Genomic DNA, 54,633 nt, shown 5'->3' on the forward strand with positions numbered 1-54,633 from the left:
AAGGCACTTGCCTTGCCATCTATTCGCGCGCCGTCAACGCGCAGGCCCCGCTCGGTGAGGTGCTGGGGTCTGCCTTCCCCTGGTGCGCCGGCTGGGCAGAGCAGCTCAAGCAGCTGTTTGCCAGTTACGTCGAGGCCAAGCAGGCGCAGAACGTGCTCGATTACGACGATCTGCTGCTCTACTGGGCGCAGATGACGGCCGAGCCTGAGATCGCCACGCATCTGGGCGGGCGTTTCGATCATGTGCTGGTCGACGAATACCAGGACACCAATCGGCTGCAGGCGTCGATCCTGCTTGCGCTGAAACCCGACGGCGCCGGGCTGACGGTCGTTGGCGACGACGCGCAGTCGATCTATTCGTTCCGCGCCGCCGAGGTGCGCAACATCCTCGACTTTCCCCGGCAGTTCGCGCAGACCGCCGACGTGGTGATGCTGGAGCGCAATTACCGCTCGACCGAGACCATTCTGGCGGCCGCCAATGCGGTCATCTGCGAAGCTTCCGAGCGCTTCACCAAGAACCTGTGGTCGGAACGTAAATCTGCCGACAAGCCAAGACTTGTGACCGTGCGTGACGAGGTCGAGCAGGCGAACTTCGTCTGCGACACCATCCTGGCGGAGCGAGAGGCCGGCACCGCGCTGAAGTCACAGGCGGTGCTGTTTCGCGCCTCGCACCACAGCGGACCGCTGGAGATCGAACTGACGCGGCGCAACATTCCTTTCGTCAAGTTCGGTGGCCTGAAATTCCTCGATGCCGCCCATGTGAAGGACGTGCTGGCGGTGCTGCGCTTCGCCGAAAACCCACGCGACCGTGTCGCCGGCTTTCGCGTGCTGCAGCTCTTGCCAGGCATCGGTCCTTCCGCCGCCGCGCAGATCGTCGAGTCCATGACCTCGGCGCTGGACGAGACGATGGGCTTGGCCGGCTGGCGTCCACCGCAGCGCGCCGCCGACGACTGGCCGTCTTTTGTATCGCTCTATTCCGGCTTGCGTGCCGGCGCCAAGTGGCCAGCCGATCTCGAACAGATCAGGCTGTGGTACGAACCGCATCTGGAGCGCATCCACGAGGATGCGACCACGCGCCGGGCGGATCTGCTGCAACTGGAGCAAATCGGGTCGGGCTATGCTTCGCGCGAACGCTTCCTGACCGAGCTGACCCTCGATCCGCCGGACGCGACCAGCGACCAGGCCGGGCCACCGCATCGCGACGAGGACTATCTGATCCTGTCCACCATCCACTCGGCCAAGGGCCAGGAGTGGAAGAACGTCTTCGTGCTGAACACGGTCGATGGCTGCATTCCGGCCGATCTCGGCGTCGGCACCAAGGAGGACATCGAGGAAGAGCGCCGGCTGCTCTACGTGGCGATGACACGAGCCAAGGACAGCCTCAACCTGATCATGCCGCAGCGCTTCTTTCCGCACGGGCAGGCGGCGCGTGGCGACCGTCATCTCTATGCCTCGCGCACCCGTTTCATCCCGGCCTCCATCCTTGCCGCGTTCCAGCAGCTTTCGTGGCCGGCCGCGCAAGCGGCGCAGGGCAGGGCACCCCGGCCGGAGGTGCGCGTCGACATCGGCGCGCGCATGCGCGGCATGTGGAAATAGCAGGAGCCGATGTCGCAGCCGCCGATCAGGATCGCCATATCGGGCGCTCTCGGCCGCATGGGACGCCAGATGGCGGATGCGGTGCGGGCCGATGCGCGTCTGGCGCTTGCCGCCCGCTTTCACCGCCCAGGCAGTGTCGGTGATGGGCTGGTGAGCCGCGAGGAAGCGCTTGCCATGGCCGATGTGGTCATCGACTTCACCACGCCGGCTGCCTCCGCCGATCTGGCCAGTTTCTGTGCGCAACGCGGCGGGCCAGCCTTGGTGATTGGCTCGACCGGTTTCGATGCGGCCGAAGCGGCCATTATTGCCGATGCCGCCAAAAACATCGCGATAGTCCGCTCCGGCAGCTTTTCGCTCGGCCTGAACATGCTGGTCGGATTGGTCGAGCAGGCGGCGAGGGCACTCGCCCAGCAAGACTGGGATGCCGAGATTTTCGAGGCGCATCATCGCCACAAGATCGATGCGCCCTCGGGCACGGCGCTGATGCTGGGGTACGCCGTTGCCGTTGGACGGGGCGTCGAACTGGACACGGTGGCAAGGCGCGTCCGCGATGGCGTCACCGGCGCGCGGCCGGTGGGCGAGATCGGCTTCGCGGTGGCGCGCGGCGGCAGCATCGTCGGCGAGCACAGCGTCTCCTTCTGCGCGGAGGGCGAGACCGTTACCGTGTCGCATGCGGCCGGCGACCGCGTCATGTTTGCCCATGGCGCCATCGCCGCCGCTCTCTGGGTGGCGGGCCGCACTCCCGGCGAATACGACATGCGCGACGTGCTTGGTCTTGGCGCTTCGTGATCGAAATCCCCCTGATTCCATTTCCACGGTTGCTAAAATGGCTGAAAGCCAGCTGAAAGCTTGGGCGTGCAATGACGGCATTGCGGCATCGGCCGCGTGACCGGTGCGGGAGCGGCCGGCAGGAGGAAATGCGGCGCAGTCAGGTTGGCGCGCCGCCCAGGTGGAGGAATTTACGTGACCGGTTTGATCTCGAAATGCATCTTGCGTTCCGCTGCGCTGACGCTAGCCATCGCCGCCACGGGCGCGACCGCGGCGTCGGCCGCGGACAAGATAACCATCATCGTCGGCGGCATGGAAAAGCAGATTTACCTGCCCGCCGTGCTCACCCAGCAGCTCGGCTACTTCAAGGATGAGGGGCTCGACGTCGAACTGGTCAACTCGCGTGCTGGCGTCGAGGCCGAGAATGAATTGCTGGCCGGTGCCGTACAGGGCGTTGTCGGCTTTTACGACCACACTGTCGACCTGCAGTCGAAGGGCAAATACATCCAGTCGATCGTCCAGTTCAGCCAGGCGCCCGGCGAGGTCGAACTGGTCTCGGCCAAGCACCCGGAGATCAAGTCGCCGGCCGACTTCAAGGGCGCCACGCTGGGCGTCACCGGGCTCGGCTCCTCGACCGATTTCCTGACCCAGTATCTCGCCGTCCGCAACGGCCTGAAGCCCGGTGACTACACGCTTTTGCCGGTCGGCGCCGGCAACACCTTCATCGCCGCCGTCAAGCAGGACCAGATTCAGGCCGGCATGACTACCGAACCGACCATCGCCAAGCTGCTGGCGACCGGCGAGGCCAGGGTCCTCGTCGACATGCGTACGCCCGAAAAGACGAAGGAGGCACTCGGCGGCGATTATCCGGCGGCATCCTTCTACGTCCAGTCATCCTGGGTCGAAGGCCACAAGGATGAAGCGCAGAAGCTCGCCAATGCCTTCGTCAAGACGATGAAGTTCATCGCCGGCCATTCGGCCGAGGAGATCGCCGACAAGATGCCGAAGGACTACTATGCCGGCAACAAGGACCTCTACATCCAGGGGCTCGCCGGCGGCAAGGCGATGTTCACGCCCGATGGTCGCATGCCGGCCGATGGCCCGGAGACGGTGCTGAAAGTTCTGTCAACCTTCTCCAAAAGCCTGCAGGGCAAGCAGATTGACCTGTCGAAAACCTTCACGACGGAATTCGTCGACGCCGCCAAGTAGGCGCGGACACGCGAGGGCGGAGCATCCGGTTCGCCATTGAGGAACAACAACTTGCGCCGGCTGCTGAATCAATTCGGCAGCCGCGCCATGCCGACGCCGATGGATGCCGGGTCCACGAGTCCTGGCTACGGACATGTCAGCACCATCGCCACAGGAGTGAGCCATGCAGTTGCAAACCATGGCGGCCGAGAAATTGTCTCAGGCCGCGCCGCCGGCCGATGCCGCGATCGCCATCGATGATGTGACGCTGCGCTTCGTCACGCCCGACGGCCATATGATGACGGCGATCCGCGACTTCACCATGACGGTGGCGCGCGGCGAATTCGCTTGCGTCGTCGGGCCGACCGGCTGCGGCAAGTCGACGACGCTCAATCTCGTCACCGGCCTGCTGCGGCCAACCACCGGCAATGTCCGCGTTATGGGCAATCCGGTCACCGATATCAGCCGCGACATCGGCTTCGTCTTCCAGGCTGATGCGCTTTTCCCGTGGCGCAGCGTCATCGACAACGTCGCCGCCGGGCCACTGTATCGCGGCACACCCAAGGCTCAGGCTTACGATCGGGCCCGCGACTGGATCGCCCGCGTCGGCCTTGGCCGCTTCGAAAAGCACTATCCGCACCAGCTTTCGGGGGGCATGCGCAAGCGCGTCGCGCTGGCGCAGACCTTCATCAACCAACCGAAGATCCTGCTCATGGACGAGCCGTTCAGTGCCCTCGACATGCAGACGCGCACGGCCATGCAGGACGAACTGCTGGGCCTGTGGTCGGAACAGAAATCCTCCGTCGTCTTCGTCACCCACGATCTGGAGGAGGCGGTGGCGCTGGCCGACAAGGTCTATGTGCTCACCGCAGGGCCGGGCACCGTCAAGAGTGTCTACCGCATCGACCTGCCGCGTCCGCGCGTCATGGCCGACATCCGCTACGATCCGAAATTCGTCGAGATCGCCAAGGTGATCTGGAACGACCTGCGCGAAGAAGTGCAGCTCGGCCAGAGCCGCACCTTGCAGAGCGGGCATTGAGAGGAGAAACAGCATGACAGCCATCTCTCCCGCCGCAGACAAAGCCGCCATGCGCGAAACCTCGATCGCGGTCGCCGAGGCCCGGGCGAGGGCGCGGCTGCGCCGGCGCCATGCCCTGGTCATCGGCCTGCGGCTCGCGATCCTTGTTGTCTTCCTTGGCCTGTGGGAACTCGGCGCCGACTATAATTTCATCGACCCGTTCTTCTTCGCCAGCCCTTCTGGCATCTGGGAGCAGATCTGGTCGTGGATCACCGAGGGTACCTCGCAGGGCCCGCTCTGGCTGCAGATCTATGTGACGCTGGAGGAAACCTTCCTCGGCTTCGTCATCGGGGCGCTGGGCGGCATCGCCGCCGGCATCATCCTCGGCCGCAACCGGCTGCTGGCGGATGTCTTTTCGATCTACATCAAGATCGCCAATTCCGTGCCGCGCGTCGTGCTGGGCTCGGTGTTCATCATCGCGCTCGGCCTCGGCATGGCTTCCAAAGTGGCGCTGGCCGTGGTGATGGTGTTCTTCGTCGTCTTCGCCAACGCTTTCCAAGGGGTTCGCGAGGCCGACAGGGCGATGATCGCCAACGCCCAGATCCTCGGCGCCTCGCCTTTCCAGATCACGCGCACCGTCATTATCCCGTCGGCGATGAGCTGGATCCTGGCCAGCCTCCATGTCAGCTTCGGCTTTGCCTTGGTCGGCGCCGTGGTTGGCGAATTCCTTGGTGCCAAGCAAGGCATGGGACTGCTGATCTCGACCGCGCAAGGCGCCTTCAACGCCAACGGCGTCTTCGCCGCCATGATCATCCTGGCCGTGATGGCGCTGGTGGTGGAATTCATCATCACCCGCTTCGAGAACTATGTCGTCAAGTGGCGGCCGGCGCCGTTCAACGAGCAGGGCACCTGATTTTGTTCTGAGCGAGCCCCGCGCTTGGCGCGGGATCGCGTCAGGCCAGTGGCAACCTGACCTCGACCACCAGACCGCCGGCCGCGCCATCTCTGAGGGTGACGCGGCCGCCGGCATTTTCGACGACCTCGCGCACGATGGCGAGCCCCAGGCCACTTCCTCCCCCGGTCGAACCGGCGATGCGATAAAAGCGCTCGAAAACGTGATCCCGCTCTTCGGCCGGAATGCCTGGCCCGTCATCGGCGACCGTCAGCACCGCTTCGCCATCAACGGTCGCCAGTCTGACTGTGACGTTCCCGCCGGGATTGGTGTAGCGCAGCGCGTTGTCGATCAGGTTCACCATCATCTCACGCAGCATGGTGCCGTCGCCGATCACCGGCGCGGGACCGGCCTCCTCGAAGCCAAGATCGATGTTCCGGGAGATCGCCGCTGGCGCCTGCGTTTCCAACACATGGCGGGCGGCTTCGGTCAGGTCGATGCGGTCGGCGCGTGGCCGTCGGCTGCCTGGCTCGGCCCGCGACAGGGTGAGCAATTGTTCTGCCAGCCGCGCCAGCTTGCCGGAACTGGCCTGCAGCGCCACCAGCGCTTCCTGGCGCGCATCGGCGGCGGTTTCGCGCAGCGCGTAGCTCGCTTGCGTCGACAGCAGCGCCAGCGGCGTGCGCAATTGGTGCGCGGCATTGGCGATGAAGCGGCGCTGCGCCCCCATCTGCGCGCGCACGCGCGCCATGTAGGCGTTGAGCGCATCGATCAGGGGCCGAATCTCGCTCTGCGCACCCGGCACGTCGACCGGATCAAGGTCGCTGCGGCTTGGCGATCGCACCGCGTCGCGCAGGCTGATCAATGGCGCCAGGCCACGGCGCAGGCCAAGCAGCACGAACACGCCGGCAATCGCCACCAGCGCCAGCTGCTGGACGAAGGCATTGAACCACAGCCGCTTCACCATCGCGTCATGCCCGGCGAGCGTTATGCCCACGGTGACTGTTATGGGGGAATCCGCACCGGCGCCGATCACCGCGTGGCCGAGAGTCAGGAGCCGCAACATATGGTCGCGATAGCTGGCTGCGACGCTTGCATGCTGAGGCGCCTCCGGCAAATCGGGGTAACCGGTCAGCAACCGCCCACCGGCGGTCTCGACGCGGTAGTACACACTGTCGCGATCGCCGGTGTCGAACATTTCGATCGCCGCCGGCGGGATGGTGGCATCGAGGACGCCGTCGGCCATGGCGACCTGCTCGGCAATCATCCGTGCCGATCCGACCAACATGCGGTCGGTGACAAGATCGGCGGTCGCCAGGGCATTGCCATGGCTGGTCCACAGATTGACGGTGGCGAGCCCGGCGAGCGGCAACACCACCCAGGCCAGAAGTTGCAGCCGAAGACTGTTAATTCTCATGGCACCAGATCATCGTGCCGCAAGAGATAGCCGAGGCCACGCAAAGTGGTGATCTGGACGCGCGACCCTTCAAGCTTCTTGCGCACGCGGTGCACATAGATCTCGATGGCGCTGGGATCGGCGTCGGTCTCGAAATCATAGATCGCCGCGGACAGTGCGGCCTTGCTTACGGTGCGTCCTGCCTTGATCATCAATTGCTCGAGCACGGCATGTTCGCGCGGCGTCAGGGCCAGCGCCTCCCCGCCGAGCGAGAACAGCCTGGTGTTAGTGTCGAAGACGAGGTCGCCGCAGGCAACGACCGGTGCCGTCCGGTCATTGACGCGGCGCAGTTGCACGCGGATGCGTGCTTCAAGCTCCTCGATCTGGAAGGGCTTCGCCAGATAATCGTCGGCGCCTTCGTTGAGGCCTTTGACCCGGCCATCGAGGCTGGCATTGGCGGTCAGTACGATCACCGGCACCCGGTTGCCGCGGGCTCGCAGCATGCGCAGCACTTCCAGTCCGCCCATGCGAGGCAGCGCAAGATCGAGAATGACAAGCGCGTGGTCGCCCGCGGCAAGCGCGTGCTCGACATCCTCGCCGTCATGGACGATGTCGACGACATAGTTCGCCTGGCGCAAGGTCTTGCCCAGCCAGTCCGCCAGTTCGCGATTGTCCTCCACAAGCAGCAATCGCATGTCTATTGCCGTTCCAGCATCCGCCCGCTTTCGGTCTCAACGGGCCGCCTCGGGCTCGATCGTCGATCCCATTCGCCAATCGGACCCGAAATGATCGATAGTATCGATCGCAACGCAAGGCAAATGCGGCTTGGGCCGTGGCCGGCGAAACCTCCAAACTGTCCGAGCGACGATTCCAATCAGCCGGACCCAGGCCAGAGCAATTGGGGCAACTGATCCACGCAGGGCCTCGACGACCTCGACGACAAAGAGCGGTGGGCTTGGCCCGCCGCTCTTGTTTTTGGATGAGCCCAGGGCATTGGCGTCATCGCCCGATCTTCGCAGTCGGCAAAAAACATTTCACGTTCAGGAATAAAACCAGGCTGCTTCTGGTCTTCTCCTCAGCGGAACCGTCCGCCCAAGACGCCGCCCAACGGATGAACCAGGAGATTGAAATGAACAGGCTTGCTCTCGCTACCGCCGCTATCCTTATCGCAACCGGAGGTGCCTTCGCCGGCAGCGACCACTTTGGCTCCGACAATGCCAGCCAGCCGGTTGCTTCGGCCGCCGGCGTGGATCACGCCACCACCGGCGCCGTCAACAACAAAACGAATACGACCGGCCACAAGGCTGCCGACACCAAGATGAAGCCCGCCATCGACTGGCCGGAGCCCGGCCAGGGCATCTGGGGCAACTGATGTCTCGGGCGCGGCGGACTGTCCGCCGCATCCGCCTGGCATGGCTTCTAGCTCAAATCCTTCGGGCGCAGGCAATGCGTCAGCCGCGCGGAGAACAGGGCGGACCACTCGCCCTCGAAGACGAAGCGCGCAAGGGCTGCTGTCGGCAACTTTTCCTCAAGCCTCTTGCGCGCCTTCGCCTCCGATCGCGGTCCGGCAAGCTGTTTTGCCAGGTCCTCAAGCCCCGGACTATGGCCAACCACCACAAGGCAAAGGCTCGACGGGTCGGCCTTATGGATTTGGTCCAGAATGTCCGCAGCCGAAGCTTCGTAGAGTGGCTGAGCAAACGCGACTCGTGGATGCACCGGCAACTCCGCGGCCACCAATCGCCAGGTGTCGCGGGTGCGTAGCGCCGACGACACCAGCGCCTGATCCGGCAGCCAGTCGCGCGCCGCAAGCTCGCGGCCGATCAATCGGGCTGCCTTCAATCCACGTTCCGCGAGCGGCCGGTCGAAATCATCGAGATCAGGATCATCCCAGCTCGATTTGGCATGGCGAAGCAGGAGAAGCTGTTTCATGGCCGCGTTCTCGGCTTAAGGCGTGATCCGCGCCAGATGCTCCAGGTCGGCTTCCTCACGCAGCGGGTCGGGCGCCATCACCACCGAGGTGCCGTTCTCGGCATCGTCGGCGAAGTGGGCAAGCACGGCGCGACCCGCCTCCATGCGTGCCTTGCCTTCGGCCACCAGTCCCAGCGCCAGCGGATAGAGCCGATGCTCGGCCTTCAGCACGCGCGCTGCCAGCGTATCGGCATTGTCGCCGACCATCACCGGCACCGCCGCCTGGGCGATGATCGGGCCGTCATCCATCTCCGGCGTCACGAAATGCACCGTGCAGCCATGAATGCGGATGCCGGCTGCCAGCGCGCGCGCATGGGTATCGAGCCCCTTGAACGCCGGCAGCAAGGCAGGGTGGATGTTGATCATGCGGCCCTGCCATCTCTGGACAAAGCCGGGGGTCAGGATGCGCATATAGCCGGCCAGCGCCACGATATCTGCATTGAAGCCAGTGAGTGCCGCGTCGATCGCCGCGTCATGCGCCTGCTTGCCGCCGTGATCGGCTCGGGAAATGACCTGCGTGGCGATGCCGCGTGCCTTGGCGACGCCGAGGCCGGCGGCGTCCGCCTTGTCGGAGATGACGCCGACGATCTCGGCCGGGAAGGCCGGGTCGCTGGCCGCCGCGATCAGCGCGGTCATGTTGGAGCCGCGCCCCGATATCAGGACGACGGTGCGCTTTCGCTGCGTGCTCATAGGCCGATCGAGCCCCGATAGATGACGCCGGCGTCGCGGCGCGGCACGATGCGGCCGATCGGCGTCACCGTCTCGCCGGCTTCCTGCAGCACGGCAGCGACCTGCGCCGCCTGACCGGACGCGACCACCAGGATCATGCCGACGCCGCAATTGAAGGTGCGCATCATCTCCTCAGGCGCAACGCCGCCCGTCTTGGCCAGCCACGAGAATACCGGCGGCACGTCAATGGCCTCGAGATCAAGCTCGGCCGAGAAATCCTTGGGCAGCACGCGCGGAATGTTTTCCGGGAAGCCGCCGCCGGTGATGTGGGCGAGCGCCTTGATGCCATGTGTATTGCGGATCGCCTTGAGGAGAGATTTCACATAGATGCGGGTCGGCTCGAGCAGCGCCTCGGCGAGCGTCGCCTCATCGTTGAACGGTGCCGGATCGCTCCACGCCAGGCCGCTGGCGGCGACGATGCGGCGCACCAGCGAGAAACCGTTCGAATGCAGGCCGGAGGAGGCTAGCCCGAGCAGCACGTCGCCTTCGACGATGTCGTCAGTGGGCAAAAGCTGCCCGCGTTCGGCCGCGCCCACCGCAAAGCCGGCAAGGTCATAGTCCTTGCCGTGATACATGCCCGGCATTTCGGCGGTCTCGCCGCCGATCAGCGCGCAGCCGGCCTGGCGGCAGCCCTGCGCGATGCCGCCGACGATCGCGGCACCCTGGTCGGGATCGAGCTTGCCGGTGGCGAAATAGTCGAGGAAGAACAGCGGCTCGGCGCCCTGCACGACGATGTCGTTGACGCACATGGCGACGAGGTCGATGCCGATCGTGTCGTGCTTGCCGGCATCGATGGCGATCTTGAGCTTGGTGCCGACACCGTCATTGGCGGCGACCAGCACCGGATCGGTGAAACCGGCAGCCTTGAGATCGAACAGACCGCCGAAGCCGCCGATCTCGCCATCCGCGCCCGGCCGGCGTGTCGCGCGCACCAGCGGCTTGATCTTCTCCACCATGAGATTGCCGGCATCGATATCGACGCCGGCCTCGGCATAGGTGAGCCCGTTCTTGCGCTTGGCCTGGTCGCCCTTGCTCATCGTCGGCGCATCCCTGTTTCCATTGCGGGCTCTTCGCATGAATGGTTTCGCCGGGCAAGGATGACGGCGCGGACCGCGCCTTTTACCCCGACAAATGCGTGGATATCCCTCCCATCAATGTGCCGTGAAGCCTGGTCGCATCTAAGTCAGTGAAAACTGCATGGAAAATACATAAGTGCCTCATAGACGAGCCTTATGCCCGTCCATTCTTAGGCTTTAGTGCCTTTGAGAAGATCGAGCAAAACGTTGCTGGCACATGTTTTCGCGCAGAGGAGGCGGCATTTGCGATATGGCTTTTTCACCGTTCTATTACCTGTACTGGCGGCAATAGTCGTGTTGATCGCCTACCAGTCCTGGAAGTCGGAGATGACGAGTTCGGCGACGGTGAGGCTCACGCCCGCGGGATACGACCTGACCTATACTGTCGAATGGGGCTGGGGCATGGACGAGAAATTCAGCCTTGTGCGCGAGGGAGAGTGGCTCGCCGGACCGTCGAGCGGATGGATGGAAATCTGGAAAAGACCATATAATTCGGGGCTGGCCCTTTATCGTGCTGTCGACGATGGAACCTATTATCTAGGCCTGGGGTACAAGTTCTTCACATTCGAGCCTTCGACAGGAGTGTTGAAATCTGACTGCAACGCTGAGGCTCTTCCAACTCGTACACCGCTTGGCCTAAGGCTATTGGACCTGAACCTTAATCGAACTGAACGAGAAGCAGCAGATCCCGGTGCACAGGACCGTTTCGGCTATGTCGAACCTGATCAAGGCGGCCCGCTACCATCGGCGCCGCCGGTGTCGAAGTACTATACGAACCTCGTCTACCTGGGGAAATTCGGACTGACGAGAGCGAAAGGGCGCGGTGGGCCGGCTGAATTTGTTCCCGCAAACAAGGGTGCGGAGACACGACTCGGTTTGGAGCCGTTTTGCGGTTGACGCTGTCCGCCACGACGTGAATGAACAAACGGTCGTTGCGCCTGCCTGGTATACCGCTCATTTATCTCTCTACGACCCAAGGCGGGGTAATACTTTGACCATCCCCAACCTGATCACCATCCTGCGCCTTGTGCTGGTGCCTGCCGTGGTGCTGGCCATGCTGCAGGCGCGCTGGGACTGGGCTTTTGCCGGCTTCGTTATTGCAGGCGTTTCCGACGGCATCGACGGCTTCATCGCCCGCCGCTTCGACCAGCAGTCGACGCTCGGCGCCTATCTCGATCCGATGGCCGACAAGCTGCTTTTGGTTTCGGTGTTCGTCGTCATGGGCTTCATCGGGCAATTGCCGCTCTGGCTGGTCGTCACCATGGTGTCACGCGACGCGCTGATCGTCTGCGCGGTTCTGTTGTCCACGGTGATGGCCCATCCGGTCGAGATAAAACCGTTTCTTGTGTCGAAGGCCAATACCGCCATACAGATCGTGCTGGCGGCGGTCGTGCTGGGTGAACTCGCCTTTGCCGTGCACCTCGACCCTCTGCGGCCCGCCCTCATATTGCTGTCCGGGGTCTTGACCGTGGCTTCGGCCGCGGCCTATCTCGTGGCTTGGCTGAGGCATATGAACGGCTATGGCGAAGGCGGTAAATCGGGCTGACAAGCCCATCGACGGCAAGGCTGCCCGCAAGCCGGCTGCCCGCAAAGCGGTGACGCGGGGCAAGACCGTCGACGACCAGATGGTCGTCGACGTTCCGGCAGGCGAGACGGCGGCGGAGGCAGAGGCGGCGTCGACCTTCTACCGCCAGATCTTCTTCTGGCTGGCGGGTGCCGCGATCCTGGCGCTTTTCCTTTATGTCTTCAGCGGCGTCCTGCTGCCCTTCGTCGCCGGCATGGTGCTTGCCTATTTCCTCGATCCGGTCGCCGACCGGCTGCAGCGGCTCGGCCTCAGCCGCTTCATGGCGACGGTGGTCATCCTCATTACCTTCCTGATCGTGCTGGTGCTGGCCTTCGTCATCCTCATTCCGGTGCTGGCGACGCAGATGACCGATTTCGCCGGCAAGCTGCCGGAGTACCTGACCCGGTTGCAGAGCCTGATCACGTCGTTCGACCCGAAATGGCTGGAACAGAGATTCGGCGTCAACGCCAATGGCTTGCGCGACGGATTGAATTCGCTGCTGACTTCCGGCTTTGGCCTGATCACCACCGTATTTACCTCGCTGTGGAGTTCGGGCATGGCGCTGGTCTCGGTGGTCAGCCTGTTCGTGGTGACGCCGGTCGTGGCCTTCTACATGCTGCTCGACTGGGACCGCATGGTGGCGGTCATCGACAGCTGGGTGCCGCGCGACAACGTCGCGACGGTGCGCGCCATCGCGCGCGACATCAACACCGCCACTGCCGGCTTCGTGCGCGGGCAGGGCACGCTCTGCCTGGTGCTGGGCGCCATGTACGCCACCGGCTTGACGCTGACGGGGCTGAACTTCGCCATCCTCATCGGCCTGTTCGCCGGGCTGATCTCCTTCATCCCCTATGTCGGCTCATTGACCGGGCTGGTGCTGGCCGTCGGCGTTGCCTTCGTCCAGTTCTGGCCGGACTGGACGATGATCGTCGCCGTTGCCGTGGTCTTCTTCATCGGCCAGTTCATCGAAGGCAACATCCTGCAGCCCAGGCTGGTCGGCAAAAGCGTCGGCCTGCACCCGGTGTGGCTGATGTTCGCGCTGTTCGCCTTCGGCGCGCTGTTCGGTTTTGTCGGGCTTTTGATTGCCGTTCCAGCATCCGCGGCGGTGGCAGTTCTGGTACGCTTCGCCATCGCCCGCTACCTGGAATCGCCGCTCTACAAGGGCCATGCGACAGAGCTCGCGCCGCCGTTGCCGGCCGATCGCGGCGGCGGCCACCGCACGCAACCGCGTCGCTGAAGTGACTGCCCAGCGAACCGACCCGCCGCGCCAGCTGCCGCTCGATCTCGGCCACGGCACCGGTTATTCGCGCGACGAGCTGGTCGTCTCCGGCACCAACAACCAGGCGGCCGCGCTGGTCGACCGCTGGCCGGATTGGCCAGCACCGGTGGTGGTGCTGGCAGGCCCCGCTGGTTCGGGCAAAACGCACCTGGCCTCGATCTGGCGTGCCCGCGCCAACGCGCTTGCCGTCGACGCCAGGCGCATGGGCGACAGCATCGCCAATCTCGGTGCGCGGCCGGCGCTGATCGACGATGTCGATATCGGCGCGGTCGATGAGCAGGGCCTGTTCCATTTGATCAATGCCGTGCGCGGTGCCGGCTCGACGCTGCTCTTGACGGCGCGACGCTTTCCGTCGGCCTGGGGCGTCAAGCTGCCCGATCTTGCCTCGCGTTTGAAGGCGGCGGCGACCGTCGAGATCCACGAGCCCGACGATCTCCTGCTCGCCGGCGTCATCACCAAGCTGTTCGCCGACCGGCAGGTCGAGGTCGAACCGCATGTCGTGCAGTATCTGGTGCGGCGCATCGAGCGTTCGCTGGCCACCGCGATGCGCGTGGTGGAGCGTCTGGATCGCACCGCGCTGGAGCGCAAGATGGCGATCACAAGGGCATTGGCGGCCGAAACCGTCAACGCCATGGACGAGGGGCAGGGCGAATTCGAGATTTAGAGTGCCTCGATGTTACAATCGCTCCGCAACCGCCGTCCCATTTCGGGAAATAACAGCTGGCACCCATCTTGCAGCGTGAGCTTGCCGGCTGACCCCGGTCCTGATTGCGTTCCAAATCAGGTTGTAGGCTCGCCGGGAATGAGGTGCTTGGGGTTCTCGCCCGGCGAGCTTGCCTTTCACTTGCGGCCAATCACAGCCAAAGTCTGACGAAATGCCGGACCAACAGATAGACGGCTGAATGCGAGGCAATATAGCAGGCCGCGACCAGCACAAAAATCCCGGTGCTGGCTGCCCACGAACGGGAGGCAACGATGCCTGGTGCCAGCCTGGCGTGCCCGCGGCTCTCGCGATTGTTCCACATCGCCAAGGCCGCACAGGCGATCGCCCACGCCACCATGAAGGGAACCGTCACGCCCGCATAGGCAAAATAGGCCGGCCCGAACAGCGACACCCAAGCATCGATCCCAAGCACCGCAAATCCCCCATTTTGCCGGAGTTTAAGCCGGCAATAGCGAGGGAAGCGAGCCTGAAATGATGAAGCCCGAATATTGGCCAAAAGCCCTTGATGCTCGCTCAATCCAGACGCGATTGCACGAAGTCGATGAAGGCGCGCACCTTGGCCGGCGCGAAACGAGGACAATCAAGGGCAAGACAAGCACGGCGGCCTTGATTGCGGCTCTCGTCGCCGGCGAGGGCGCCTAGATCGCATGGGATAAGAAGGGATGGTCGGAGTGGAGAGATTCGAACTCCCGACCCTCTGGTCCCAAACCAGATGCGCTACCAGCCTGCGCTACACTCCGAACGGTCTGTTGCCTATTCATTTCGGTGTTACATGGCAAGTGCAAAAACCTTGCCGCCGCTGCCAATGCGCAGTAATGACGGCCCTAGGGCGGCGATGCCGCCTTGCACAACAATGAGGTGGCCATGTCCGCGCGCATTTTCAGCCCAGCCAAAACCGCGATGCAGTCCGGCAAGGCCAAGACCGGCCACTGGGTGTTGGAATTCGATCCCGAGATGCGCAAGAAGATCGACCCCCTGATGGGCTACACCACGTCGGGAGACATGAGAAGCCAGATCAGGCTCACCTTCGGCACCAAGGAAGAGGCCGTCGCCTACGCCGAAAAGGAAGGGCTTGCCTTCCGCGTCGAAGAGCCGAAAGAGCCCAAGCGCCGCCAGATTTCCTATGCGGAGAATTTCCGCTATGACCGCAGGACGCCCTGGACGCATTGACCGGCTAGCCCAGCGCGAACATCTACCGGCCCCGAGCCGGCCAGCGGTCCCGTAGCTCAGCTGGATAGAGCACCGGCCTTCTAAGCCGATGGTCACAGGTTCGAATCCTGTCGGGATCGCCATAATTTCAAAGGCTTACGCCGCATGACCTGACGAGGTCAACCAATCCTCACCCTTGCCTGCCAGTGCCGCGACGCCGTGCAATGGAAGCCTGAAACGGCAGTCTCGGGCCCACCGGCGCGGGGGGCCCTGGAATTATTTCGTGATCTGTCCTGTTGGAACCTCGGCCAAGCCCAGGCGTTCGGGGCCTTGTATTCGTGGAGCCTCATGAAAAGGCAATGTGCGGTCCGGCGAATAGGGTAGGGCAGGCACAACGAGAATGGGTTGGGGGAGGAGAAGCCAGGCCATGTCGAAACGTGAGATTGGAACGTCCCCTGCCTTGGTGCGGCGCATCGCCGAACTCAGGGCCCGCATGCAGGATGCCGAAATTTCCGGCCATGAAATGAAAACCTTTCACAAGGTCGCCGCCATCATGGGGGCCGGCGACGGTTCCTTGTGGCTGGATGCCGACGACATGATCGCGGCATCCTTCGTCGTCGAGGCGGCTGGACAGGCGTCCAACCGCTGACTTCGGAATTCTCCCTGTCAGGAATCCGATGAGCCTTCAACCACCGGGGCACGGCCGCCTGTTGGCGATCGTGCCCGCCCCCGGCCATCCGATCCCGTCTCCCTGCCATCCGATCTCGAATTGAAAGGAAAGTCTTATCATTTTGTTTGCGTTGGCACGTCATAGTAGGGACGGCTAACGGAGTGAAGGGGATGAAGCTGGACCTGTCGCCGACCAGCTGGGGCAGGGTGATCGCCGTCACCGCCGCCGGCACGGCATTCTTCATTGCCGTGGCGTTTTTCGTCGATTCGTTCAATTTCCCCTATCTTTCGCCCGAGTCTGTCTGGCGCGCGAAGCTGACCGACCTTCTGCTGCCCCTGGTGCTGGGTGGCTCGTTTCTGTTTTTCCTGATGTGGAAGATCCGCCAACTGGCGATAGCCCAGCGCGACCTCAGTGTCATCGCCGCGACGGACAGCCTGACGGCAGTGCTGAACCGCGGCGCCTTCTCTATGCTGGTCGAGGCCTATCTCGAGCAGACCCGCAAGCAGGAAGAGACCCGTTCCGGCGCGCTGCTGATCATCGATGCCGACCACTTCAAGTCGATCAACGACCGCCTCGGCCATGATTGCGGCGACCAGGCGCTCAAGCTGATCGCGCAGGCGATCAAGGGCCAGTTGCGCGGCGGCGATATCGTCGGACGCATCGGCGGCGAGGAGTTCGGCGTATTCCTTCCCGGTGTCGACCCCTCGCAATCCTGGCTGGTTGCCGAAAGCATCCGCCGACGGATACGCGAAATGGACTTTTCCCCGGGCGGCCGCTCCTGTCCGCTTTCCGTCAGCATAGGCGGTACCAGCTTCAGCGGGCCGACCACCTACGAGGCAATATTCTCGGCCGCCGACAGACGGCTTTATGCCGCGAAATCGAATGGACGCGATCAGGTCAGCTTCGATCCGGCGGAAGCCTCCCTGGCGTCTCCGGCCAGCGCCGCTACCCTGCACTGACGGCAGCCTCGTAGTAGGCTGACACCCACCGCTTGCTTGACGCTTGATTATCCGTGTGCTTCCTCCGGGCAGTAATGTACGGAGTATCGCCAGAAATAGTCCTGCTTCTTAGTCCCTCGATCGTGCCATTCGCGGGTACAGCACGGCCCTTGGGTGCAGGCAATTGAATGGCGAGACGCCCGGCTAGAGCCGAGTAAGCACCGCGACCATGATCCATCTATTCAACGGCTTTCAGAACCAGTTTGGCGGCAGTGAGCGCGAAACCCTGGAGTTGTACCGGCTCTTGGGCGCCGACTCACGGGTGTGCCTGTGGGCAACCTCGTCGCGCGTATCCGAAGGCCTGATGCAGGAATTTCCGATACGCCGCGTCTCGCCGGCAACACGCAATGTGCCGGATGGCGGCACCTATGTCTTTCTTGGCGCGCATTGGCGCAACAAAATGTGGCCCTACCTGATCCCGCGGCCGCGCCGGCTGATCTATGTCTTCAACACCTTTCATCCCAAGCTCATCGCCCTGACGACACGCAGGCCGCGCCTGCTGCGTTGGCCGGCTGCCGAACTGGTGCTGATCTCCGAATTTCAGAGGCGCGTGCTGCAGGTCGAAGGCGTCGTCCATGCCTCGCCGATCGATATCGGGCGCTTCTCGCCACGACGGGCAAGGCCAAACGGTCCGTTCACGGTGGGGCGGCTGAGCCGCGACACGGCGGACAAGCATCACCGCGACGATGTGGCGCTCTATGAGGCATTGCTTGGCGATGGCACCGCGGTCCGTATTCAGGGCGGCACGCCGCTCAAGGACAAGCTCGCGCCGCATCCGCAACTCGAACTCCTGCCGCAGGGTGAATTCGCCGCCGAACAGTTCCTGCCGACGCTCGACGTCTTCTACTATCGCACCGGTTCGCATGTGGAGACGTTCGGCCGGGTGGTGTTCGAGGCGATGGCCTGCGGCCTGCCCGTGGTCTGCCATTCGCATGGTGGCTACGTCGACCACATCAGACATGGCGAAAACGGCTTCCTGTTCGAAACGACACAACAGGCGGCGCGGATCCTGGCGGATCTCAAAGCCGACCCGGGCCTGCGGGCGACGGTCGGCCGCAAGGCGCGGCTGACCGTCGAGCAGATGTTTTCATCGCAGGCGTTGCAAGAACGGCTGGATTTCTATCGGCGTTAGCCGCACCGCGCCATCTGCCTTCGGATATTCTCCGCCAACAAGCCACCTAGCCGTTTGGCATCAATCCCGACATCGCGCTAAAGCTGGCATCACGTGAATCGCGGGCGGCCGGCATCGGCGCGCGGGCAGATCGAGCAGGGCTTCTACCGATGACATTGATGGGCGGCGCGGCACTGCTGATCCTGGTCCTTACCTATGCCGGCGTCGCCATCGGCCGCATCCCTGGCCTGCGGCTTGACCGCGCGGGCATTGCGCTGCTTGGCGGCGCAGCGATGATCGCCATCGGCGCGCTCAGCATGGAGGATGCCTATCGCGCCATCAATTTCGACACCATCACGCTTCTGCTCGGCATGATGATCGTGGTGGCGCATCTGAAAGTATCGGGTGCCTTTCGCGGTCTCGGCGCCATTGCCATCGAGCACGCGCATGCGCCGTTCATGCTCCTGGTGATGGTGACGCTCCTTACCGGCGTGCTGTCGGCTTTCCTGGTCAACGACGCCATCTGCCTGGTCATGGCGCCGATCGTCGTCCACGTCACCCGTGTCATCAACCGCAATCCGATCCCCTATCTGATCGCCACCGCCACCGCTTCGAACTGCGGCAGCGTCGCCACCATCACGGGCAACCCGCAGAACATGGTCATCGGCGCGCTGTCGGGGATTTCCTATCCGGCCTTTTCGGCGGCGCTCGCGCCGGTCGCCTTGTTCGGCCTTGTCGCGGTCATCGTCATTGTGCGGATCGTCTATCGCGCCGAATTCAGGCGCAACGGCGAACTGGCGCCACACATCTCGCGCGGCCGCATGCATCGTGGCCAGGTGCTGAAGGCCGTGGTCGTCTGCATCGGGCTGGCGATCGCCTTCTTCTCCGGTGTTCCCGTAGCCAAGGCGGCGCTCATCGGCGGCGCCATCCTGCTGCTCACGCGCGCCATCAAGCCATCGCGCATCTACCATGAGATCGACGGACCGCTGCTGTTCATGTTCGCGGGTCTGTTCGTGGTGGTTGCCGGCGCGGAAAAGACGCTGCTGACGCCTGACATGATCGCCTCCGCCAAGAACATCGGGCTCGACGACGTCTGGAGGCTGTCGGGGTTCACCGCCGTGTTGTCCAACATCATGAGCAATGTTCCTGCCGTGCTGGCGCTCAGGCCATTCATACCCGGCCTGGAAAACCCCGAGCGCGCCTGGCTGGTGGTGGCCATGAGTTCGACGCTGGCCGGCAACTTCACCTTGCTCGGCTCGGTCGCCAACCTGATCGTCGCCGAACAATCCAAGGCCGCTGGTACACCGTTGTCTTTCGGTGCCTTCTTCAAGGTCGGCCTGCCGCTGACACTGATCACGCTCGCCGCCGGTACGGCGTGGCTGGCGTTCGGGGCCTAGCCCTGCATCTGACTGACCGACATCCGCGCCCTGACCAGCGTCGCCGCGGCTCGTCCGGCGGCTTCGACGTAGTCGGGATTGCGATGGATCAGCATGATCGAAAAGCAGCCTTCTATCAGCAGCACGATCTCGCGGGCCAGTGCCTGCGGCCTCTCGATATCGTGCCCGGACAATTCCGTGGCCAGCCATGTCTCGAAGTTGGATTTGTGCCGCGCCCCGACCTTGACCGCCGGGTGTCCAGGCATCGAGGCAAGCTCGGCAGCTGTGCGCAGGAAGCCGCATCCCTTCCATTTTGGATGGCGCGTGGCCCGGGCCAGATTGGTGAAGATGGCTTCGACCTTGCTGTCCACGCCCCCTTGCTCGGCTTCGAACCAGCCGGCCATCCGTTTCAGATTGGGCTGATCGCGGCCGTCGAGATAGGCTGCGATGAGGTCGTCCTTGCTCTTGAAGTGGTAGTAGAGCGTCCGCTTGGTGAGGCCCGCTTCCTCGGCGACGGCGTCGACACTGACACGGCCGATTCCTTCCGCGTAGAACAATCTGGTTGCGGCATCGACTAGGCGCTTGCGGGTGGGGCTTTGTGCTTCGGCCATGGGTCTAAGTATACCGACTAGTGAATATACACAAGGTGCGAACGACGTAACCTTCCAACTCGTCAACAAGCTGGAAGGAAGCCAAATGACCGATCTTGTCCTGAGCGAGACCCGCGACGGGGTTACCGTCCTCACCCTCAATCGTCCCGAAAAGCTCAATGCACTGAATTATGCCCTGATCGATCGCCTGCTTGCGGTTCTCAACGACATTGAAGTCGATGACGGCGTCCGGGTTGTCATCCTCACCGGAGCAGGGGAGCGGGCGTTTTCGGCGGGTGGCGACATCCATGAATTCTCGGCCAGCGTGGCGCTTGGCGCCGATATCGCAATGCGCGACTTCGTCATGCGCGGGCAGCGGCTGACGGCACGGCTGGAAGCGTTCCGCAAACCGGTCATCGCTGCCGTCAACGGCATTGCCTTTGGCGGTGGCTGCGAAATCACCGAGGCCGTTCCGCTCGCCATCGCCAGTGACCGTGCGCTGTTCGCCAAGCCCGAAATCAACCTTGCAATGCCGCCGACTTTTGGTGGAACCCAACGCCTGCCGAGGCTGGCCGGGCGCAAGCGGGCGCTCGAACTGCTGTTGACGGGCGACTGGTTTCCGCCGCCGCGGGCGCTTGAGCTGGGTCTCGTCAACGAGGTTGTGCCGCATGCCGAACTGATGCCGGCGGCATTTGATCTGGCCAAGCGTATCCTGCGGCATTCCGGACCGGCCGTCACCGGCATTCTCACGGCGGTGGCGAGGGGCCTCAACCAGGGTATTGCCGAGGGACTGCTGATTGAGGCGGAGCAATTCGCCCGCATGGCTCCGACCGCCGACCTGCGTGAAGGGCTGAATGCGTGGATCGAGCGGCGCAAGCCGAGCTACGACGGTTCGTGGACCCATATCACACGGCCCGATGAGGCGCGGCGAGCCTCGTTGGCGATCGACCGGCGCGGGACGCGGACCAGGACGCCTTCGCCGCCACACGGCCCTTGACGTCTAGCGGGAGCAACACAAGTCACCGAACCTTCAAAGAGAGCCGTGGCCGATAGACCTGGAGCAATTCCGGACGGAAAACCGCTACGCACTTTTCCTGGATTTGCTCTAATATTCCGATCGACGGCGAAATGGTCTTTTCGCCATCGATCTCTCAGTCTCACGGCGCCACCACCAAGCGGCCTTTCATGTTGGGGTGGAAGCGGCAGAAGTAGTCGATGGTTCCCGCCGCCTTCAAATTCAGGCTTGCCGACTTCTTCGGCGGGATGATCACCTCCCAGCCACCCTTCACCGTAGCCGTATGGGCGATCACGTCCTTGTTCACCCACTCGATCGTGTCGCCGACCTTCGCATCGACGCTGGCCGGCGAAAAGACGAGCTTCTCGATGGTGACCTGGATGGCTGCCGCCGCTGCCGGCGCCGCTGTCAGCGTAGGTACCAGCGCCAGCATGGCCAGCCCCGCCAGATGGTCCAAGGCGCCCGCTTTCATTTCAGCATGCCGGCGACGTGTTCGGCATGCTGCTCATGGCCCTGGAAGATCTTGAGGCCGGTCTCGAGCAGGCTCTTCAGCTCGGCATTGCTGGCCGAGGGAATGAGCAGCGTTTCGAGCGCGCCGTTGACCTGCTTGTGATAGGCCACCTCGTTTTCGATATAGGCCTTGTCGAAAGCCGCACCTTTCAGCTTGGCGAGCTTGGCGCGTTCCTCAGTCGCGGCCTTGGTCAGCGCCTGGCTGGTGGCGTTGTCCTCGGGCTTCACCTTCAGCTTCTTGACGAGATCGAGCGCCTGCTTGTTCACCGCTTCGTGGTCGCGCTCCATGTCCTTGGCGAAATCGATCACCTCCTTGCTCTTTGATTTCTTGATCGCCTGCTTGGCCGCCTCGATGTCGATGACGCCGGCCGTATAGGCGATATGGGCGATCTGCGGGTCCGTCGGCTTGTCGGCGGCTTGCGCGACCGGGGCAGCGCCGACGAGAAGCAGGGCGGCAAGGGCAACGGTATATCGGGTGAACATGGCATCCTCCTTGGCCCGACCGCGCGGAGGAGCCGGGCTCAAATTTCAGTTGACGCTCATTGGATGCGCGACGGGAGGAAACGTTCCCGGAAAATCAGGACGGCATCATTCGAAACCCAGCCGTCCCATCACCGCCTGGGTCAGTCGCTCGCAGCGCCGTCCGGCGAACGGGAAGGCATCGAGCAGCACCGGACCGATTTCATTGTCCAGCGCCTTGCGCAGCAGGACACGGGCCCGGTGCAGCCTCGTCTTGATGGTCTCCGGCCGCACACCAAGCAAATCGGCGGTTTCCTCCATGCTCAGGCCCTCGATGACGCGGGCGACGAAGACCATGCGGTAGATGTCGGGCAGACTGTCGGTCGCCCGTTCGACAAGTGCGAGAATCTGCCGCTGCGCCATCGCCCGCTCCGGATCGTCGTTGGAATTGAGGGGAAACCGGATGATTTGCGCTTCCGGGTTGTCAGGCATCCCAACTGTGCGACGCTTCTTGCGCACGCGGCCAAGAGCTTCGTTGATGACGATGCGCGACAGCCATGTGGCAAGCGTGGATTCGCCGCGAAACGCCGCAAGGCTGGCGAAGGCGCTGACATAGGCCTCCTGGACGACATCCTCGGCTTCGGCATCGTTGCGCAGAATGCCGCGCGCGATGCGGTAGAGCCGCTGGTTGTGTATCTTCATGATGGCGCGAAAGGCATCCGGTTCGCGCGCCAGCGCCCGGTGGACGAGCAGCATGTCGCCGGAAAGGCTTTCGGCAATCATAGGCACCGTGGCGGGCGTTGCGAGCTTGCTCATCGCGACCGGATCTCCCTGAACAGACGCCTCTTCGAACAGGCGCCTCTTCGAACAGGCGCTTGACTGCACGTTGGATGCGCCTGCCGGCAAAAGGTTCCCAGATCGGTGGGATCCACGTCCGCTATTCTAGGCCGCTGCCAGACCCTTGTCTGCCGTCTGCACGCGGGCGGCCGCCGCCAGCAGGTCGGTCTGCGTGATCAGGCCGAGAATGCGCCGCTCGCCGTCGACGATGACCACGGCATGGCTGCGGCCGTCGGTCAGCACGGGAAGCAGGCTCATCGCCGGCGTCTCGGGCGAGGCGGTGCCGGCCTTTGCCATCACGTCCTTCACCGTTTCTACGGCTTTCGTCAGCTCGCGCAGGCCGACGGCGCCAACCAGCCGGGCATCCGCATCGACCACCGGCAACGTACGGATATTATGATCGAGCAGTTGCTGGCGTGCTTCGTCGGTGGTGGCTTGTTCGGGCACCGAAATCACGTCGCGCGACATGATGTCCTCGCACAGCAGCGTCCGGTGCGACCGCACCATGGCCTGCAATTCGACCTGTCGCAGCAGTCGTTCGAGGTCGTCGCGGTCGATATCGAAGGTCTCGTCGAGCGCCGTCAGCGCCGCGTCGATGTCCTCGGGCTGGAAACCGGCGCGCTGCTGAGCCGGCGGATCGGCGGTACCGTGGCTGTTTGCGGGCGGTGCGGCGACATGCGGGTAGTTGCGCCGCGCCAGCTTGTGGAAAAGGAAGCCCAGCGCCACCAGGATGGTCGAATTCAAGGCCACCGGCACGAACGGGAACAGGAAGCCCGCGCTGATGACGGCCGGCCCGCCGAGCACCGCCGTCAGCGCGGCGGCACCACCTGGCGGATGCAGGCAGCGCGTGAACGACATCGCGGCGATCGCCAAGGCCACCGCGAGACCCGAGGCCATCACCGGATCATGGATGAAATGCGCCACGGTCACGCCGACCAGCGCCGATATGGAATTGCCGCCGATGATCGACCAGGGCTGCGCCAGCGGGCTCGCCGGCACGGCGAACAGAAGCACGGCGGAGGCGCCCATCGGCGCCACCAGCAGGGCCACATGCGGGCCGCCGCCCATCGCCAGCCCGCTGATCACGCCGGTCAGGGCAATGCCGATCGTGGCGCCGATACACGCCAGGACGCGTTCACGCAGCGTCGCGCCGGCGAGGATGGGAACAAAAAGACGAAAGGCCATGGCAAGCTTTATGACGAAATGGATTTGGCGCGGACGCCCTGTCCAACGCAATGGAGCCGAACTCGCGGATTTGAAAGTCAAACAAATCCGCAAAGTCGCGGCGTGGGAGAATAATATTGCGCGAGACCGCTCGCCGGGATGCTGCGAGCGGCTCGCGCTTTGCCATCAGCGTCAGTGTGTTGTGGCCGTCTGCCAACTCTTCCGGGCGGCCAGACAGATCAGGCGGCGGCCGCTGCAAGCCCGCGCATGATGTCGGCTTTCAGGTCGTCGACATCCTCGAGGCCGATCTGCAAGCGGATCAACGGACCTTCATAAGGGCCTTTCGCAACGACGCGGTCGACAAGCCAGACCGGCACCGCCAGGCTCTCATAGCCGCCCCAGGAATAGCCGAGGCCGAAGATGCGCAATGCGTCGAGGAAAGCGTGCTGCTCCCGCTGGCCACCGCCGGCCAGCACGATCGAAAAGATGCCGCTCGAACCGCAAAAGTCCCGCTTCCACAGATCGTGGTCCGGATGGCTGGGAAGGGCAGGGTGGAGCACCCGCGCCACGCCCGGCTGGCTTTCGAGCCATGAGGCGATGGCAAGCGCGCTGCGCTGATGATGGTCGAGCCGCACGCCCATCGTGCGCAGGCCGCGCAGCACCTGATAGACATCGTCGGGTCCCGAACAGCAGCCAAGCGTGCAAAAACTCTCGTAGAGCTGCTTCCAGCAGGCCTCATTGGCCGAGACCGTGCCGAGGAGCACGTCCGAATGGCCGGCCGGATATTTCGTCGCCGCGTGGATCGAGATGTCGACGCCGTGGTCGAGCGGCCGGAAATAGAGTGGTGTCGCCCAGGTGTTGTCCATCATCACGATGGCGCCGGCCGCATGCGCCGCCTTGGCGATCGCCGGGATATCCTGCACCTCGAATGTGTTGGAGGCCGGCGATTCGGTGAACACCACTTTGGTGCTCGGCTTGATCAAGGCCGCGATGCCGGCGCCGATACGGGGCGCATAATACTCGACCTCGACGCCCAATCGCTTCAGCATCGTATCGGCGAAGTTTCTCGTGGGGTGATAAACGGAATCGACGATCAGCAGATGGTCGCCCGCCGATACGAAGGCGAGCAGCGGAATGGTCACCGCCGCCAGCCCCGATGGCACCACGATCGTGCCGGCGGACCCCTCCAGCGCATCGATCGCCTGTGCGAGGGCATCGGTCGTCGGTGTTCCGCGCGTGCCGTAGGTGTATTTCTGGTTGCGTGCGGCCATCGCGGCGGCATTGGGGAACAGCACGGTCGAGGCGTGCACCACCGGCGGATTGACGAAGCCGAAATAGTCGTGCGGGTTGTTGCCTGAATGGGCAAGCCGGGTGTTGATGCCCACCTTGCCGGAACCCTGCTCGCTGCCGTCTTTCGCCATTCTTGGTCGCCCTGTCTGATAAGGCGCTAGCCATAGTGCGGCGTCGTGGACCGTGCAACAGCCCACTGTCCGCCAGGAATGGACTTCGAATATGCCAATTCCCGGGTCCGGAAAACAGCTGGGGGTTGATCTGAATCGGACCGACCAGGGCGGCCGTACCTTGCCGGAAGCCCGGTCGCCGGCCGGTCGGCCTATTGTAGCCGGCTGTGAAAGATATATAATCAAGCCCTAATATTAATCGCCGGATTGCTTCGATCAGATGCTGCCGGATGGTTTTGCCGGCTACCTCTCCTGGTCCCCAATCCGGGTATCGCGCCCACCGAGCGCGGCAAAGGGAGGAATGCAATGCCTGACGTCAAATGGACGATGAAGGCGCGCGAATTCATCAACTGCAATTGCGCCTATGGCTGTCCGTGCCAGTTCAACGCCATGCCGACATACGGATTCTGCCAGGCGGTCGCCGGCATGGAGATCGAGACCGGCCATCACGGCGACACCAAGCTGGACGGGTTGCGGTTCGTCGGCATTTTCAGTTGGCCCGGCGCGATCCACCAGGGCAGGGGCGAGGCCGCGGTGGTTATCGACGAGAGGGCCAGCGAAGCCCAGCGTGAAGCTCTGCTTCGCATATTGGGCGGCCAGGACACCGAGCCGGGCGCAACGATATTCCAGGTTTTTTCGACCACGCTGGAGAAATTCCACGATCCGATCTTCGCCGCGATCGACTTCAAGGTTGACGTCGACGCGCGAACCGGCCGGCTGCATGTCAAGGGCGTCACTGACGGCCATGGCGAGCCGATCAAGAACCCGGTCACCGGTGCCGAGCACAGGGCGCGCATCGACCTGCCGCACGGCTTCGAATACGCGATCGCCGAGATCGGTCGTGGCTGGACCAAGGCGACCGGCCCGATCAAGTTCGAGGTGGCCGACACGCACAGCCATTTCGCCAATCTGCATCTCACGCAGAGCGGCGTCGTGCATTGACCTGATCCAATGGGCGACACGGCTCTCGAGGCTGTGCTGCGGCGCGACCGCGCGGTCGTGATGACCGCGCTCGTCGTGATTGCCATTCTCGCCTGGACCTACGTCCTTTGGCTCGCCGCCGACATGGCCATGCCTGGTGTCCCCGTCGCGGACGGCGCGGCAGGCGGCATGGCCGGGATGGACATGTCGAACACGGATATTGGTGGCATGGATATGGGCGCCGCCGTGGCGCCGGGTTTCAGGACCTGGGCATCGGCCGATTTCGTCTTCATCTTCACCATGTGGGCCGTGATGATGGTCGGCATGATGACGCCTTCGATCGCGCCGATGTTGCTGCTCTATGCAGGCGTCGGCCGCAAGGCACGGGTCGATGGCCAGCCTATCGCGTCGACGGCATGGTTTTTTGCCGGCTATCTCATCGTCTGGATCGTCTTCAGCATCGCGGCCACCGGCGCGCAATGGGTGCTCGCCCATTTCGCCTTGCTTGATCCGGCAATGGCTACCAACAGTGCGACCCTCGGTGGCCTCGTCCTGATCGCCGCCGGCCTCTATCAATGGACGCCGGTCAAGGGCGTCTGCCTGCGCCAATGCCAGGCGCCGATCGCATTCCTGGCCAGCCATGGCGGCTTCCGCACCACCCCGCCCGGCGCGCTTCGGCTCGGCATCGGCCACGGCGCCTATTGTCTCGGCTGCTGCTGGGCGCTGATGGCCTTGCTGTTTGTCGGCGGTGTCATGAACGTCCTGTGGATCGCCGGCATCGCCATCCTTGTTCTCTTGGAGAAGATGGTCCCGGCCGGGCAATTGATCCCGCGCATCTCCGGCGCATTGATGGTTGCGATCGGCGTCTGGCTCGTCTTTCCCGCGCTTTGACCTGCGTACCGGCTTTGTTCACGAGCAATATTGACCGGCAATCGCCGGCCGGGGGTATTCCGCGACGTCAATGCATTTCGTGCTGGAGGCAGTAACACTCAGGTATTGCCGGCAATGGATTTCACGGAACCGGCTCACATCCGCGGCAAATGAGCTTTGCCGATTCAATTCGCGCTTGTGACTAAATCGCGGGCGCGTTTGTCTGCAATTCAGGCATTTCGGACAATCGATTTTCAAACCCGTTGCAATTCGGTCATTTTCCTTGACCTCACGAGAATTATCGCCTTCGATGCTGTTCGTGAATGGGAGGCGGCGCGTCGATTTGCGACGCGGGGTTCCGGGAATGGGCCGGGATGGGAGCTGCGTTCACACGGGAGAAAAGATCAGGGTCACTGCCTGAAAAAACAGAAAAGGGTCTGTGGGTTATGAAACACATTGCTATCGGCATTCTCGGCGTCGCCACGCTCGGACTGATGGCGTCGGCCGCGTCGGCCGGCACGCTCGACACCGTCAAGGCGAAGGGCTTCATCCAGTGCGGCGTCTCGACCGGTCTGGCCGGCTTCTCGGCGCCGGACGACAAGGGCGACTGGCAAGGCATCGACGCCGATTTCTGCCGCGCGGTTGCCGCCGCCGTCTTCGGTGATGGCACCAAGGTCAAGTTCACGCCGCTCAGCGCCAAGGAGCGCTTCACCGCGCTGCAGTCCGGCGAGGTCGACATCCTGTCGCGCAACACCACCTGGACGATCAACCGCGACACCGCGCTTGGCCTGAATTTCATCGGCACGACCTACTATGACGGCCAGGGTTTCATGATCAACGCCAAGAAGCTGCCGGGCGTCAATTCGGCGCTGCAGCTTTCGGGCGCCGCCGTCTGCGTGCAGAGCGGCACGACCACCGAGCTCAACCTCGCCGACTACTTCAAGGCGAACAAGATGGAGTACAATCCGGTCGTCTTCGAGAAGCTGGAAGAGGTCAACGCCGCCTATGATGCCGGCCGCTGCGACGTCTACACCACCGACCAGTCGGGCCTTTACGGCATTCGCTTGACGCTCGGCTCGCCGGCCGATCACGTCGTGCTGCCCGAGATCATCTCGAAGGAGCCGCTCGGACCTGCCGTTCGCCAGGGCGACGACCAGTGGTACCACATCGTCAAGTGGACCTATTTCGCTCTGCTCGACGCCGAGGAGCTCGGCATCACCAAGGCCAATGTCGACGAGATGAAGAACTCCGCCAGCCCGGAGATCAAGCGCGTGCTCGGCCAGGAGGCCGACACCAAGATCGGCACCGATCTCGGCGTCTCCAACGACTGGGTCGTCAACATCGTCAAGGCCACCGGCAATTACGGCGAAATGTTCGACCGCAATGTCGGTTCGGGCAGCCCGCTGAAGATCGCCCGTGGCATCAACGCGCTGTGGACCAAGGGCGGCCTGCAATACGCTCCGCCGATCCGCTGATCGAAATGTGATCCGGAAGGCAGGCACCTGCCTTCCGGTTTCTCTTTCACAGGGGACGTGACATGGCATCGCAGGAAATCCTACGCGAGGAGCCGAGCCGCGGCTCCTTCGTCAATGATCCGAGAATACGCAGCCTCTTCTTCCAGACGCTGGTCGTCGTCTTGTTGTTCGGCTCCATCTGGTGGATCGTGCAGAACGTCATCGACAATCTGCAGCGCCTGCACATCGCCTCGGGCTTCGGCTTCCTCAAGGGGCGCGCCGGCTTCGACATATCTGACACGCCGATCGCCTATACGTCGGACTCGACCTATGGCCGCGCCATCGTCGTCGGCCTGATCAACACCATCATCGTTGCCGCCGCCGGCATCATCACCGCCACCATTATCGGCTTCATCATCGGCATCGGTCGCCTGTCGCAGAACTGGCTGATCCAGAAGATCTGCACGGTCTATGTCGAGATTTTCCGCAACATCCCGCCGCTGCTGGTCATCTTCTTCTGGTATTCCGGCGTGCTCGCCGTGCTGCCGGCGCCGCGCGACTCCTATCATCTGCCCTTCGGCTCCTTCCTCAACCAGCGCGGCTTCTATTTTCCGCGCCCGGTCTGGGGCGACGGCTCCTGGCTGATCCTGGTCGCCCTTGTCGTGGGCATCGCGATGTCGTGGTTCGTCGCCCGCAGGGCGCGTCAGCGGCAGATGGCGACAGGCCAGCAATTTCCCGTGTTCTGGACTTCCGCCGCGCTGATCGTCGGCCTGCCGCTGCTCGCTTACGTGCTGAGCGGCTTTCCGCTGACCTTTGATCTTCCAAAACAGTCGACCTTCAACCTGACCGGCGGCTTCCAGGTCAAACCGGAATTCCTGTCGCTCTATCTGGCGCTATCCTGCTACACGGCGGCCTTCATCGCCGAAATCGTGCGCGCCGGCATCAGGGGCGTCAGCAAGGGCCAGACCGAGGCGGCGGCAGCGCTTGGTCTGCGATCCGGGTCGATCCTGCGGCTGGTCGTGGTGCCGCAGGCCATGCGCATCGTCATTCCGCCGCTGACCAGCCAGTATCTCAACCTGACCAAGAACTCCTCGCTGGCGATCGCCATCGGTTATCCCGACCTGACGGCGACAGCCGGCACGGTTCTGAACCAGACCGGACAAGCGGTCGAAGGCGTGCTGATCATGATGATCGCCTATCTCATACTCAGCCTGGTGACCTCGGCCGTGATGAACGTGGTCAACGCCAGAATGGCGCTGGTGGAGAGGTAGAGCCATGCAGGAACACGACATGTCCTGGGTGCGGACCGAAATGGCGCTGGCGCAGCCCGCGCCGGCGAGCGTCAGCGGTCCCGTCGCCTGGGTGCGCAGGAACCTGATCGGTTCGGTCGGCGACACCATCCTCACCATCCTCGGCATCGTCATCGTCGCCTGGGTACTGCCGCAGGTCATCAACTGGGCGTTCATCAACGCACAGTGGACCGGGCCGGACCGCACGGTCTGCGCGACCGTCGCGCAAGGCGGTATTCAGCCCGACGGCTGGAGCGGCGCCTGCTGGGCTTTCGTCAACGCCAAGTTCGGCCAGTTCATGTTCGGCACCTATCCGGTCGAGGAGCGCTGGCGGCCGATCCTGGTCGCCATCCTGTTCGTGGCACTGCTGGTGCCGATGCTGATGCCACGTGTGCCGCGCAAGGGGTTGAACGCGATCCTGCTGTTCCTGGTGCTGCCGATCGTTTCCTTCTTCCTTCTGGTCGGCGGCATATTCGGCCTGCCGCATGTCGAAACCTCACGCTGGGGCGGGCTGCTGATCACGCTGAGCCTGTCCTTCGTCGGCATCGCCGTGTCGCTGCCGCTGGGCACCGTGCTGGCGCTCGGCCGGCGCTCGAAGATGCCGATCGTCAAGATGCTGTGCGTCATCTTCATCGAAGCCGTGCGCGGCATACCGCTGATCACGGTGCTGTTCTTCGTCAGCGTCATGCTGCCGCTGTTCCTGCCGGCCGGCGTCACCTTCGACAAATATCTGAGGGCGCTGATCGGTGTGTCGCTGTTTGCCGCCGCCTACATGGCCGAAGTCGTGCGCGGCGGCCTGCAGGCGATCCCCAAGGGCCAGTATGAAGGCGCCGATTCGCTCGGCCTCGGCTACTGGCAGAAGATGGGTTTGATCGTGTTGCCGCAAGCGCTGAAGCTGGTCATTCCCGGCATCGTCAACACCTTCATCGGCATGTTCAAGGACACCAGCCTGGTCCTCATCATCTCGATGTTCGACCTGCTCGGCATCGTCAAGCAGAACTTCTCCGATGCCAACTGGGCAACGGCGCAGACCGCGAAATCCGGTCTTGTGTTCGCGGCCTTCGTCTTCTGGCTGTTCTGCTTCGGCATGTCGCGCTATTCAATGTACACGGAACGCCGACTCGACACCGGCTACAAACGCTAAACAAAAGAACAAGGGGACCCAGCCATGGCCACCGAAAACGCCGTCAGCGCGGAAGAGATCAAGGTCAACGCCGCCAAGATGCAGATTTCCACCACCGATGTCGCCATCGACATCGTCGCCATGCACAAATGGTACGGCGAGTTCCATGTGCTGAAGGACATCAACCTGAAAGTGATGCGCGGCGAGCGCATCGTCATCTGCGGCCCGTCCGGCTCGGGCAAATCGACCATGATCCGCTGCATCAACCGGCTGGAGGAGCACCAGAAGGGCAAGATCATCGTCGACGGCAAGGAACTCACCAACGATCTCAAGAAGATCGACGAGGTGCGCCGCGAGGTCGGCATGGTGTTCCAGCACTTCAACCTGTTCCCGCATCTGACCATCCTGGAGAACTGCACACTGGCGCCGATCTGGGTGCGCAAGACGCCGAAGAAGCAGGCCGAGGAAATCGCCATGCATTTCCTCAAGCGTGTCAAGATTCCCGAGCAGGCCAACAAATATCCGGGCCAGCTTTCCGGCGGCCAGCAGCAGCGCGTGGCGATCGCACGCTCGCTGTGCATGAACCCGCGCATCATGCTGTTCGACGAGCCGACCTCGGCGCTCGACCCTGAAATGATCAAGGAAGTGCTGGAGACCATGGTGGGGCTGGCCGAAGAGGGCATGACCATGCTGTGCGTCACCCACGAGATGGGTTTTGCGCGGAAAGTCGCCAACCGGGTGATCTTCATGGACCAGGGCCAGATCGTCGAGCAGAACACGCCGGCCGAGTTCTTCGACCATCCGCGCCACGAACGCACGAAACTGTTCCTGTCGCAGATTCTGCACTGAGCGCTTCACTGGAATCAGGGAAGCCCGGCCGTGCCATGGCCGGGCTTTTTGCGTCTGGCCGATCGGATAATGATCTTCTCCATTGAGCCGCGACGAATCGCGAAGCCGCACCGATGAAAAAACTCCTGCGTTTGCTGGTCATGCTGGTTGCCGCAGTGGTGCTCGCTGTGTCGCTCGGCACGCTGGTGCCGCGGCCGCTCTGGCCCACGGCTGCCGCAGGCGAGGGCACGCGGCGCATATTGGTGCTGAAGAACCCAATCCACACCGACATCGCCATTCCGGTGGATGACGGGGTGCGCCGGCGCTTCCGTTTTCTTGCCGATGCCGGCCTGCCTTCGGACGCCCCCGAAGTGCGCTACCTCGTCTTCGGCTGGGGCGGGCGCGCCTTCTACCTGGAAACGCCGACATGGTCGCAAGTGAAGGCGCTGCCGGTATTCAAGGCGCTGACACTCGATGCTTCGGTGATGCATGTCGACGTCGCCGGCGATATCTCCGAGCCGCGCCCCGATGTCGCCGGCTTCGACGTGGGCGAGGACCGTTTTGCCGCGTTGCTCGACTTTGTCGAAGCGAGTTTTCAGCAGGGACCGAGCGGCCCGATCGTCATCGACAATGCCGCCTATTCCAATTTCGACCGTTTTTATGAGGCCAATGGCCGTTTCAACGCGCTGATCGGCTGCAACACCTGGGCTGCGGCCGCACTGCGCACTGCCGGCCTGCGCACCGGCTGGTGGAACCCGCTGCCGGCATCGCTTGGGTTGTCGATGCGGCTGTATAATTAGCTTTGCCGCAGCTCCTTTCAGCGACGGATGACCTGCTGCTGTTCCCAGCCGTAAAGCCAATCCAAATCCGCCGCGAGCTTCTCTCCTGGCCGCGTCGCCAGGACCAGATTGCGCGCCAATGCCACCGGTCCCCGGGCGTGCCAGGCGAGGCGGTTGAGCGCGCCGCGTTTCAGTACCTTTTCGATGCGCGGTCGTCGCAGCTTCTCCCAGATGGTGAGGCTTTGCGTCAGGTCGCCGGGGAAGTCGGCGACCAGGCTGGCGAGCATCGCGGCGTCCTCGATCGCCATCGCGGCACCTTGTGCCGCGAACGGCGTCATTGCGTGCGCGGCGTCGCCGATCAGCGCGATGCCGGCTGGCATTGTCCAAGGCTGTCTCTGTTCGACGGTATGCAGCGGCCAGGTCAGCCACGGGCCGGCTATTTCCACCAGCTTCACGAGTCCTGGCGCGGTGCCGCGCATGGCGGCGGCGAGTATGCCGGGATCGGCATGGCCGGACCAGCCCTCGGTAATGCGCTCGCCTTTGGTGAAGGCGACGAGGTTGAATGCGTCGCCCTTACTGACGGGATAGACGACCATGTGGAAACCCGTATGCAGGAAAGTCGTGACGCAATCGGCTGCACCGATCGCGGCGAAGGCCCGCCCGGCGCTGCTGTCTGCCGCGACGGTGGTGCGCCAGGCCAACTCTCCCGAAAAACGGCTTCTTGGCGATGCCATCCTTTGTGCATCGACAAGCTCGCGCACCGACGACCAGACGCCATCGGCGCCGACCAGCAAGGAGCCTTGTTCCTCCGCCGTATTGCCACCGATCTCGACGGTCGCCGTGACACCATGGCTGCCAGTCGCAATTCTTTGGAGGCGCGCCCCGACGGTGAGATGGATATCAGGTATCTCGGCAACCCGTGCCATCAACGCGCTCTGCACATCGGCCCGGTGGGCGACGAGATAGGGCGCGCCCCAGCGGCTCTCGCCGGCTTCCCCTAGCGGCACGCGCGCCAGTTGGCGCAACGTCCTTGCGTCCTTCAATACCACGGCCTCCGGCCTTACCACCGCCGACAGCAGTCGGTCGAGCACGCCGAGTTGACGAAGGATGCGTGTCGCATTGGGAGAGAGCTGGATGCCCGCGCCGACCGCTTCAAGGCGCTGCGCCTGCTCGAACACCTGCACGGGATAACCGCGTTCGGCGAAGGCAACCGCCGCGGTCAGTCCGGCAATGCCAGCTCCGGCGATGACGACTTGCCGGGAGCGCGTGTCGTCCATCCGGTTTGCCGCGAAAGGCTTCAGGCGGCCTGGTCGATGTAGAGGCAGCCCGCGGGCAGGGTTTCCGTCGCCTTCAGCTTTGGCGAATAGCGGTAGAGGGTCGAGCAGTAGGGGCAGACTTTCTCATTGTCGTCGCCCATGTCGAGAAACACATGCGGATGATCGAAAGGCGGGTTGGCGCCCGTGCACATGAATTCCTTGACCCCGATGTCGATTGCCGGATGGCCCGCATCGTTCTGGAAATGGGGAATGGAACCGCCTGCCATCGTCGTCTCCTTAACGCAGTCTCTCTGCATCTGGATCATATCAAGCCTCTTTGCAAGTTCGATGAAATCAAACTGTCGCAAAAGCCTGTCAGAGAACTGTCGCAAAAGCCTGCCACAGGATAAGTTAAGCCGGTTAACCGGCCAGGGCGGGCGAAAGAGCGGGAATCATGAACGAATTGAAGCCGGTACAGAGCGAATTCAACAACGTCACGGCAGCGAGCCCGGAAGGCAATCCGGACCGTTTCGTCAACCGCGAGTTCTCCTGGCTGCAGTTCAATCGCCGCGTTCTCGAAGAATCGCTGAACACCCATCACCCGCTGCTGGAGCGCGTCCGCTTCCTGTCGATCTCGGCCGCCAATCTCGACGAGTTCTTCATGGTGCGCGTCGCCGGCCTTGCCGGCCAGGTGCGCGAGGGCATCGTGCTGAAGAGCCCGGACGGACGCACCCCCGAACAGCAGCTCGAACAATTGCTGCGTGAAGTCGAGCGGCTGCAGGAAGACCAGCAGAAGAGCCTTTCGGCACTCACGGTTCTGCTCAACAAGGAAGGCATCGAGAGCATCACCCGCGATGCGCTGACCAAGGACGAAAAGGTCTGGCTGGAAGAGCATTTCCAGGACCAGGTGTTTCCGGTGCTCACCCCGCTGTCGATCGACCCGGCGCATCCGTTCCCGTTCATTCCCAATCTCGGCTTCTCCATGGCGCTGCAGCTTCGCCACCGCAAGAATGGCGAGGAGATGAGCGCATTGCTGCGCCTGCCGGTGGCGCTGAAGCGCTTTATCCGCCTTCCGGACCGCAAGAACCATGTCCGCTTCATTCCGCTGGAGGAGGCGGTCGGCCTTTACATCGGCAAGCTGTTCCCCGGCTACGAGGTCAAGGGCTCCGGCACGTTCCGCATCATCCGCGACAGCGATATCGAGGTCGAAGAGGAGTCGGAAGACCTTGTGCGGCTGTTCGAAACGGCGCTGAAGCGTCGCCGCCGCGGTTCGGTTATCCGCATCGAGTTCGACATGCTGATGCCGGGGGAATTGCGCGATTTCGTCGCCGGCGAGCTTGGCGTCTCGTCGAGCCGCATCAGCGTGCTCACCGGGCCGCTGGCGCTCAGCCAGATCTCCGAGATCGTCTCCGTTCCCCGCGACGACCTGAAGTTCACGCCCTACAATCCACGCTTTCCCGAACGTATCCGCGAGCATGGCGGCGACTGTTTTGCCGCCATCCGCGAGAAGGACATCGTCGTTCATCACCCCTACGAGTCGTTCGACGTGGTGGTGCAGTTCCTGCGCCAGGCAATGGCCGACCCCGAAGTTGTGGCGATCAAGCAGACGCTCTATCGCACCTCCAACGACAGCCCGATCGTGCGTGCGCTGGTCGACGCGGCCGAGGCTGGCAAGTCGGTGACGGCGCTGGTCGAGCTCAAGGCGCGTTTCGACGAGGAAGCCAACATCCGCTGGGCGCGCGATCTCGAACGTGCCGGCGTGCAGGTCGTGTTCGGGTTCCTCGAACTCAAGACCCATGCCAAGATGTCGCTGGTGGTACGGCGCGAGGACGGCAAGCTGCGCAACTACGTCCATCTCGGCACCGGCAATTACCATCCGGTGACGGCACGCATCTACACCGACCTGTCCTTCTTCACCACCGATCCGACGATTGCCCGCGACGTCGCCCAATTGTTCAATTTCATCACCGGCTATGCCGAGCCGACCGCCGAAATGCGGCTGGCGATCTCGCCCTTCACGCTGAGGAACCGCATCCTCCAGCACATTTCAGCCGAGATCACCCATGCGTTGGAGGGGCGGCCGGCGCGCATCTGGATGAAGATGAACGCGCTCGTCGACCCCATCATCATCGATGCGCTCTACGATGCCAGCCGCGCCGGTGTGGAAATCGACCTCGTCGTGCGCGGCATATGCTGTCTGCGGCCGCAGGTGCCGGGCCTGTCGGAGAACATCAGGGTCAAGTCGATCGTCGGCCGGTTCCTCGAGCACAGCCGTATCTATTGCTTCGGCAACGGCCATGGCCTTCCCTCGGACGAGGCGATTGTCTACATCTCCTCGGCCGACCTGATGCCGCGCAATCTCGACCGCCGCGTCGAGACCATGGTGCCGATCACCAATCCAACTGTGCATGAACAGATTCTGGGCCAGATCATGCTGGGCAACATCATGGACAATCAGCAAAGTTTCGACGTATTGGCTGATGGAACCTCCCGGCGCGTGGTGCTGGAGGAGGGCGAGGAACCGTTCAACGCGCAGGAATATTTCATGACCAATCCGAGCCTGTCGGGACGGGGTGACGCGCTGAAATCGCATGCGCCCAAGCGAATCGCGCAGTTCAAGCGCCGCAAGAAGAACGCCACCACCTGATGCTGTTCAATTCCCAGGGCCGGCTGCAGGACCGCCGACCGCTGTCCATCATCGACATCGGATCCAATTCGATCCGTCTTGTCGTCTATGAGGGGCTGGCGCGTTCGCCGACCGTGCTGTTCAACGAAAAGATGCTGGCCGGCCTCGGCCGCGGCATCGTCTCGACAGGGAAGCTCGACCCCGAAGGGGTGGCGCGTTCGATGGAGGAGTTTCGCCGTTTCCGCGCGCTCTCCGACCAGGCCGGTGCCGAACACATGTACGTGCTGGCAACCGCCGCCGCCCGTGAGGCGATCAACGGTCCCGATTTCATCCATCGCGCCGAGGAGGTGCTCAAGACCGAGATCCGCGTGCTCTCCGGCCGCCAGGAAGCGCATTATTCCGCGCTCGGCGTCATCTCAGGTTTTCATCCGGCCAACGGTATTGCCGGCGACCTTGGCGGCGGCAGCCTGGAACTGATCGACATCGATGGCGAGGCGATCGGCGACGGCATCACGCTGCCGCTCGGCGGCCTGCGCCTGCAGGACATGGCGAAGAACTCGCTCGTCCAGGCGCAGAAGATCGCACGCCAGGAACTGGCCCGGGCCAAGCTCTTGAAGGGCGGGCAGGGCAGGACTTTCTACGCCGTCGGCGGCACCTGGCGAAACCTCGCCAGGCTGCACATGGAGATGAACAACTACCCGCTCGGCGTCATGCACCACTACGAGATATCGGCCGACAGTGCCCAAACCTTCCTCAAGCAGGTGGCCAGGGGCGAGGTCGAAAAGGTGAGGGGTATCGAGGGCGTCTCCAAGAACCGCCGCTCGCTGCTGCCATACGGCGCGCTCGTGCTGCAGGAAATCATGACGGCGATGCAACCGTCCAGGATCGTCGTTTCGGCGCAGGGCGTGCGCGAAGGCTTTCTCTATTCACTGCTCGAGACGGCCGAGCAGAAGGCCGATCCGCTGATCTCGGCCGCCGAGGAGCTTGCGCTTTTGCGCTCGCGTTCGGTCCACCACGCGCATGATCTGGTCGAATGGACCGGCAAGGCCTTCAAGGCTTTCGGCATCGACGAGACGGAAGACGAAGCGCGCTATCGCCATGCCGCCTGCCTGCTTGCCGATATCGGCTGGCGCGCTCATCCGGAATATCGCGGCAAGCAGTCGCTCAACATCATCGCGCATGCGTCCTTCATCGGCGTCGATCATCCCGGCCGCGCCTACCTGGCGCTGACCAACGCCTACCGTCATGACGGCGTCTTCAATGAATTGGTGGCGCCCGAAATCAAGGCGCTGGCGCCGCCGCGCCTGTTGGAGCGCGCGCGCGTGCTGGCGGCGATGATGCGCGTCGTCTACCTGCTGACGGCCGCGATGCCCGGCATCATGCCCAGGCTGAAATGGGAAAGCCGCGCCAACGGCGTGCTGGCGCTGGTGCTGCCGGCTTCGCTATCCGATCTCTACGGCGAGCGGCCGGCCGGCCGGCTGGCGCAACTGGCGCGCGTCACCAATCGCCGTTTGGTGCTGGCGGTCGAGGGTGGCCAGAGCGTGTCGGTTAAATAGTCAAGTCGCGTCGGCGCCTATGCCGAAGCCTCGCCCGTCGGCCGACCATGCGCCGGCGCCAGCCATGGCAAGCGCCAGGAAACCGCCCGATATCGCGATATCCTTCATCAGCATCTGCTGGTGCAGGAAAGCGAGCGTCGCATCGCCGGCGCCTTGGCCATGGTGGCCGATATAGCCGGCCGCAATGCAGAAGGCGGCCAGCAGCAGTGCAACGATCCGCGTCTGGAACCCAACGAGGATCAGCAGCCCCGCTATCAGCTCAAAAAGGCCGGTGCCCCAGGCGGCGAGCGCCGGCAGCGGCAGGCCAAGACCGGAGAAATAGCTGGTGGTCCCAGCAATATTGGCGAGCGCCTGGAAGCCGGACGGCACGAACAGCACGGCAAACAGCAGCCGCGAAACCATAAGCAATGCATTGCGACCCATGGCACCCTCCCTTGCCGGCACGGTCACCGGCGACCATTGCAGTCTACGCCTGTGATCACACAACGAAAAAGCGGCGCGGAAAATTCCGCGCCGCTTGTTTCGGGTCCTTGGGAGGGGAAGGCGTCAGCCGCGCTTGGCGTCGATCGAATAGGCGCCGGCACCCGAGGAGGCCAGCAGCAGGAAGCCGCCGGTGATGGCGAGGTTCTTGAGGAACTGGATCATCTGCATCTGGTCGGCCCAGCCGGTGTGGGCGACCAGCCCGGTTGCGATCGTGAAGATCGCGAGCACCCAGGCGGCGATTCTGGTCTGGAAACCGACGAGGACGGCAAGGCCGCCAAGCAGCTCGATCAGGCCGACGATGACGGCCGTCGCCGTCGGTGCCGGCAGGCCGAGGCCGCCGAAATAGGCGGCGGTGCCGGAAATGGCTGACAGCTTGCCGAATCCGGAAAGCAGGAAAATGACTGCGAGCAGGATACGGCCGAGAAGGATGGTGACAGAACTGTTGGACGCGGTGCCGGCGCCGGCGGCGGAAGTGTTGATGGACATGGTGGCTCTCCGAATGGGTTGAATGACCACTCACATAGACGATGCCGACTGTTCACCAAAGTCGGCTATGCGGCGACACATTGTTCACAGGAAGGATGTTTTCGGGATTGGCGGCCGCGCGCGAAAATCGTGTCGCGGGATTGGGTTGGAGAAGTAAATTGTGCTGCCGCAAAACGGGATCCTCGGTTCCGAAGTTTGCGAGCACTTGCTTCGGAGATTAGCCGAGACGCTCGTGACGTCGTCATCCACGGGCGAAGCAAGGAGCGAAGCGACGCGCGCAGACCCGAGGATCCATGCCGCGACCTCAAAACGGTCGCAAGCGGTGGAGGATCTACACCGTTGTGCCCTTCGACTGAAGTAGCGGCATGGATTCCAGGGTCTTCGCGACGGAGCTTCGCTCCTGCATCGCCCTGGAATGACGACCTCTTGGGCCTGTCCGCAGGGACCTACCCCGGATGGGTCATGTCCTCCGGCCGCACCAGACGGTCATAGTCGGCCTCGCTGACCAGTCCGGTTGCCAGCGCTTCCTCGCGCAGCGTCGTGCCTTTCTTGTGCGCGGTCTTGGCGATCTTGGCCGCGTTGTCGTAGCCGATGGTGGGCGCAAGCGCAGTCACCAGCATCAGCGAACGGTCGAGGGCCGCCTTGATGTTGTCCTCTCGCGCCTCGATGCCGACGACGCAATTGTCGGTGAAGGAGACCGAAGCGTCGGCCAGCAGCTGCACCGACTGGAGGAAGTTGTAGGCCATCAGCGGATTGTAGACGTTGAGCTCGAAATGGCCCTGGCTGCCGGCGAATGTCAGCGCCGCATTGTTGCCGAACACCTGCACGCAGACCTGCGTCAGCGCTTCGCACTGGGTCGGGTTGACCTTGCCCGGCATGATCGAGGAGCCGGGCTCGTTTTCCGGCAGCGACAATTCACCGAGGCCCGAGCGCGGGCCGGAGCCAAGGAAACGGATGTCGTTGGCGATCTTGAACAGTGCCGCGGCCGCCGCATTGATGGCGCCGTGCGAGAAAACCATGGAATCGTGGGCGGCGAGCGCTTCGAACTTGTTCGGCGCGGTGACGAAGGTGATTCCCGATATGGCGGCGATACGATCGGCCACCCGCTCGGCGAAACCGACCGGCGCGTTGAGGCCTGTACCCACGGCGGTGCCGCCTTGCGCCAGTTCCTGCAGGCCGGGCAGCGTCAATTCGATGCGCTTGATCGACGAGGCGACCTGCGCCGCGTAGCCGGAGAATTCCTGGCCGAGGGTAAGGGGGGTGGCATCCTGCGTGTGGGTGCGGCCGATCTTGATGATGTGATTGAAGTCCCGGCTCTTGGCGGCGAGCGCCTTGTGCAGGTGCTTCAGCGCCGGCAAGAGGTCGTGCACGATGCGCTCGGCGCAGGCAATGTGCATGGCCGTCGGGTAGGTGTCGTTCGACGACTGGCTCATATTGACGTGGTCGTTCGGGTGCACCGGCTTCTTCGAGCCCATGACGCCGCCCAGCATTTCGATCGCGCGGTTCGAGATCACCTCGTTGGCGTTCATGTTGGACTGCGTGCCCGAGCCGGTCTGCCAGACCACCAGCGGGAAATGATCGTTGAGCTTGCCGTCGATGACCTCTTGCGCGGCCTCGATGATCGCCTTGCCGATGGCCGGATCGAGCCGCTTGAGTTCCATATTGGCTTCCGCCGCCGCCCGCTTGACGATACCCAGCGCGCGCACGATCGAAGCCGGCTGCTTTTCCCAACCGATCTTGAAGTTTCCCAGGGAACGCTGTGCCTGCGCGCCCCAATACCGGTCGGCGGCAACCTCGATGGGGCCGAACGTATCGGTTTCAGTTCTGGTCTTTTCAGCGCTCACGGGAAATCTCCGGTCTGTCGATTTGCGCAAGGGCGTATCGCGTTGCACAAATGGCTTCAAGCGGAGAATGACGCGGGTGCGGATGCAAATCGGTTGAAGGAAAGGTCAATCTCCCCCCTCGTGGGGAGGATGCCCGGCAGGGCAGAGGGGGGCGCGAAGGATCGCGGCGTCTGGAAGATGAGATAACGGACACGGCGGCCCGGAATTGCGCATCGACAATCCTTTCCGCGACCTTCGAGCAGGAGCGGAAGGCTGGCGGGACAGCGCCCCCTCTGGCCTGCCGGCCATCTCCCCCACAAGGGGGAGATTAGCTGTCCTCACCCTGCCGTATAGCCGCCGTCGATGATAAAGATCGCGCCGCTGGTCCAGGCGGCCTCGTCGCTGGCAAGATAGACCGCCATCCCGGCGAGGTCGTCAGGGCGGCCGATGCGGCCCAGCGGATAGCTGCGCTCGACATAGGCTTTCAGCTCCGCCTTTGCCTCGACCGGCAGGTTGTCGACGGTCTTGCGCCGCATGGCCGTGTCGACCGTGCCGGGCGCGATGGCGTTGACGCGGATGCCTTGCGGGCCAAGTTCGAAGGCGAGCGATTTGGTCAGCGAATTCAGCGCGCCCTTGGACAGGGAGTAGAGGCTGGACGGACGCTTCGGGATCATCTTGTCGGCGAAGTAGGACGAGATGTTGATGACGGATGCGCCGGTGCCGAAATGCTGCAGCAGCCCCTGTGTGAGGAAGAAGGCCGCCGACACATTGAGCGCGAAGGAGTGCTGGAACTGCGCCTCGCTGACGGTCTCGAATGGCACGAGATAGGCAACACCGGCATTGTTGACGAGAACGTCGAGCGGCCGGCCGGAAGCTTTCGCGTGCTCGACCGCCGCTGCTATGCCGGGGCTGGTGGCGAGATCGGCCGACAATGTCTCAACGGTGCCGACCGGGCCGGAAGCCGTCAGCTTCTGGCGAGCGGCTTCGAGCTTGCCCGCGTCGCGGCCGACGATCAGCACATCGGCGCCCTCGCGCAGGAATGCCTCGGCGATCGCCAGGCCGATGCCGTCCGATCCACCGGTGATCAACGCCCGCTTGCCGTGAAGCCTCATCGCTCACCTCACCATGTGTTTGGCATCAAACAGAGGGATCGCACCGCATGTGCGCGACGGGGTCAAGCCATCGGGCTATCCCAGGGTATGAACTTCGGCAGCCGACTGCTCACGCGCGGGCGGTCGAGCGATCCCGAGTGGCCAGCCGAGCGGCGACATAGGTCTTGACCTGCTGGATCGCCTGTTCGCGCGAGACGCTGCCTGGCTGCAGGCCGAGGCGAAGCCAAAGTCCGTCGATCAAGGCCGTGACGCCAAGCGCGATGTCGTCGGCCTCGCTGGGTGAGGCGAGGCCGCGCAGGCCGGACAACAGGTTCGAGCGCATGCGCCCGTGGATCACCTTCTGGATGCGCGCCAGCTTTTCATCGCGCGGCACCTCGGCGCAGAGCGAAAGCCAGGCATGGCAAAGAGGCGGCAGGAAGAGATGCTCCTCGAAATTGCCCTCGATCACCGCATCCAGGCGTTCCATCGACGTCCGTGCCTGGCGAAGCCTTGCGACCACCGCGTCGCCCAGGACCGCGTTGGCCTCGCGCATGGCGTGCTCGAACAGTTCCTGCTTGTTGCGGAAGTAGTGCAGCACGATGCCTTTGGAGGCACCGGCCTGGGCGGCGACCTTTTCCAGCGTGGCCCCAGCAATGCCTTCGCGCTCCAGAACCGCGAAGGCCGCCTGCCGCAATTCCTTGCGGCGTATGTCGCCGAGGCGCTTCAGTTTCACGGGATCGTTCCATGCATCACGAATCCACGTTGACATTTTCGTCCCGCGAGATCAATCGTTGACCAGTGGGATAATAAAAAGACCGATTGGTCAATTTGAGCAATGAGGAGAACGGAATGTTGCGCATCCTTGCAAACGGAGCCTGGCTTGCCGCGCTGGCCCTGGCCTCGCAGGCGGCCCAGGCGGCGGACGCCGAGCAATGCCGCGTGGTCCGCATGGCCGAGCCCGGCTGGAACGATCTCGCTTTCACCACGGGTGTGGGCAATGTGCTTCTGCAAGCGCTGGGCTATCAGCCACAGAGCGAGGTGCTCGGCATCAACGTCATCTACGAAGGCATGAAGAACCGCGATCTCGACCTGTTCCTGGGTTACTGGGACCCGGCGATGGTCACTTATTACGAGCCCTACAAGAAGGACGGTTCGATCGAGAATGTGCGAGTCAATCTCGTCGGCGCCAAATACACGTTTGCCGTACCGACCTATGTCTGGGAGGCAGGGGTCAAGGACGTCTCCGACCTGCACAAGTTCGCCGACAAGTTCGGCAAGAAGATGTACGGCATCGAGCCCGGCTCCAACCAGCTGATGATGGATGCCATCGCCGATCCGGCTTTTGGCCTCGATGGCTGGCACGTGGTCGAGTCCAGCGAAGCCGGCATGCTGTCGGAGGTCGGCTACGAGATCAAGGAGAAGCAGTTCATCGTCTTCCAGGGCTGGGCGCCGCATCCCATGAACACCATGTACGACTTCAAGTACCTGACCGGCGGCGACAAATTCTTCGGCCCGAATTTCGGCGCCGCGACGGTGACGACGCAGGTCCGCAAGGGCTACCTGCAGGAATGTCCGAACGTCGCGCGGCTCCTCGGAAATCTCGTCTTCGACATCGACTTCGAGAATGTCGGCATGGGCTACCTCATCAATGACGGCATGAAGCCGGAGGACGGGGCGCTGAAGGCGATCACGCTGAACAAGAACCGCCTCGATGCCTGGCTCGCCGGTGTCACCACTTTCGATGGCAAGCCTGGTCTTGCCGCCGTCAAGGAAAAGCTCGGCCTGTGAGACTGCCGGACGCCTTGCCCGTTGCCGAGGTGGAACAGGACGCCTGGGCCGCCCGCAAGCAATGGGTCCATACCGGCGATCTCGACATCGCCTATGTCGAGATCGCCGGCGCCGGGCCGCCGCTGTTGCTGATTCATGGTTTCACGGACACCAGCCGCAGCTTTTCACTGCTGGCGCCGCATCTGGCCGGCCGCCGGCTGATCATGCCCGACTTGCGCGGCCATGGTGCCTCGCAAGCGGGCGACGGCTGCCGCGTCGCGGATTTCGCCGAGGACATTGCCGGGTTGATCCGGCACCTGCGGTTGGACCGGCCTGTCGTCGTCGGTCATTCTCTGGGCGGCATGGTGGCGATTGCCTTGGCCGCTTGGCATCCGGGCCTGGTCGGTGGCCTGGTCGTGCTGGCCAGCGCGTTGAAGCCCGGCTTCACGCCGGACCATCCATTGCCGGTCGGCATCCGGGCCTTGCGCGACCCGATATCGCCAACCGATCCGTTCTTTGCCTGGTGGCATGCATGTGGGGCCTCGGTACCGCAGCCTTTTCTCGTCGGCCTGGCGAAGGAAGCTTCCGCCATGCCGGCGGCCCGCTGGCGCGGCATTCTCGAGGAAGTCCGCATGACCGACCTGGCAACCGAGGCACGGGCGGTACGGACCCGGACGCTGATCATCGCCGGCGCCTGCGACCCACTTTTCGGCGAGGCGCACCAGCAGGCTTTGGCCGAGGCGCTGACCGGATCCAGTCTCGTCCGGGCGCAAAATTGCGGTCACAATCCCCACTGGGAGGACCCGGCCTTTGTCGCCTCGGCGATCGCGGAAATGTTGACCGGCCGCTGATCATCTCAACAGCGATCGGGCCGTGGGCACCAGCCGCAACGTCTCTGCCGGCTTTGTGCTGACGGCTTGCATGCTCTGAATGAGCGCCCGCCACGCCGGCGAAGCGGCGAGGCTATGGTTGGCATGGGCATCGGCGTCGTGGAAGCCGGTAACGGCGACGAAGACGTCTTCTCCGGCGCGCACGGGAAGTCGCGGGAACGTGTTTGCGGCCGGCTCCGTCACGAAGGCGCCGAGCAGACGCGCGCCGTTCTGGGCAAGCCGCGCAACCATCTCCGCCCGGAAGCGCCCGGCGACATCGGCCCCGGTGCCCGGCCGCAAATGATGAATCGAAATCTCAACCAGACCGGGCAACCCATTCCGATCGCTTGTGCTTTTGGCCGCCGATGGCCGGCGCAGCCCCGACAGATCGAAGCCGGCATCCGGCCACGCCGGTCGCAGCAGCAACACATCGTCGGAATCGATCATCGTCGCATTGGCGGCATCGCGGTGTGCGGCCCATACAGGGCCGTCATAGAACGCGCCCAGAGCGTCCTTGCGGGCATCCATGCTGTCGAAGCCGCGCATCCAGACGAACATGTCGGGGCGGTCCAGGTCACGGAATTGGCCGATGATGGTCATCCCCGCGTCTTCCTGGCTTTCGATGAACTCCGTGTCGAAGATCTCGATCAACGTTTCGCGCCGGCCGGGCTTCAACGTGTACTGGCGCAATTCGACGATCGGTGAGGCGAGTGCCGCCGGCTTCGGCGTGGCATTCGGGGTCGGGTTCATCCGGCGTTCTCCAAAACAGGTTGATCACCCGGTTTATAAACAGACCGGTTGCCCTGTTTTGCCAACATGCTATCCTTCGAGAATGTCAGCAGAGCTCGACATCCGGCCAAGGCGAGCCCGAGGCAAACGCATCAACGACCCTGAGGGCATGCGCCGGAAAATGCTCGATGTCGCGGAAGACGCGTTTCAGGCGCGCGGCTATCATGCCTCCAGCCTCGGCGACCTGATGGCGGCGGCGGGCGTCAGCGCTGGCGCGCTGCATCATCATTTCCCCACCAAGAAGGCACTGGCGCTGGCGGTCATCGACGAGCGTGTGGCGGCGGCGGTCGAGGAAACGTGGATCGCCCCGGTGCAAGCGGCGGCTTCGGCGCGTGATGGCGTGCGTCAGGTGTTCGAAGCCGTGGCGGCGGAACTGGAACGGCAAGGTTTCGTGCGCGGCTGCCCGCTCAACAATCTGGCGCATGAGCTCTCGCTCGCCGATCCCGAGTTCCGGATTGCGCTTGCCGGCATCTTCGCTGCATGGCGGCAGGCGATCGCCGACAAGATCAGCGCCGACCAGCAGGAGGGCAGGGAGCAAGGCACGGACCCCCGGCAGTTTGCGATGGTTGCCGTCGCCGCCTATTCCGGTGCCATGTCGATGGCCAAGGCAGCGCAGGACGCCAGCCCGTTGCGCGATTGCCTTGCGGCGTTCGAGAGCGCCGCGCAAGCGGCATCATCGCAGGGCGATCCGGGGGCGAGGCGACGTCGCAGGGTGCTGCGGCGGTACGGCGGCATTTGAGGCAGGCTACAGCCCAGCTTTGCGGCGATGCCGCGGCGAGCGCGGACAGCCGGTTCCTAGATCTAGTCGGCCAAAGGCTTGATCGTCTCGTAGCCGTTCACTGATTCCGCGCTGGTGCCTTCATCGTAGCGCCGGGCGAGAGCGGCCTGCAGATCGGGTGAATAGAGTGCCGTGAAGGCGTCGAGTGTCTCTCCGCCTCCGCTCTTGAAGGTCTCCGTGACGGCGAGCACATTGTATTTGCAGTCGCCCAGGCTGAACGTCTCCTTGGCCAGCGTCAGTGTCTTGGTGGCATTCGGTTGCTTGCTGGGCGACAGCTCGACGAACTCGATCGTGCTCTTGGCTCCCGCCTTGAGTGGAAACAGTTTTCGCAAATCGGCAAACGGGACAATTGCCAGCCGACCCGTCTCGCTGTCGCGAAAAACCTCGATGGCGGCTCTTTCCTGCGGCGATCGCCGTGGCGAGGACTGAACTTTACTGCCGCCCGCCCTCCATGTTGAAATCCCGATGATGAATCGCCCTTCCTCCATATTGCTTTCGCGCCGTGGTTTTCTGCTGCAGGCCGCCGGTCTTGCCGCCGCCGGTGCGCTTTCACGCCCGGCGTTCGGTCAGACCGGGCAGCGCATCCAGCCTGTCGACGCCACCTTCCTGTTCGTCGCCGATGTCCATGCCTGCCGCATGGCGAGCGGCTTGAGCCCCAATTGCCAGCTGGAAGGCAAGACGGACGCGGCGCTGCTGCGCAACGTCGCGGCGTTGAACGCCATCGGTGACAAGGAGTGGCCGGCCGAGATCAACGCCATCGCCACCGGCCTGCGGCCTGCCGGTAGCCGCATCGGCACGCCGCTCGGCCTTGTCGTCGGCGGTGACATCACCGACGATGGCGGCGGCCAGATCACCGAGCCCAGCGAAGGCACCCAACTCCTGCAGTTCAGCCAGCGCTATCAGCAAGGCATGGGCCCCGACCGCGTGCATGTTCCGGTTTATGTCGGCCTCGGCAATCACGACCTCGACCAGAACGGGCCGCCGCACCATGTCGACTGGTACCGGCGCGAAATGCGCGACTATGTCGAGGTCAATCATCGCGCCGGCGTGTTCTTCAAGCCGCCGGTGCCGGCCACCAGCTACGATGTCGACACCGACTGCTATTCATGGGACTGGGGCGGCCTGCATCTGGTGCAGACCCATCGCTTCGCCGGCGACACCGGCCATGGCGCCGACAACAGCCTGCCTTGGCTCAAGCAGGATCTGGCGACCTATGCCGCCGACGGCCGCCCGGTCATCCTGTTCCAGCACTATGGCTGGGACGTTTTTTCGACGGAGCGGTGGGACCCCGCCAGGAGGGCGTTTGACAACGAAGGCAAGGGAGCGTCGCATTGGTGGAGCGATGCGGACCGTCGGGCATTGCTGGCGGCCCTGAAGGGCTACAACGTTATCGCCATCTTCCACGGTCATCAGCATGAGGTGCCGATGATCTATCAACGCGACAGCCTCGATCTCTTCAAGCCGAAAGCGGCCTATATGGGTGGCTTTGCTCTGGCGCGTGTCACCGACGACAGTCTGGACGTCGTGTTGGGTGAAGCCAGCGACGATGATGGCGATGTGATTTTCACCAACGCCTTCAGCAAATCGCTGAAGACGTGAAAAGGGCCGCTCGACGCGGCCCTTCCACAGCGATCAAAGCGATTTCTTGACCTTGTCCTTCACGTCGCCATAGGCCTTCTGCACCTTGCCGGTGGCCTTGTCGGCCATGCCTTCGGCCTGTGTCTGCCTGTTGCCGGTCGCTTTGCCGGCAGCCTGCTTGATCGAGCCTTTCACCTGCTTGGCGACGCCGGCCACCTGATCCTTGTTCACCATTTTTCGCATCTCCTGGTTCGCCTGGGCAAACGAGCCGGCACGGTTTCGGTTCCAGCAGCCGCTGCTTGGGTCGGCAAGACAGGTGCCTTTCGGCGGCCGGGTCGGCAGGCTAGAGTGCCGGCCAGCGCACTCCGCAAGAAGCAACACCGCCAAAGGGGGACAGATGTCGGAATTCACGCTTTATATCGGCAACAAGTGCTTTTCATCCTGGTCGCTCAGGCCCTGGGTGGCGATGCGGCACCTGGAGATACCATTCGAGGAGGGATTCGTGCGGCTGCGCACGCCGGAAACCGCGGCCAACCTGGCGAAAGTGTCGCCGACCGGTCAGGTGCCCGTCCTGAATCACAAGGGAAGGATCGTCTGGGAAACCCTTGCCATCCTTGAATATCTCGCCGACCTCTTTCCGGAGAAAGAACTCTGGCCGGCCGATATCGGCGCCCGGGCGCTGGCGCGTTCGGCGGCGACCGAGATGCATTCCGGGTTTCGCGAAGTCCGCTATGGCTGGCCGATGAACTTGCGCCGGCCCAAGGGGCACAAGCCGCTCGACGCCGAAGGCGAGATCCAACGTGCCCGCATCGAGGCGCTGTGGCGCGAGTGCCGTGAGAAACATGGCAAGGACGGCCCGTTTCTGTTCGGCCATTTCACCGCGGCCGATGCCATGTACGCGCCCGTCGTCACCCGTTTCGACACCTATGGCGGCGATCTGGCGCCCGACACTAGGGCTTATGTCGACGCGGTTCTGGCAACGCCGGCCATGCGCCAATGGTACGCCGAGGCAGCCAGGGAGACATGGCCGGAGCCGGGGCCGGACGAGTAGGGTCTGTGCGGAACGATCTTCCCCAGGGGTCGGGATCGACCACTTGCGGCGTTTTTTCATCTGGCGGATTTTCGGCTCGATGGCGCAACGTTTGACAGGCGTCTGAAACACGCGTAGAAGAAATTCGTCGATATTTGTTTGACTGACTTTTGTTATCCGCGCTTTCGAGCGCGCCTTTGACGAACTTCCCACATCAAAAATCGAGACAAACGACGTTGTGCATCCGCATGACGGCGAACGAATATTTGCCATGGAAAGGGTTCGTCATGAGCACCGGCACAGTTAAGTGGTTCAACGCCACCAAAGGTTTTGGTTTTATTCAGCCTGACGACGGCTCCGCCGACGTTTTTGTCCACATCTCGGCCGTGGAACGCGCCGGCATGCGCGACATCGTCGAGGGCCAGAAGCTCGGCTACGAGATGGTCCGCGACAACAAGTCGGGCAAGATGTCCGCCGACCAGTTGAAGGCGGCGTGAAGTAAGAATTCAGCCGTCCCGGTGACCACGGATGTACTGGCACTGGTGAACGGCGAATTCGGGCGCATTGCCACGGGAAACCTGAGTTTCCAAGGTTTGTGCTGCCCATCAGGAGCCAGCTTGTGCATCCAGTTGGATGCGCGGCGGCTCCCAGGGAAGGTCAGGCGGTGCCTGGCCTTTTTCATTTTACGCTTGTTGCCGCCGAAAATGCGCTGCGCATTGGGCTGAACGTGCTAAGGGACGCTGCAGCATTCTGAATCCGCTGCAGCATCGCTTTGTACTGGTCCCGACCGAAGACCCGGTCTCGCCCTATCGGTACCAGGCTCCTGACAGGAGAAAGATCTTGACCGCCCATTCGAAGCCAGCCGTCGACCCGGCCGTGTCGCTTTTCAGCAAGACGCAAACCCAGTCGATGTCGCTCAACCGCATCATTTCCGAACGGGATGCCGTCAGCGAAGCACGGGAAGCCAAGACCGCGCGCCTGCGCGAACTGCGGCTGGAGAAGGAGGCCGACGAGATGGCGGCCGCCGCCGCGCTCGCGGCGCTGCCGAAACGAGCCGGAAAACGCTGATGGCCACCAAGCGCGTACCGCCAACGCCGATCGCGGCCGATGCGACCATTGCCGACATGGTCGAAACCCTGGACAAGCCGGTCGAATATGTCCGGCGCGTGCTGGAAAAACTCGAACGCTGCAAGCGCGCCCATGGCGATGCCCAGGTGCGCGTCGGCGTGCGCGGCCGCGCCGAAGCGCCGAACTACCTGATCGAATATGTCCGCGAGGACAAAAAGACCCAGGAGCGGGTGACCTACCAGGACGCCGCCTACAGCGGCAGCACGCATCGTGAGCTGGCGCCGCATCACATCGCGGAAGCGCGGAACTGGTCGCCCGAGGAGATGAACATCACGGCGGTTTCGGCCCTGATCGGCCGCTTGCGCAATCCGCGCGCACCGTCATCGCGTTTCGCCGACGAGGACTGACATGGCCATAAAATTCTCCGCCAAGGACCAGCCGTCAGCGCCGGCTTCCGCCGCAAAGCCGGCCAAGCCGGTTGCGGCGCCGAAGGCGGCCAAGGCCGACGAGGCAGCGACCGATCTGTTCAAGTCGCCGGTCGACGCACCGAAGGGCAAGACGGGCAAGAAGAAGTAGCGCCTTGCCTCGGGATGCCGATCGCAACCTTGCCGCTTCGGGGCCGTTTGCCGTGCTAGCCGCGAGCAGTGCGCCTTCGTCAGCTCCTGTCTTCGATTGCCAGAGCTGCGGCGCCTGCTGCTCCTATTCGGCCGAATGGCCGCGCTTTTCGACCGAGGACGATGCGCAGCTCGACCGGATCCCGGAAAAACATGTGGCCGCCGACCTGTCGGGCATGCGCTGCGACGGCGTGCGCTGTTCGGCCCTGTCCGGCGAAGTCGGCAAGTCGACCGCTTGCACCATCTATGAACTGCGACCGGATGTCTGCCGCGCCTGCATGCCTGGCGATGACGAGTGCCTGATGGCGCGCCGGGCGCTCGGATTTTCTACCTCTTAGCAGCGAATGACTGTCGCTTGTGCACGCCTGGCTTGCTGGCTAGGTTGCGTCAGGGCAGGGCGCCGGAGGAGATCATCGTGAGCATCGAATTTCTGTTGACGTCGCTGATCGTCGTGGCTTCGCCCGGCACCGGCGTTCTCTACACGCTGAGCGCCGGGCTTTCGCGCGGCGCCCGGGCCTCGATCATTGCCGCCTTCGGCTGCACGCTCGGCATCATTCCGCATATGGCGGCCGCCATCACCGGCCTTGCGGCGCTGCTGCACACCAGTGCTGTCGCCTTCGAAACCCTGAAATATCTCGGCGTCGCCTACCTGCTCTACATGGCCTGGAACACGCTGAAGGAGAAGGGCGGCCTGAGCGTCGAGGAAAATGTCGCGCCGCGTTCGGCCGGCAAGGTGATCGCCACCGGCATCCTCGTCAACGTGCTCAATCCGAAACTGTCGATCTTCTTCTTCGCCTTCCTGCCGCAATTCGTCAGCACCACCGAGCCCAATGCACTGTCGAAGATGCTGGAGCTCAGCTCGGTCTTCATGCTTTTGACCTTCGTGGTCTTCGTCGGCTACGGCATCTTCGCGGCCTCGATCCGCAGCCATGTCGTGTCGCGCCCGATGGTGCTGACCTGGATGCGCCGGACTTTTGCCGGCGCCTTCGTCATGCTCGGCGCCAAGCTGGCGCTGGCGGACAGGTGATCGACTAGGCTAGCCCTTGACGTAACCCATCGCCTCGATGATGCGCCCGTCCGCGACGCGCATCAGGTTGACGCCGCGCAGCGAACTGCCGTCGGCCATCAAATAGCGCCAGCGGATCGTGGCGCGGTCGCCCGCCACGAAAGTCTCCTCGAGGTCGAAGCGCGTGCCGGGCGCGGTGGCGATCGCCGACCACAGCTCGACGCAGGCCGCCTTGCCGGCGCGGCGTGCGCCGTCCGGCGCCGGCGTGGTGTTCTCGATCACGCAGTCCTGCGCCACCAATTCGTCGAGCGCCGAGGGGTCGTGGCGCTGGAAGACGTCATTATAGCGCCGCATGATTTCAGCCGTTTCGCCGGAGCGGTTGGCCATGGCGATGTCGATGATCAATTCCTGGGTCACTGGATTTTCTCCTTCCGTCCTTAGTGAGTTACGAGGTTCGCCTTCAGCGTGATCGCTGCGACACCGGCCAGAGCCCGCGAGACGAGGCATCCAGCCTTGGCCGACTGCGCGAGCCGCTCGAAGTCGGCTGCGGCAAGCCCGGCGACATTCGCCTCCGTCTCAAGCTCGATGCGGGTAATCGTCGGTCCGGCCGCGGTGGCGCCCAGATGCACCTTTGCGATCGTGTGGATATCGCTTGCGATATGACCTTCACGGCCAAGCACGGCGGTGAGCGCCATCGAAAAGCAGCCGGCATGGGCGGCCGCGATCAGTTCCTCCGGATTGGTGCCCGGACCGTTTTCGAAGCGGGACGGGAACGAGTAGGCGCCCTCGAAGGCGCCACTGCCCAGCCTGAGCCGGCCGGATCCCTCTTTGAGCGTGCCGTGCCATTCGGCCGATGCGCCGCGAACTGTCATTGCTTTCTCTCCTCTGGTTGATGAATGGGGGGCTCACGCGCCGTCGATGACGACCTTGCCGAACACATCGCCCTGCATGAAATGCCGATAAGCCTCGCGCGCTTCGGCGAACGGGAAGACCTTGTCGATGACGGGCTTCAAGCGATGCGCCGCGACGGCGGCAAGCATCGCCTCCAGGCCGCTGCGGCTGCCGACGAAGACGCGGCCGATGGTGACAAGACTGCGCTGGTAGACGGCGGCTGGGATCTCGACCGATCTGCCCTTCTGGTCTTGGACCGTCAGCAGCACGATGCGTCCATAGAGGGAGCTTGCGATCAGCGATTGCATAAAAGTCGCCGGCCCGCCGGTCTCGACAGTCAAATCGACGCCGCCCGTCGCCTCGCGCAGCTTCATGCCCCAATCCGGCGCCTCGGCCGTTGCGATGACGAGATCGGCGCCGAGCGCGCGCAACCTGTCGGACTTTTCGGCGCGGGAGGTGACGGCCGCCACGCGGCAGCCCATCAGCTTGGCAAACTGCAGTGCAAACAGCGCGACGCCGCCCGAGCCGATAACCAGCACCCATTGCCCGGGTTTTGGGGCGTCCGCGCCCGTCAGCGCGCTCCAGGCCGTCAGCCCCGCGCAGGTGAATGTCGCGGCTTCATGCCAGTCGAGATGCTCAGGCAGCCGCACCGCCCATTGCTCGTCGAGCACGGCGTATTCACCGAGCATGCCGTCCAGCGTGCAGCCGAGCTGGTCGATCAGCCCGGCGTTGATGCGGCCGTCGATCCAGCGGGCGAAATAGCTGCCGGTTACACGGTCGCCGACGGCAAAGCGGGTGACGGCATCGCCGATGGCCACCACTTCGCCGGCGCCATCGCTCAGCGGCACGATGCCGGCTCGCGGCGTCAGCGGATAGGTGCCGTTGAGGATCATCGTGTCGCGGCGATTGAGCGAGGTAGCACGTACCCGCACGAGGATCTGACGCGGACCCGGCTGGAGGACCGCTTCCTCGCGCATCGCCAGCCTGTCGAGGCCGCCGTCCTGTCCTTCCAGCCGATAGTTTTGCATCGTCGCCTCTCAAATATGTAGACCGATTTACATATTATGTAGACCGATTGTCATATTCGGGGCAAGCCCTATAATGCGCGCTCCTGACAGAGGTTGACATGGCGACGGACACACGCACGCGGATGATCGAGGCGACGGCACTGCTTTTGCGGCGGCGCGGCTATCACGGCACTTCGCTCAACGATATTTTGACTGCCAGCGGCGCACCGCGCGGCTCGCTCTATTTCCATTTCCCGGGCGGCAAGGACCAACTGGTTATCGAGGTGACTCGCGCCAGCGTGGCCGACGTGACCGAGCGGCTGGGCGCCCAACTAACAGCGGAAAGCGATCCGGCGGTTGCTGTCCACCACATTTACCAGTCTGTCGCCCGCATGCTGGAGGACAACGAGTTTTCGCTTGGCTGTCCGATCGCGCCTGTCGTGCTCGATGCGCCGAACGATGTGCCCGACCTCGAAGAGATCTGCCGTTCCGCTTTCGAGCAGTGGATCGGCCTGCTGCGGCAGGCGTTCGTCAGAGCAGGGGTGGTCGAGCGTCGTGCCCAGGCGCTGGCGCTGCTGGTCGAGTCTTCGCTGGAAGGCTTGATGGTGATTGCCCGCGCCACCCGCGATCGTTCATCGCTCAACGCCGTGGCCGATGAGGTGGCTGCACTCATCGAGCAGGCCGTGCTCGCCGGCAAGGTGGCGCAGCAGGCCGAGAGCGCTGCTTAAGAAAGGCAGGTGCCGGCCGAGTTAACTGCCAAAACGAAAAAGGGCGGCATTTCTGCCGCCCTTTCCGTATGCATAAAGCCAAGTTGGCTGGATTGAAGTCCATGCCGCCACTCAAGCCCGCTAGCGGGCTTGAGCAACTTGGATTCATGGGCGTGCTTTATGGACTTCTTAGAAGTCCATGCCGCCACTCAAGCCCGCTAGCGGGCTTGAGCAACTTGGATTCATGGGCGTGCTTTATGGACTTCTTAGAAGTCCATGCCGCCACTCAAGCCCGCTAGCGGGCTTGAGCAACTTGGATTCATGGGCGTGCTTTATGGACTTCTTAGAAGTCCATGCCGCCACTCAAGCCCGCTAGCGGGCTTGAGCAACTTGGATTCATGGGCGTGCTTT

At 63.5% G+C, this 54,633-nt stretch carries 62 protein-coding genes and 2 tRNA genes (1 of these 64 only partly in view); 38 read left to right on the top strand and 26 right to left on the bottom strand.

Annotated elements, in window-relative coordinates; genetic code table 11:
- The 5 genes from EN808_RS05920 to EN808_RS05940 all read left to right on the top strand — a co-directional run.
- Window positions 1-1,595, top strand: partial view of an ATP-dependent helicase gene (locus tag EN808_RS05920; protein ID WP_127871468.1) — the 3' portion only. The gene continues 499 nt to the left of window position 1, outside the view; 1,595 of the gene's 2,094 nt are visible here — the last part of the coding sequence; its start codon lies beyond the left edge, outside the window; it ends in the stop codon at window positions 1,593-1,595.
- A gap of 9 nt (window positions 1,596-1,604) precedes the next feature.
- The gene (gene dapB, locus EN808_RS05925; protein ID WP_135915357.1) at window positions 1,605-2,384 is read left to right on the top strand and encodes a 4-hydroxy-tetrahydrodipicolinate reductase; all 780 of its coding nucleotides are present in this window, start codon (window positions 1,605-1,607) and stop codon (window positions 2,382-2,384) included.
- A 174-nt stretch (window positions 2,385-2,558) separates the two neighbouring features.
- The gene (locus tag EN808_RS05930; RefSeq protein ID WP_135915358.1) at window positions 2,559-3,572 is read left to right on the top strand and encodes an ABC transporter substrate-binding protein; all 1,014 of its coding nucleotides are present in this window, start codon (window positions 2,559-2,561) and stop codon (window positions 3,570-3,572) included.
- A 163-nt stretch (window positions 3,573-3,735) separates the two neighbouring features.
- On the top strand, window positions 3,736-4,590 hold the full coding sequence (locus tag EN808_RS05935; RefSeq protein ID WP_135915359.1) for an ABC transporter ATP-binding protein: 855 nt from the start codon (window positions 3,736-3,738) through the stop codon (window positions 4,588-4,590).
- A gap of 13 nt (window positions 4,591-4,603) precedes the next feature.
- Window positions 4,604-5,482: an ABC transporter permease gene (locus EN808_RS05940; RefSeq protein ID WP_135915360.1), complete on the top strand. Its 879-nt coding sequence runs from the start codon at window positions 4,604-4,606 to the stop codon at window positions 5,480-5,482.
- 40 nt (window positions 5,483-5,522) lie between these two features.
- On the opposite strand, the gene EN808_RS05945 is transcribed toward EN808_RS05940, so the two are convergent.
- Together EN808_RS05945 and EN808_RS05950 are read right to left on the bottom strand one after the other, a co-directional pair.
- Window positions 5,523-6,875, bottom strand: coding sequence for a sensor histidine kinase (locus tag EN808_RS05945; RefSeq protein ID WP_135915361.1), 1,353 nt, complete (start codon window positions 6,873-6,875; stop codon window positions 5,523-5,525).
- The gene (locus tag EN808_RS05950) at window positions 6,872-7,549 is read right to left on the bottom strand and encodes a response regulator (protein WP_135915362.1); all 678 of its coding nucleotides are present in this window, start codon (window positions 7,547-7,549) and stop codon (window positions 6,872-6,874) included. Before EN808_RS05950 ends, EN808_RS05945 begins: the two co-directional genes overlap by 4 nt.
- 434 nt (window positions 7,550-7,983) lie before the next feature.
- On the opposite strand from EN808_RS05950, the gene EN808_RS05955 reads away from it, so the two are divergent.
- A complete protein-coding gene (locus EN808_RS05955; protein WP_135915363.1) occupies window positions 7,984-8,226 on the top strand; it encodes a DUF680 domain-containing protein in 243 nt (80 codons plus the stop codon).
- A 47-nt stretch (window positions 8,227-8,273) separates the two neighbouring features.
- Here EN808_RS05955 and EN808_RS05960 read toward each other — a convergent pair whose 3' ends face one another.
- From EN808_RS05960 to purM, 3 genes are read right to left on the bottom strand one after another with little or no spacing between them, the layout of a single operon-like run.
- Window positions 8,274-8,783, bottom strand: coding sequence for a histidine phosphatase family protein (locus EN808_RS05960; protein WP_135915364.1), 510 nt, complete (start codon window positions 8,781-8,783; stop codon window positions 8,274-8,276).
- A 15-nt stretch (window positions 8,784-8,798) separates the two neighbouring features.
- Window positions 8,799-9,512, bottom strand: a complete 714-nt coding sequence (gene purN / locus EN808_RS05965) for a phosphoribosylglycinamide formyltransferase (protein ID WP_135915365.1) — start codon at window positions 9,510-9,512, stop codon at window positions 8,799-8,801.
- Window positions 9,509-10,588: a phosphoribosylformylglycinamidine cyclo-ligase gene (purM, locus tag EN808_RS05970; protein ID WP_135915366.1), complete on the bottom strand. Its 1,080-nt coding sequence runs from the start codon at window positions 10,586-10,588 to the stop codon at window positions 9,509-9,511. The genes purN and purM overlap by 4 nt, the downstream gene beginning before the upstream one ends.
- 282 nt (window positions 10,589-10,870) lie before the next feature.
- Between purM and EN808_RS05975 the strand changes: the two genes are divergently transcribed.
- The 4 genes from EN808_RS05975 to hdaA all read left to right on the top strand — a co-directional run bounded on the left by EN808_RS05975 (window position 10,871) and on the right by hdaA (window position 14,134).
- Complete coding sequence (locus tag EN808_RS05975) at window positions 10,871-11,524, top strand: hypothetical protein (protein WP_135915367.1); 654 nt, start codon at window positions 10,871-10,873, stop codon at window positions 11,522-11,524.
- Between the two features lie 94 nt (window positions 11,525-11,618).
- A complete protein-coding gene (locus tag EN808_RS05980; protein WP_127276634.1) occupies window positions 11,619-12,173 on the top strand; it encodes a CDP-alcohol phosphatidyltransferase family protein in 555 nt (184 codons plus the stop codon).
- A 79-nt stretch (window positions 12,174-12,252) separates the two neighbouring features.
- The gene (locus EN808_RS05985) at window positions 12,253-13,428 is read left to right on the top strand and encodes an AI-2E family transporter (protein WP_127276654.1); all 1,176 of its coding nucleotides are present in this window, start codon (window positions 12,253-12,255) and stop codon (window positions 13,426-13,428) included.
- A 1-nt stretch (window position 13,429) separates the two neighbouring features.
- Window positions 13,430-14,134: a DnaA regulatory inactivator HdaA gene (gene hdaA, locus EN808_RS05990; RefSeq protein ID WP_127276636.1), complete on the top strand. Its 705-nt coding sequence runs from the start codon at window positions 13,430-13,432 to the stop codon at window positions 14,132-14,134.
- 190 nt (window positions 14,135-14,324) lie between these two features.
- Here the strand turns inward: hdaA and EN808_RS05995 are convergent, their stop codons facing one another.
- Complete coding sequence (locus EN808_RS05995) at window positions 14,325-14,711, bottom strand: hypothetical protein (protein ID WP_245464286.1); 387 nt, start codon at window positions 14,709-14,711, stop codon at window positions 14,325-14,327.
- Between the two features lie 146 nt (window positions 14,712-14,857).
- Window positions 14,858-14,934: transfer RNA gene (locus EN808_RS06000), tRNA-Pro, on the bottom strand.
- Window positions 14,935-15,058: 124 nt separating this feature from the next.
- Between EN808_RS06000 and EN808_RS06005 the strand changes: the two genes are divergently transcribed.
- From EN808_RS06005 to EN808_RS06030, 6 genes are all read left to right on the top strand, one after another.
- Entirely contained in the window at window positions 15,059-15,364 is a 306-nt protein-coding gene (locus EN808_RS06005) for an ETC complex I subunit (protein WP_127276639.1), read from the top strand.
- Window positions 15,365-15,409: 45 nt separating this feature from the next.
- A tRNA-Arg gene (locus EN808_RS06010) sits at window positions 15,410-15,486 on the top strand.
- Between the two features lie 284 nt (window positions 15,487-15,770).
- The gene (locus EN808_RS06015; protein ID WP_127276641.1) at window positions 15,771-15,992 is read left to right on the top strand and encodes a hypothetical protein; all 222 of its coding nucleotides are present in this window, start codon (window positions 15,771-15,773) and stop codon (window positions 15,990-15,992) included.
- Window positions 15,993-16,183: 191 nt separating this feature from the next.
- On the top strand, window positions 16,184-16,972 hold the full coding sequence (locus EN808_RS06020; protein WP_127276643.1) for a GGDEF domain-containing protein: 789 nt from the start codon (window positions 16,184-16,186) through the stop codon (window positions 16,970-16,972).
- Window positions 16,973-17,180: 208 nt separating this feature from the next.
- Complete coding sequence (locus EN808_RS06025; protein ID WP_127276645.1) at window positions 17,181-18,143, top strand: glycosyltransferase family 4 protein; 963 nt, start codon at window positions 17,181-17,183, stop codon at window positions 18,141-18,143.
- Between the two features lie 149 nt (window positions 18,144-18,292).
- Entirely contained in the window at window positions 18,293-19,519 is a 1,227-nt protein-coding gene (locus EN808_RS06030) for an anion transporter (protein ID WP_135915368.1), read from the top strand.
- Here the strand turns inward: EN808_RS06030 and EN808_RS06035 are convergent.
- Window positions 19,516-20,109, bottom strand: coding sequence for a TetR/AcrR family transcriptional regulator (locus EN808_RS06035; protein WP_135863830.1), 594 nt, complete (start codon window positions 20,107-20,109; stop codon window positions 19,516-19,518). The genes EN808_RS06030 and EN808_RS06035 overlap by 4 nt on opposite strands.
- An 85-nt stretch (window positions 20,110-20,194) precedes the next feature.
- Between EN808_RS06035 and EN808_RS06040 the strand changes: the two genes are divergently transcribed.
- Window positions 20,195-21,085, top strand: a complete 891-nt coding sequence (locus EN808_RS06040) for a crotonase/enoyl-CoA hydratase family protein (protein WP_135863832.1) — start codon at window positions 20,195-20,197, stop codon at window positions 21,083-21,085.
- Between the two features lie 160 nt (window positions 21,086-21,245).
- Here EN808_RS06040 and EN808_RS06045 read toward each other — a convergent pair whose 3' ends face one another.
- The 5 genes from EN808_RS06045 to EN808_RS06065 form a co-directional block, all read right to left on the bottom strand.
- Window positions 21,246-21,575 (bottom strand): cupredoxin family copper-binding protein, encoded by a 330-nt coding sequence (locus tag EN808_RS06045; protein WP_189343623.1) that lies wholly within the window; start codon window positions 21,573-21,575, stop codon window positions 21,246-21,248.
- Complete coding sequence (locus tag EN808_RS06050) at window positions 21,572-22,096, bottom strand: DUF4142 domain-containing protein (protein ID WP_135863834.1); 525 nt, start codon at window positions 22,094-22,096, stop codon at window positions 21,572-21,574. Before EN808_RS06050 ends, EN808_RS06045 begins: the two co-directional genes overlap by 4 nt.
- Before the next feature lie 105 nt (window positions 22,097-22,201).
- Window positions 22,202-22,888 carry an RNA polymerase sigma factor gene (locus EN808_RS06055; RefSeq protein WP_189343624.1) on the bottom strand — a complete coding sequence of 229 codons (687 nt, stop codon included), beginning with the start codon at window positions 22,886-22,888 and terminating at the stop codon, window positions 22,202-22,204.
- A 126-nt stretch (window positions 22,889-23,014) separates the two neighbouring features.
- Window positions 23,015-24,094: an HPP family protein gene (locus EN808_RS06060; RefSeq protein ID WP_135863836.1), complete on the bottom strand. Its 1,080-nt coding sequence runs from the start codon at window positions 24,092-24,094 to the stop codon at window positions 23,015-23,017.
- A 218-nt stretch (window positions 24,095-24,312) separates the two neighbouring features.
- Window positions 24,313-25,494 carry a cystathionine beta-lyase gene (locus tag EN808_RS06065; protein WP_135863838.1) on the bottom strand — a complete coding sequence of 394 codons (1,182 nt, stop codon included), beginning with the start codon at window positions 25,492-25,494 and terminating at the stop codon, window positions 24,313-24,315.
- 345 nt (window positions 25,495-25,839) lie between these two features.
- On the opposite strand from EN808_RS06065, the gene EN808_RS06070 reads away from it, so the two are divergent.
- The 7 genes from EN808_RS06070 (at window position 25,840) to EN808_RS06100 (ending at window position 32,818) form a co-directional block, all read left to right on the top strand.
- A complete protein-coding gene (locus EN808_RS06070) occupies window positions 25,840-26,475 on the top strand; it encodes a DUF1326 domain-containing protein (RefSeq protein ID WP_127871479.1) in 636 nt (211 codons plus the stop codon).
- Window positions 26,476-26,484: 9 nt separating this feature from the next.
- On the top strand, window positions 26,485-27,345 hold the full coding sequence (locus EN808_RS06075; RefSeq protein ID WP_127281049.1) for a DUF2182 domain-containing protein: 861 nt from the start codon (window positions 26,485-26,487) through the stop codon (window positions 27,343-27,345).
- A 425-nt stretch (window positions 27,346-27,770) separates the two neighbouring features.
- A complete protein-coding gene (locus EN808_RS06080; protein WP_127871480.1) occupies window positions 27,771-28,799 on the top strand; it encodes an amino acid ABC transporter substrate-binding protein in 1,029 nt (342 codons plus the stop codon).
- Window positions 28,800-28,861: 62 nt separating this feature from the next.
- Entirely contained in the window at window positions 28,862-30,049 is a 1,188-nt protein-coding gene (locus tag EN808_RS06085) for an amino acid ABC transporter permease (RefSeq protein WP_135915369.1), read from the top strand.
- 4 nt (window positions 30,050-30,053) lie between these two features.
- Window positions 30,054-31,211, top strand: coding sequence for an amino acid ABC transporter permease (locus EN808_RS06090; protein ID WP_127277336.1), 1,158 nt, complete (start codon window positions 30,054-30,056; stop codon window positions 31,209-31,211).
- Window positions 31,212-31,235: 24 nt separating this feature from the next.
- Window positions 31,236-32,039 carry an amino acid ABC transporter ATP-binding protein gene (locus EN808_RS06095; RefSeq protein WP_127277334.1) on the top strand — a complete coding sequence of 268 codons (804 nt, stop codon included), beginning with the start codon at window positions 31,236-31,238 and terminating at the stop codon, window positions 32,037-32,039.
- A 113-nt stretch (window positions 32,040-32,152) separates the two neighbouring features.
- On the top strand, window positions 32,153-32,818 hold the full coding sequence (locus tag EN808_RS06100) for a TIGR02117 family protein (RefSeq protein ID WP_135863842.1): 666 nt from the start codon (window positions 32,153-32,155) through the stop codon (window positions 32,816-32,818).
- 17 nt (window positions 32,819-32,835) lie between these two features.
- Here the strand turns inward: EN808_RS06100 and EN808_RS06105 are convergent, their stop codons facing one another.
- On the bottom strand, window positions 32,836-34,074 hold the full coding sequence (locus EN808_RS06105) for an FAD-dependent monooxygenase (protein ID WP_135915370.1): 1,239 nt from the start codon (window positions 34,072-34,074) through the stop codon (window positions 32,836-32,838).
- Between the two features lie 20 nt (window positions 34,075-34,094).
- Window positions 34,095-34,340, bottom strand: coding sequence for a zinc-finger domain-containing protein (locus EN808_RS06110; RefSeq protein WP_015318409.1), 246 nt, complete (start codon window positions 34,338-34,340; stop codon window positions 34,095-34,097).
- Between the two features lie 167 nt (window positions 34,341-34,507).
- Here EN808_RS06110 and EN808_RS06115 point away from each other — a divergent pair, with 167 nt between their 5' ends.
- Window positions 34,508-36,700 (top strand): RNA degradosome polyphosphate kinase, encoded by a 2,193-nt coding sequence (locus EN808_RS06115; protein WP_127277326.1) that lies wholly within the window; start codon window positions 34,508-34,510, stop codon window positions 36,698-36,700.
- Window positions 36,700-38,235: an exopolyphosphatase gene (gene ppx / locus EN808_RS06120; protein WP_135863846.1), complete on the top strand. Its 1,536-nt coding sequence runs from the start codon at window positions 36,700-36,702 to the stop codon at window positions 38,233-38,235. The genes EN808_RS06115 and ppx overlap by 1 nt, the downstream gene beginning before the upstream one ends.
- Here ppx and EN808_RS06125 read toward each other — a convergent pair whose 3' ends face one another.
- The 5 genes from EN808_RS06125 to betI all read right to left on the bottom strand — a co-directional run bounded on the left by EN808_RS06125 (window position 38,236) and on the right by betI (window position 42,887).
- Window positions 38,236-38,658 (bottom strand): DoxX family protein, encoded by a 423-nt coding sequence (locus tag EN808_RS06125; protein WP_135863849.1) that lies wholly within the window; start codon window positions 38,656-38,658, stop codon window positions 38,236-38,238. It lies immediately after the preceding gene.
- Between the two features lie 123 nt (window positions 38,659-38,781).
- Window positions 38,782-39,204 carry a DoxX family protein gene (locus EN808_RS06130; RefSeq protein WP_135863851.1) on the bottom strand — a complete coding sequence of 141 codons (423 nt, stop codon included), beginning with the start codon at window positions 39,202-39,204 and terminating at the stop codon, window positions 38,782-38,784.
- A gap of 446 nt (window positions 39,205-39,650) precedes the next feature.
- Window positions 39,651-41,048: a class II fumarate hydratase gene (fumC, locus tag EN808_RS06135; protein WP_135863853.1), complete on the bottom strand. Its 1,398-nt coding sequence runs from the start codon at window positions 41,046-41,048 to the stop codon at window positions 39,651-39,653.
- A 317-nt stretch (window positions 41,049-41,365) separates the two neighbouring features.
- Complete coding sequence (locus EN808_RS06140) at window positions 41,366-42,139, bottom strand: SDR family oxidoreductase (RefSeq protein WP_135915371.1); 774 nt, start codon at window positions 42,137-42,139, stop codon at window positions 41,366-41,368.
- A gap of 109 nt (window positions 42,140-42,248) precedes the next feature.
- Window positions 42,249-42,887 (bottom strand): transcriptional regulator BetI, encoded by a 639-nt coding sequence (betI, locus tag EN808_RS06145; protein ID WP_135915372.1) that lies wholly within the window; start codon window positions 42,885-42,887, stop codon window positions 42,249-42,251.
- Between the two features lie 80 nt (window positions 42,888-42,967).
- On the opposite strand from betI, the gene choX reads away from it, so the two are divergent.
- Both choX and EN808_RS06155 read left to right on the top strand, forming a co-directional pair.
- Window positions 42,968-43,906, top strand: coding sequence for a choline ABC transporter substrate-binding protein (gene choX / locus EN808_RS06150; protein WP_135915373.1), 939 nt, complete (start codon window positions 42,968-42,970; stop codon window positions 43,904-43,906).
- On the top strand, window positions 43,903-44,736 hold the full coding sequence (locus EN808_RS06155; protein WP_189524068.1) for an alpha/beta hydrolase: 834 nt from the start codon (window positions 43,903-43,905) through the stop codon (window positions 44,734-44,736). Before choX ends, EN808_RS06155 begins: the two co-directional genes overlap by 4 nt.
- On the opposite strand, the gene EN808_RS06160 is transcribed toward EN808_RS06155, so the two are convergent.
- Entirely contained in the window at window positions 44,737-45,504 is a 768-nt protein-coding gene (locus tag EN808_RS06160) for an NIPSNAP family protein (protein WP_135915374.1), read from the bottom strand. It abuts the gene before it with no gap.
- Between the two features lie 148 nt (window positions 45,505-45,652).
- Here EN808_RS06160 and EN808_RS06165 point away from each other — a divergent pair, with 148 nt between their 5' ends.
- Window positions 45,653-46,282 (top strand): TetR/AcrR family transcriptional regulator, encoded by a 630-nt coding sequence (locus tag EN808_RS06165; protein WP_189521789.1) that lies wholly within the window; start codon window positions 45,653-45,655, stop codon window positions 46,280-46,282.
- A gap of 62 nt (window positions 46,283-46,344) precedes the next feature.
- On the opposite strand, the gene EN808_RS06170 is transcribed toward EN808_RS06165, so the two are convergent.
- A complete protein-coding gene (locus EN808_RS06170) occupies window positions 46,345-46,653 on the bottom strand; it encodes a hypothetical protein (protein ID WP_245464502.1) in 309 nt (102 codons plus the stop codon).
- 133 nt (window positions 46,654-46,786) lie between these two features.
- On the opposite strand from EN808_RS06170, the gene EN808_RS06175 reads away from it, so the two are divergent.
- On the top strand, window positions 46,787-47,920 hold the full coding sequence (locus EN808_RS06175) for a metallophosphoesterase (protein WP_135915376.1): 1,134 nt from the start codon (window positions 46,787-46,789) through the stop codon (window positions 47,918-47,920).
- 33 nt (window positions 47,921-47,953) lie between these two features.
- Here EN808_RS06175 and EN808_RS06180 read toward each other — a convergent pair whose 3' ends face one another.
- Window positions 47,954-48,142, bottom strand: coding sequence for a CsbD family protein (locus tag EN808_RS06180; RefSeq protein ID WP_167531207.1), 189 nt, complete (start codon window positions 48,140-48,142; stop codon window positions 47,954-47,956).
- 154 nt (window positions 48,143-48,296) lie between these two features.
- Here EN808_RS06180 and EN808_RS06185 point away from each other — a divergent pair, with 154 nt between their 5' ends.
- The 7 genes from EN808_RS06185 (at window position 48,297) to EN808_RS06215 (ending at window position 51,638) form a co-directional block, all read left to right on the top strand.
- Window positions 48,297-48,950 carry a glutathione S-transferase family protein gene (locus EN808_RS06185; RefSeq protein WP_135915377.1) on the top strand — a complete coding sequence of 218 codons (654 nt, stop codon included), beginning with the start codon at window positions 48,297-48,299 and terminating at the stop codon, window positions 48,948-48,950.
- Between the two features lie 266 nt (window positions 48,951-49,216).
- Complete coding sequence (locus EN808_RS06190) at window positions 49,217-49,426, top strand: cold-shock protein (protein ID WP_010915421.1); 210 nt, start codon at window positions 49,217-49,219, stop codon at window positions 49,424-49,426.
- Window positions 49,427-49,769: 343 nt separating this feature from the next.
- On the top strand, window positions 49,770-49,997 hold the full coding sequence (locus EN808_RS06195; protein ID WP_127280426.1) for a hypothetical protein: 228 nt from the start codon (window positions 49,770-49,772) through the stop codon (window positions 49,995-49,997).
- Window positions 49,997-50,404, top strand: a complete 408-nt coding sequence (locus tag EN808_RS06200) for a hypothetical protein (protein ID WP_056562978.1) — start codon at window positions 49,997-49,999, stop codon at window positions 50,402-50,404. Before EN808_RS06195 ends, EN808_RS06200 begins: the two co-directional genes overlap by 1 nt.
- A gap of 1 nt (window position 50,405) precedes the next feature.
- The gene (locus tag EN808_RS06205; protein WP_135883579.1) at window positions 50,406-50,573 is read left to right on the top strand and encodes a hypothetical protein; all 168 of its coding nucleotides are present in this window, start codon (window positions 50,406-50,408) and stop codon (window positions 50,571-50,573) included.
- Window positions 50,574-50,625: 52 nt separating this feature from the next.
- Window positions 50,626-50,949: a YkgJ family cysteine cluster protein gene (locus EN808_RS06210; protein WP_189524077.1), complete on the top strand. Its 324-nt coding sequence runs from the start codon at window positions 50,626-50,628 to the stop codon at window positions 50,947-50,949.
- 77 nt (window positions 50,950-51,026) lie between these two features.
- Window positions 51,027-51,638, top strand: a complete 612-nt coding sequence (locus tag EN808_RS06215; protein ID WP_135863877.1) for a LysE family translocator — start codon at window positions 51,027-51,029, stop codon at window positions 51,636-51,638.
- A gap of 9 nt (window positions 51,639-51,647) precedes the next feature.
- Here the strand turns inward: EN808_RS06215 and EN808_RS06220 are convergent, their stop codons facing one another.
- From EN808_RS06220 to EN808_RS06230, 3 genes are read right to left on the bottom strand one after another with little or no spacing between them, the layout of a single operon-like run.
- Window positions 51,648-52,034, bottom strand: coding sequence for a nuclear transport factor 2 family protein (locus tag EN808_RS06220; RefSeq protein ID WP_135883580.1), 387 nt, complete (start codon window positions 52,032-52,034; stop codon window positions 51,648-51,650).
- A gap of 20 nt (window positions 52,035-52,054) precedes the next feature.
- Window positions 52,055-52,489: an OsmC family protein gene (locus tag EN808_RS06225; RefSeq protein WP_135915379.1), complete on the bottom strand. Its 435-nt coding sequence runs from the start codon at window positions 52,487-52,489 to the stop codon at window positions 52,055-52,057.
- A 33-nt stretch (window positions 52,490-52,522) separates the two neighbouring features.
- Window positions 52,523-53,536, bottom strand: a complete 1,014-nt coding sequence (locus EN808_RS06230; protein ID WP_135915380.1) for an NAD(P)-dependent alcohol dehydrogenase — start codon at window positions 53,534-53,536, stop codon at window positions 52,523-52,525.
- 98 nt (window positions 53,537-53,634) lie between these two features.
- Between EN808_RS06230 and EN808_RS06235 the strand changes: the two genes are divergently transcribed.
- Window positions 53,635-54,243 (top strand): TetR/AcrR family transcriptional regulator, encoded by a 609-nt coding sequence (locus EN808_RS06235; RefSeq protein WP_135915381.1) that lies wholly within the window; start codon window positions 53,635-53,637, stop codon window positions 54,241-54,243.
- Window positions 54,244-54,633 lie beyond the last annotated feature (390 nt).

The organism is Mesorhizobium sp. M8A.F.Ca.ET.165.01.1.1 (genome assembly GCF_004792065.1).
Classification (GTDB): domain Bacteria; phylum Pseudomonadota; class Alphaproteobacteria; order Rhizobiales; family Rhizobiaceae; genus Mesorhizobium.

Coding starts and splice junctions, on each gene's coding strand:
- dapB (WP_135915357.1), top strand. CDS start 1,605: ATGTCGCAGCCGCCGATCAGGATCGCCATATCGGGCGCTCTCGGCCGC.
- EN808_RS05935 (WP_135915359.1), top strand. CDS start 3,736: ATGCAGTTGCAAACCATGGCGGCCGAGAAATTGTCTCAGGCCGCGCCG.
- EN808_RS05940 (WP_135915360.1), top strand. CDS start 4,604: ATGACAGCCATCTCTCCCGCCGCAGACAAAGCCGCCATGCGCGAAACC.
- EN808_RS05945 (WP_135915361.1), bottom strand. CDS start 6,875: ATGAGAATTAACAGTCTTCGGCTGCAACTTCTGGCCTGGGTGGTGTTG.
- EN808_RS05950 (WP_135915362.1), bottom strand. CDS start 7,549: ATGCGATTGCTGCTTGTGGAGGACAATCGCGAACTGGCGGACTGGCTG.
- EN808_RS05955 (WP_135915363.1), top strand. CDS start 7,984: ATGAACAGGCTTGCTCTCGCTACCGCCGCTATCCTTATCGCAACCGGA.
- EN808_RS05960 (WP_135915364.1), bottom strand. CDS start 8,783: ATGAAACAGCTTCTCCTGCTTCGCCATGCCAAATCGAGCTGGGATGAT.
- purN (WP_135915365.1), bottom strand. CDS start 9,512: ATGAGCACGCAGCGAAAGCGCACCGTCGTCCTGATATCGGGGCGCGGC.
- purM (WP_135915366.1), bottom strand. CDS start 10,588: ATGAGCAAGGGCGACCAGGCCAAGCGCAAGAACGGGCTCACCTATGCC.
- EN808_RS05985 (WP_127276654.1), top strand. CDS start 12,253: ATGGTCGTCGACGTTCCGGCAGGCGAGACGGCGGCGGAGGCAGAGGCG.
- EN808_RS06005 (WP_127276639.1), top strand. CDS start 15,059: ATGTCCGCGCGCATTTTCAGCCCAGCCAAAACCGCGATGCAGTCCGGC.
- EN808_RS06015 (WP_127276641.1), top strand. CDS start 15,771: ATGTCGAAACGTGAGATTGGAACGTCCCCTGCCTTGGTGCGGCGCATC.
- EN808_RS06020 (WP_127276643.1), top strand. CDS start 16,184: ATGAAGCTGGACCTGTCGCCGACCAGCTGGGGCAGGGTGATCGCCGTC.
- EN808_RS06025 (WP_127276645.1), top strand. CDS start 17,181: ATGATCCATCTATTCAACGGCTTTCAGAACCAGTTTGGCGGCAGTGAG.
- EN808_RS06030 (WP_135915368.1), top strand. CDS start 18,293: ATGACATTGATGGGCGGCGCGGCACTGCTGATCCTGGTCCTTACCTAT.
- EN808_RS06035 (WP_135863830.1), bottom strand. CDS start 20,109: ATGGCCGAAGCACAAAGCCCCACCCGCAAGCGCCTAGTCGATGCCGCA.
- EN808_RS06040 (WP_135863832.1), top strand. CDS start 20,195: ATGACCGATCTTGTCCTGAGCGAGACCCGCGACGGGGTTACCGTCCTC.
- EN808_RS06045 (WP_189343623.1), bottom strand. CDS start 21,575: ATGAAAGCGGGCGCCTTGGACCATCTGGCGGGGCTGGCCATGCTGGCG.
- EN808_RS06050 (WP_135863834.1), bottom strand. CDS start 22,096: ATGTTCACCCGATATACCGTTGCCCTTGCCGCCCTGCTTCTCGTCGGC.
- EN808_RS06055 (WP_189343624.1), bottom strand. CDS start 22,888: ATGAGCAAGCTCGCAACGCCCGCCACGGTGCCTATGATTGCCGAAAGC.
- EN808_RS06060 (WP_135863836.1), bottom strand. CDS start 24,094: ATGGCCTTTCGTCTTTTTGTTCCCATCCTCGCCGGCGCGACGCTGCGT.
- EN808_RS06065 (WP_135863838.1), bottom strand. CDS start 25,494: ATGGCGAAAGACGGCAGCGAGCAGGGTTCCGGCAAGGTGGGCATCAAC.
- EN808_RS06070 (WP_127871479.1), top strand. CDS start 25,840: ATGCCTGACGTCAAATGGACGATGAAGGCGCGCGAATTCATCAACTGC.
- EN808_RS06075 (WP_127281049.1), top strand. CDS start 26,485: ATGGGCGACACGGCTCTCGAGGCTGTGCTGCGGCGCGACCGCGCGGTC.
- EN808_RS06080 (WP_127871480.1), top strand. CDS start 27,771: ATGAAACACATTGCTATCGGCATTCTCGGCGTCGCCACGCTCGGACTG.
- EN808_RS06085 (WP_135915369.1), top strand. CDS start 28,862: ATGGCATCGCAGGAAATCCTACGCGAGGAGCCGAGCCGCGGCTCCTTC.
- EN808_RS06090 (WP_127277336.1), top strand. CDS start 30,054: ATGCAGGAACACGACATGTCCTGGGTGCGGACCGAAATGGCGCTGGCG.
- EN808_RS06095 (WP_127277334.1), top strand. CDS start 31,236: ATGGCCACCGAAAACGCCGTCAGCGCGGAAGAGATCAAGGTCAACGCC.
- EN808_RS06100 (WP_135863842.1), top strand. CDS start 32,153: ATGAAAAAACTCCTGCGTTTGCTGGTCATGCTGGTTGCCGCAGTGGTG.
- EN808_RS06105 (WP_135915370.1), bottom strand. CDS start 34,074: ATGGACGACACGCGCTCCCGGCAAGTCGTCATCGCCGGAGCTGGCATT.
- EN808_RS06110 (WP_015318409.1), bottom strand. CDS start 34,340: ATGGCAGGCGGTTCCATTCCCCATTTCCAGAACGATGCGGGCCATCCG.
- EN808_RS06115 (WP_127277326.1), top strand. CDS start 34,508: ATGAACGAATTGAAGCCGGTACAGAGCGAATTCAACAACGTCACGGCA.
- ppx (WP_135863846.1), top strand. CDS start 36,700: ATGCTGTTCAATTCCCAGGGCCGGCTGCAGGACCGCCGACCGCTGTCC.
- EN808_RS06125 (WP_135863849.1), bottom strand. CDS start 38,658: ATGGGTCGCAATGCATTGCTTATGGTTTCGCGGCTGCTGTTTGCCGTG.
- EN808_RS06130 (WP_135863851.1), bottom strand. CDS start 39,204: ATGTCCATCAACACTTCCGCCGCCGGCGCCGGCACCGCGTCCAACAGT.
- EN808_RS06140 (WP_135915371.1), bottom strand. CDS start 42,139: ATGAGGCTTCACGGCAAGCGGGCGTTGATCACCGGTGGATCGGACGGC.
- betI (WP_135915372.1), bottom strand. CDS start 42,887: ATGTCAACGTGGATTCGTGATGCATGGAACGATCCCGTGAAACTGAAG.
- choX (WP_135915373.1), top strand. CDS start 42,968: ATGTTGCGCATCCTTGCAAACGGAGCCTGGCTTGCCGCGCTGGCCCTG.
- EN808_RS06160 (WP_135915374.1), bottom strand. CDS start 45,504: ATGAACCCGACCCCGAATGCCACGCCGAAGCCGGCGGCACTCGCCTCA.
- EN808_RS06165 (WP_189521789.1), top strand. CDS start 45,653: ATGCGCCGGAAAATGCTCGATGTCGCGGAAGACGCGTTTCAGGCGCGC.
- EN808_RS06175 (WP_135915376.1), top strand. CDS start 46,787: ATGATGAATCGCCCTTCCTCCATATTGCTTTCGCGCCGTGGTTTTCTG.
- EN808_RS06180 (WP_167531207.1), bottom strand. CDS start 48,142: ATGCGAAAAATGGTGAACAAGGATCAGGTGGCCGGCGTCGCCAAGCAG.
- EN808_RS06185 (WP_135915377.1), top strand. CDS start 48,297: ATGTCGGAATTCACGCTTTATATCGGCAACAAGTGCTTTTCATCCTGG.
- EN808_RS06190 (WP_010915421.1), top strand. CDS start 49,217: ATGAGCACCGGCACAGTTAAGTGGTTCAACGCCACCAAAGGTTTTGGT.
- EN808_RS06200 (WP_056562978.1), top strand. CDS start 49,997: ATGGCCACCAAGCGCGTACCGCCAACGCCGATCGCGGCCGATGCGACC.
- EN808_RS06205 (WP_135883579.1), top strand. CDS start 50,406: ATGGCCATAAAATTCTCCGCCAAGGACCAGCCGTCAGCGCCGGCTTCC.
- EN808_RS06225 (WP_135915379.1), bottom strand. CDS start 52,489: ATGACAGTTCGCGGCGCATCGGCCGAATGGCACGGCACGCTCAAAGAG.
- EN808_RS06230 (WP_135915380.1), bottom strand. CDS start 53,536: ATGCAAAACTATCGGCTGGAAGGACAGGACGGCGGCCTCGACAGGCTG.
- EN808_RS06235 (WP_135915381.1), top strand. CDS start 53,635: ATGGCGACGGACACACGCACGCGGATGATCGAGGCGACGGCACTGCTT.